The sequence below is a fragment of the Streptomyces sp. NPDC059866 genome, from assembly GCF_042731325.1.
In the GTDB taxonomy this organism is placed as follows: domain Bacteria; phylum Actinomycetota; class Actinomycetes; order Streptomycetales; family Streptomycetaceae; genus Streptomyces; species Streptomyces flavusporus.
In genome coordinates, this window is sequence record NZ_JBHWJT010000042.1 from 1 (window position 1) to 52,833 (window position 52,833).

At 69.0% G+C, this 52,833-nt stretch carries 40 protein-coding genes and 4 CRISPR repeat arrays; of the genes, 19 read left to right on the top strand and 21 right to left on the bottom strand.

Annotated features, from left to right (window positions below; all coding sequences use genetic code 11):
• Positions 1-375: 375 nt before the first annotated feature.
• The gene (locus ACFV7R_RS39835; RefSeq protein WP_385273500.1) at positions 376-1,902 is read left to right on the top strand and encodes an ISL3 family transposase; all 1,527 of its coding nucleotides are present in this window, start codon (positions 376-378) and stop codon (positions 1,900-1,902) included.
• A 22-nt stretch (positions 1,903-1,924) separates the two neighbouring features.
• Here ACFV7R_RS39835 and ACFV7R_RS39840 read toward each other — a convergent pair whose 3' ends face one another.
• From ACFV7R_RS39840 to ACFV7R_RS39860, 5 genes are all read right to left on the bottom strand, one after another.
• The gene (locus tag ACFV7R_RS39840; protein WP_385273391.1) at positions 1,925-2,566 is read right to left on the bottom strand and encodes a hypothetical protein; all 642 of its coding nucleotides are present in this window, start codon (positions 2,564-2,566) and stop codon (positions 1,925-1,927) included.
• A gap of 161 nt (positions 2,567-2,727) precedes the next feature.
• Positions 2,728-3,501, bottom strand: a complete 774-nt coding sequence (locus ACFV7R_RS39845) for an NUDIX domain-containing protein (protein WP_385273393.1) — start codon at positions 3,499-3,501, stop codon at positions 2,728-2,730.
• The gene (locus ACFV7R_RS39850) at positions 3,498-3,965 is read right to left on the bottom strand and encodes a hypothetical protein (RefSeq protein ID WP_385273396.1); all 468 of its coding nucleotides are present in this window, start codon (positions 3,963-3,965) and stop codon (positions 3,498-3,500) included. The genes ACFV7R_RS39845 and ACFV7R_RS39850 overlap by 4 nt, the downstream gene beginning before the upstream one ends.
• A gap of 80 nt (positions 3,966-4,045) precedes the next feature.
• Positions 4,046-4,723, bottom strand: coding sequence for a helix-turn-helix domain-containing protein (locus ACFV7R_RS39855; RefSeq protein ID WP_385273399.1), 678 nt, complete (start codon positions 4,721-4,723; stop codon positions 4,046-4,048).
• A 56-nt stretch (positions 4,724-4,779) separates the two neighbouring features.
• Positions 4,780-5,025: a hypothetical protein gene (locus ACFV7R_RS39860; RefSeq protein WP_385273401.1), complete on the bottom strand. Its 246-nt coding sequence runs from the start codon at positions 5,023-5,025 to the stop codon at positions 4,780-4,782.
• Between the two features lie 607 nt (positions 5,026-5,632).
• Here ACFV7R_RS39860 and ACFV7R_RS39865 point away from each other — a divergent pair.
• From ACFV7R_RS39865 to ACFV7R_RS39880, 4 genes are all read left to right on the top strand, one after another.
• The gene (locus tag ACFV7R_RS39865; RefSeq protein ID WP_385273404.1) at positions 5,633-6,352 is read left to right on the top strand and encodes a hypothetical protein; all 720 of its coding nucleotides are present in this window, start codon (positions 5,633-5,635) and stop codon (positions 6,350-6,352) included.
• A 247-nt stretch (positions 6,353-6,599) separates the two neighbouring features.
• A complete protein-coding gene (locus ACFV7R_RS39870; RefSeq protein ID WP_385273407.1) occupies positions 6,600-10,028 on the top strand; it encodes an AAA domain-containing protein in 3,429 nt (1,142 codons plus the stop codon).
• The gene (locus ACFV7R_RS39875) at positions 10,015-11,415 is read left to right on the top strand and encodes a hypothetical protein (protein WP_385273410.1); all 1,401 of its coding nucleotides are present in this window, start codon (positions 10,015-10,017) and stop codon (positions 11,413-11,415) included. The genes ACFV7R_RS39870 and ACFV7R_RS39875 overlap by 14 nt, the downstream gene beginning before the upstream one ends.
• 276 nt (positions 11,416-11,691) lie before the next feature.
• Complete coding sequence (locus ACFV7R_RS39880) at positions 11,692-11,940, top strand: hypothetical protein (protein ID WP_385273413.1); 249 nt, start codon at positions 11,692-11,694, stop codon at positions 11,938-11,940.
• On the opposite strand, the gene ACFV7R_RS39885 is transcribed toward ACFV7R_RS39880, so the two are convergent.
• Entirely contained in the window at positions 11,932-12,054 is a 123-nt protein-coding gene (locus ACFV7R_RS39885) for a hypothetical protein (RefSeq protein WP_385273416.1), read from the bottom strand. The two genes, ACFV7R_RS39880 and ACFV7R_RS39885, sit on opposite strands and share 9 nt — an antisense overlap.
• Before the next feature lie 39 nt (positions 12,055-12,093).
• Between ACFV7R_RS39885 and ACFV7R_RS39890 the strand changes: the two genes are divergently transcribed.
• Together ACFV7R_RS39890 and ACFV7R_RS39895 are read left to right on the top strand one after the other, a co-directional pair.
• Positions 12,094-12,243, top strand: a complete 150-nt coding sequence (locus ACFV7R_RS39890) for a hypothetical protein (protein WP_385273419.1) — start codon at positions 12,094-12,096, stop codon at positions 12,241-12,243.
• Between the two features lie 825 nt (positions 12,244-13,068).
• Positions 13,069-13,608 (top strand): hypothetical protein, encoded by a 540-nt coding sequence (locus ACFV7R_RS39895; RefSeq protein ID WP_385273420.1) that lies wholly within the window; start codon positions 13,069-13,071, stop codon positions 13,606-13,608.
• 88 nt (positions 13,609-13,696) lie between these two features.
• On the opposite strand, the gene ACFV7R_RS39900 is transcribed toward ACFV7R_RS39895, so the two are convergent.
• Positions 13,697-15,418 (bottom strand): family 43 glycosylhydrolase, encoded by a 1,722-nt coding sequence (locus ACFV7R_RS39900; protein WP_385273424.1) that lies wholly within the window; start codon positions 15,416-15,418, stop codon positions 13,697-13,699.
• Positions 15,419-15,610: 192 nt separating this feature from the next.
• Entirely contained in the window at positions 15,611-15,865 is a 255-nt protein-coding gene (locus ACFV7R_RS39905; protein ID WP_385273427.1) for a hypothetical protein, read from the bottom strand.
• Positions 15,866-15,969: 104 nt separating this feature from the next.
• On the opposite strand from ACFV7R_RS39905, the gene ACFV7R_RS39910 reads away from it, so the two are divergent.
• A complete protein-coding gene (locus tag ACFV7R_RS39910; protein ID WP_385273430.1) occupies positions 15,970-16,146 on the top strand; it encodes a hypothetical protein in 177 nt (58 codons plus the stop codon).
• Positions 16,147-16,160: 14 nt separating this feature from the next.
• On the opposite strand, the gene ACFV7R_RS39915 is transcribed toward ACFV7R_RS39910, so the two are convergent.
• The 3 genes from ACFV7R_RS39915 to ACFV7R_RS39925 all read right to left on the bottom strand — a co-directional run bounded on the left by ACFV7R_RS39915 (position 16,161) and on the right by ACFV7R_RS39925 (position 23,571).
• A complete protein-coding gene (locus ACFV7R_RS39915; protein ID WP_385273432.1) occupies positions 16,161-18,500 on the bottom strand; it encodes a xyloglucanase in 2,340 nt (779 codons plus the stop codon).
• A gap of 82 nt (positions 18,501-18,582) precedes the next feature.
• Complete coding sequence (locus tag ACFV7R_RS39920; protein WP_385273435.1) at positions 18,583-20,565, bottom strand: TIM-barrel domain-containing protein; 1,983 nt, start codon at positions 20,563-20,565, stop codon at positions 18,583-18,585.
• A 138-nt stretch (positions 20,566-20,703) separates the two neighbouring features.
• Positions 20,704-23,571, bottom strand: a complete 2,868-nt coding sequence (locus tag ACFV7R_RS39925; protein ID WP_385273438.1) for a glycoside hydrolase family 3 C-terminal domain-containing protein — start codon at positions 23,569-23,571, stop codon at positions 20,704-20,706.
• 259 nt (positions 23,572-23,830) lie between these two features.
• Here ACFV7R_RS39925 and ACFV7R_RS39930 point away from each other — a divergent pair, with 259 nt between their 5' ends.
• Positions 23,831-25,960, top strand: a complete 2,130-nt coding sequence (locus ACFV7R_RS39930; protein WP_385273441.1) for an alpha-galactosidase — start codon at positions 23,831-23,833, stop codon at positions 25,958-25,960.
• Positions 25,961-26,149: 189 nt separating this feature from the next.
• On the opposite strand, the gene ACFV7R_RS39935 is transcribed toward ACFV7R_RS39930, so the two are convergent.
• The 5 genes from ACFV7R_RS39935 to ACFV7R_RS39955 all read right to left on the bottom strand — a co-directional run bounded on the left by ACFV7R_RS39935 (position 26,150) and on the right by ACFV7R_RS39955 (position 32,099).
• The gene (locus tag ACFV7R_RS39935; protein ID WP_358480891.1) at positions 26,150-27,076 is read right to left on the bottom strand and encodes a carbohydrate ABC transporter permease; all 927 of its coding nucleotides are present in this window, start codon (positions 27,074-27,076) and stop codon (positions 26,150-26,152) included.
• On the bottom strand, positions 27,073-28,125 hold the full coding sequence (locus tag ACFV7R_RS39940) for an ABC transporter permease (protein WP_385273444.1): 1,053 nt from the start codon (positions 28,123-28,125) through the stop codon (positions 27,073-27,075). Before ACFV7R_RS39940 ends, ACFV7R_RS39935 begins: the two co-directional genes overlap by 4 nt.
• On the bottom strand, positions 28,125-29,801 hold the full coding sequence (locus ACFV7R_RS39945; RefSeq protein ID WP_385273447.1) for an extracellular solute-binding protein: 1,677 nt from the start codon (positions 29,799-29,801) through the stop codon (positions 28,125-28,127). Before ACFV7R_RS39945 ends, ACFV7R_RS39940 begins: the two co-directional genes overlap by 1 nt.
• Positions 29,802-30,176: 375 nt before the next feature.
• Positions 30,177-31,385: an ROK family protein gene (locus ACFV7R_RS39950; RefSeq protein ID WP_385273450.1), complete on the bottom strand. Its 1,209-nt coding sequence runs from the start codon at positions 31,383-31,385 to the stop codon at positions 30,177-30,179.
• Between the two features lie 243 nt (positions 31,386-31,628).
• Positions 31,629-32,099 (bottom strand): hypothetical protein, encoded by a 471-nt coding sequence (locus tag ACFV7R_RS39955; protein ID WP_385273453.1) that lies wholly within the window; start codon positions 32,097-32,099, stop codon positions 31,629-31,631.
• A gap of 386 nt (positions 32,100-32,485) precedes the next feature.
• On the opposite strand from ACFV7R_RS39955, the gene ACFV7R_RS39960 reads away from it, so the two are divergent.
• Together ACFV7R_RS39960 and ACFV7R_RS39965 are read left to right on the top strand one after the other, a co-directional pair.
• Positions 32,486-34,036, top strand: coding sequence for an ISL3 family transposase (locus tag ACFV7R_RS39960; RefSeq protein WP_385273456.1), 1,551 nt, complete (start codon positions 32,486-32,488; stop codon positions 34,034-34,036).
• A gap of 105 nt (positions 34,037-34,141) precedes the next feature.
• Positions 34,142-34,780: a CRISPR direct-repeat array (repeat unit 29 nt; unit sequence GGGACCATCCCCGCGGGTGCGGGGAGCAG).
• A gap of 229 nt (positions 34,781-35,009) precedes the next feature.
• Positions 35,010-35,406: direct repeats of the CRISPR family, unit length 29 nt; unit sequence GGGACCATCCCCGCGGGTGCGGGGAGCAG.
• A gap of 174 nt (positions 35,407-35,580) precedes the next feature.
• Positions 35,581-36,588, top strand: coding sequence for an ISL3 family transposase (locus ACFV7R_RS39965; RefSeq protein ID WP_385273459.1), 1,008 nt, complete (start codon positions 35,581-35,583; stop codon positions 36,586-36,588).
• A gap of 120 nt (positions 36,589-36,708) precedes the next feature.
• Here ACFV7R_RS39965 and ACFV7R_RS39970 read toward each other — a convergent pair whose 3' ends face one another.
• Positions 36,709-37,644: a helix-turn-helix domain-containing protein gene (locus tag ACFV7R_RS39970; protein WP_385273462.1), complete on the bottom strand. Its 936-nt coding sequence runs from the start codon at positions 37,642-37,644 to the stop codon at positions 36,709-36,711.
• 128 nt (positions 37,645-37,772) lie between these two features.
• Between ACFV7R_RS39970 and ACFV7R_RS39975 the strand changes: the two genes are divergently transcribed.
• On the top strand, positions 37,773-38,816 hold the full coding sequence (locus ACFV7R_RS39975) for a saccharopine dehydrogenase family protein (protein WP_385273465.1): 1,044 nt from the start codon (positions 37,773-37,775) through the stop codon (positions 38,814-38,816).
• 31 nt (positions 38,817-38,847) lie between these two features.
• Here ACFV7R_RS39975 and ACFV7R_RS39980 read toward each other — a convergent pair whose 3' ends face one another.
• Positions 38,848-39,087, bottom strand: a complete 240-nt coding sequence (locus ACFV7R_RS39980) for a transposase domain-containing protein (RefSeq protein ID WP_385273468.1) — start codon at positions 39,085-39,087, stop codon at positions 38,848-38,850.
• 113 nt (positions 39,088-39,200) lie between these two features.
• Here ACFV7R_RS39980 and ACFV7R_RS39985 point away from each other — a divergent pair, with 113 nt between their 5' ends.
• Positions 39,201-39,911: an IS5 family transposase gene (locus tag ACFV7R_RS39985; protein ID WP_385273471.1), complete on the top strand. Its 711-nt coding sequence runs from the start codon at positions 39,201-39,203 to the stop codon at positions 39,909-39,911.
• Here the strand turns inward: ACFV7R_RS39985 and ACFV7R_RS39990 are convergent.
• Complete coding sequence (locus ACFV7R_RS39990) at positions 39,850-40,359, bottom strand: hypothetical protein (RefSeq protein WP_385273474.1); 510 nt, start codon at positions 40,357-40,359, stop codon at positions 39,850-39,852. The two genes, ACFV7R_RS39985 and ACFV7R_RS39990, sit on opposite strands and share 62 nt — an antisense overlap.
• A 157-nt stretch (positions 40,360-40,516) precedes the next feature.
• Between ACFV7R_RS39990 and ACFV7R_RS39995 the strand changes: the two genes are divergently transcribed.
• Complete coding sequence (locus tag ACFV7R_RS39995) at positions 40,517-41,182, top strand: hypothetical protein (RefSeq protein WP_385273477.1); 666 nt, start codon at positions 40,517-40,519, stop codon at positions 41,180-41,182.
• Positions 41,183-41,298: 116 nt separating this feature from the next.
• Positions 41,299-41,754: direct repeats of the CRISPR family, unit length 29 nt; unit sequence GGGACCATCCCCGCGGGTGCGGGGAGCAG.
• 159 nt (positions 41,755-41,913) lie between these two features.
• Here the strand turns inward: ACFV7R_RS39995 and cas3 are convergent.
• Positions 41,914-44,916 (bottom strand): CRISPR-associated helicase Cas3', encoded by a 3,003-nt coding sequence (cas3, locus tag ACFV7R_RS40000; protein WP_385273480.1) that lies wholly within the window; start codon positions 44,914-44,916, stop codon positions 41,914-41,916.
• Positions 44,917-44,993: 77 nt separating this feature from the next.
• Between cas3 and ACFV7R_RS40005 the strand changes: the two genes are divergently transcribed.
• From ACFV7R_RS40005 to cas6e, 5 genes are read left to right on the top strand one after another with little or no spacing between them, the layout of a single operon-like run.
• A complete protein-coding gene (locus tag ACFV7R_RS40005; protein ID WP_385273483.1) occupies positions 44,994-46,559 on the top strand; it encodes a type I-E CRISPR-associated protein Cse1/CasA in 1,566 nt (521 codons plus the stop codon).
• A complete protein-coding gene (casB, locus tag ACFV7R_RS40010; RefSeq protein WP_385273486.1) occupies positions 46,556-47,095 on the top strand; it encodes a type I-E CRISPR-associated protein Cse2/CasB in 540 nt (179 codons plus the stop codon). The genes ACFV7R_RS40005 and casB overlap by 4 nt, the downstream gene beginning before the upstream one ends.
• Positions 47,092-48,420 (top strand): type I-E CRISPR-associated protein Cas7/Cse4/CasC, encoded by a 1,329-nt coding sequence (locus ACFV7R_RS40015; RefSeq protein ID WP_385273489.1) that lies wholly within the window; start codon positions 47,092-47,094, stop codon positions 48,418-48,420. Before casB ends, ACFV7R_RS40015 begins: the two co-directional genes overlap by 4 nt.
• On the top strand, positions 48,417-49,247 hold the full coding sequence (gene cas5e / locus ACFV7R_RS40020) for a type I-E CRISPR-associated protein Cas5/CasD (RefSeq protein WP_385273492.1): 831 nt from the start codon (positions 48,417-48,419) through the stop codon (positions 49,245-49,247). Before ACFV7R_RS40015 ends, cas5e begins: the two co-directional genes overlap by 4 nt.
• Entirely contained in the window at positions 49,244-49,954 is a 711-nt protein-coding gene (gene cas6e, locus ACFV7R_RS40025; RefSeq protein ID WP_385273495.1) for a type I-E CRISPR-associated protein Cas6/Cse3/CasE, read from the top strand. Before cas5e ends, cas6e begins: the two co-directional genes overlap by 4 nt.
• A gap of 273 nt (positions 49,955-50,227) precedes the next feature.
• Positions 50,228-51,537: direct repeats of the CRISPR family, unit length 29 nt; unit sequence CTGCTCCCCGCGCCCGCGGGGATGGTCCC.
• 284 nt (positions 51,538-51,821) lie between these two features.
• Here cas6e and ACFV7R_RS40030 read toward each other — a convergent pair.
• Complete coding sequence (locus ACFV7R_RS40030; protein ID WP_385273497.1) at positions 51,822-52,541, bottom strand: DUF4328 domain-containing protein; 720 nt, start codon at positions 52,539-52,541, stop codon at positions 51,822-51,824.
• Between the last annotated feature and the right edge of the window lie 292 nt (positions 52,542-52,833).

Consider the following 52,833-nt stretch of genomic DNA (forward strand, 5'->3'; position numbering starts at 1 on the left):
CGTTGCGTTGAGAGGCGCACGGCGGGTTCGGCGAGAGGTCCGGAGAAACGGACCGGGAGCAATCCCGGCACCGCGCTCCGGGCCTACTCAGCGGAACGGTCGCGGAGCGTCACCTCGGTGTTCGATTGTGAGGGGCTGGGTCCCGTGAGACCGCGTACGCCTGGCCCCCGGAGAACCAAAAGTGGGGTTCTGGTCCAACTTCTGTGGTGTGCCTACTCCCTGTGACTGCTGATCTCGCCGATGCCTCCCGCGAGATCGTCTGGAAACTGCCACTGCCGACCTCGTCCGGGCTGATGGTTCTGGTCTGTGCGCGAGGTACTGCTCCGGCTGGAAGAGCTGCTCTTCCTGGCGGCTCCGGAGATCAGAGTGGTGTCGGTGCAGGACGACGGCGAGGTGATCCGAGTCGGTGTCAGATGTCGGACGGATGGGGCACGGTGCCCGGGTTGCGGAAACTGGTCTCGGCGGGTGCATGGCTCCTACCTGCGGTTTCCAGCCGACCTTCCCGTGGCGGGACGGCGGGTGGTGCTGCGGCTTCGTGTCCGGCGCTTCACGTGCGGAGACGTCTCCTGCGAGCGGCGGACGTTCGTCGAGCAGATCGCTGGCCTGACCCGCCGGTACAGCCAGCGAACCGAACGACTGCGGTCGGTGCTGGCCGAGGTCGGCCTCGCCCTGGCCGGCCGCGCCGGTGCCCGGCTCGCCGACGTCTTCGGGGCGAGGGTCAGCCGAAACACGGTCCTGCGGCTGGTCGATGCCCTGCCGGAGCCTCAACCGCGGACCCCACGGGTGGTGGGCGTCGACGAGTACGCGATGCGCAAGGGGCGTGTCTACGGGACCGTGCTGGTCGATGTCGAGACGCGCAGACCGGTGGACCTGCTGCCGGATCGCGAGGCGGGCACGGTCGCGGCCTGGCTGACCGAGCACCCTGGGATCGAGGTCGTCTGCCGCGACCGCGCCCCGTTCTTCGCCGAGGGCGCCAGTCTCGGGGCGCCAACCGCCGTTCAGGTCGCCGACCGGTTCCACCTGTGGCGCAACCTCGGCGAAGCGGCCGAGCGGTGCGTCTCTGGCCACCGCCTTTGCCTTCGCGCGGCCAGCACGGAGCCGGCCCCGGGCAAGGCTCCGGCTCCGTCACTGGCCGAGCGAGGGTCGCCATGGCCCACGGGGCACCGGTTCGCCGACCGTACCCGCGCGAAGCACGCCACCGTCCACGCGCTGCTGGCCGCCGGCCACAGCCGACGCTCCATCCAGCGCCAACTCGGCATGACCTACCGGACGGTCAAGCTCCTGGCGGACGCCGCGACCCCGGAAGAGCTGTTCCAGGGGCAGTGGCAGAACCGCAGGACCAAGCTCGATGACTTCAAGCCGTACCTGCACGAGCGATGGGCCGAGGGCTGCACGAACGCCTGGACTCTCTGGGAAGAGATCAAGACGCAGGGCTACACCGGCGGCTACGGAGCCGTCCGCGCCTACCTCCAGCCGTTTCGCACCACCGCGACCGCACCGGCAGCCCGTCCGCCGTCACCGCGCACGGTCGCCGGATGGATTCTGACTCACCCCGACACTCTGCCGGAGAACGAGCGCCTGAAGCTCAAGTCCGTCCTCGCCGCCTGCCCCGAACTGGAGGCCCTTACCGGGCACGTCCGCGCGTTCGGGAAGATGCTCACCCAGCTCCAGGGTGACCAGCTCCCGCAGTGGATCAAGGCGGTCCGAACCGACGACCTGCCCAGTCTCCACGCCTTCGCCAACGGCCTCGAAAGGGATCTCGTCGCCGTGACCGCTGGCCTGACGCTGCCCTGGAGCTCCGGCGTCGTCGAAGGCCACGTCAACCGGATCAAAATGATCAAGCGCCAAATGTATGGCCGGGCCGGCTTCGGCCTGTTGCGGAAGCGAGTCCTACTGGCGTGACCGCAGCTCTGTCACTCGACGTTCAGCCGATCGCGAGCGGCACGGGTTCCAGGCCCAGCTTGCTCCGGCATGAGTCGACAGCCCGGGTGACCCAGGCGGTCACGGCATCGTGGTCTGCCGCGATCGTGTGAAGCTCACGTGCCCTCTCCTGGGCTTCGACCATCCAGGGCGCCAGCGCGTCCTCTCGTAGAACTCGTTCGAAGTGATCCCGGGCCGTGTCTGCCTGCCCGACCAGGGCAGCTGCGATCCCGGAGTCGAAGCTGTCCCAGAGGAATCCCCGCCGCACTGGCCTGGATGTCAGGTGTCGGGCGACGTCCGGCAGAGCCGGGAACTTCTCCCTCAGCACGGTCACCTCCGCCGCGGCCCGTCGGGCGAGTTCCAGTGCCAGCGGCGTGAACTGGTCCTCGGTGCGGAACAGGTCAGGGCTGGTTCGGGCTGCGTCCACGTGGAAGGCCAGGTGGTCCACGTCGTGCCACAGCCACATCGCACCGATCTGCAGACCGCTGCCGGCAGTGCGTGGCGGGGTGAACTCCACGACCCCGAGCCACCACCCGTGATCGTCAATCCACAGCCGCGACCGTCCGCGCTGGGCCAGGCCGAGAGGCTGCAGGGACTCCCGTGCCGCGGAGGTGATGATCCGGAGGACCGGACTGCGATCTGCCATGACCGGCATTATCGATCGTCCGACCGACACCGCCGTCGGTCGCGGTGGCACAGAGCCGTGAGACAACACTGAGCGTCACTGCTCCACAGAAGATGGACCAGAACCGGATTCCGTCGACAAAACCACGTGGGCCTGCGTTGCGGGGGCAGAGTGTGGGGCGGTCATAGACCGTTGCCGGCGCGGAGCATGGCGGGGTGGAGGATGTGGGCCGGGCCGCGCTGGTAGAGGGTGGCGGGGCGTCCGTTGCTGGGCCGTTTGAGGCCGGTGTCGGTGACGAAGCCGGTCACGTTTCTGACTTTGCGTCGGAAGTTTCTGGGGTCGACGGGCATGCCCCAGACGATTTCGTAGACCTGCTGCAGCTCGCTGATGGTGAAGGTTTCAGCGCAGAAAGCGGTCGCAAGGGTGGTCTGCTCGAGCAGCCTGCGGGCTTCTTCCAGGGCATCGCTGAGGATGGTGCGGTGGTCGAATGCCAGCTTGTCCATGAGGGTGTCCTCGACGGCCACCCAGGACGCGTTGCGGGCATCGGTGCTGGCTGTTGGGGAGGGCAGGTCGGGTGCGATGGCCAGGAAGGCCGTGGTGATGACACGGCCGCGAGGATCACGGTGGGGGGAGGAGTAGGTGCGCAGCTGGTGCAGAGGCAGATCGGCGCTGTCCAGGCCGGTCTCCTCGATCAACTCCCGGTGCGCGGTGGTTTCCAGATCTTCTCCCTCCCGCAAGAACCCTCCGGGCAGGGCGAGTTTGCCCACGAACGGATGCTTGCCCCGCTCCACCAGCAGCACTTTGAGCTGGGCCTGCCGCACGGTCAGCACCACGAGGTCGGCGGTGACCTTGACGTTGGGCCGGGGCCGGCTTCCCGGGGGCGCATCGGTAGTTGGCCCGTTGCCGTGCTGGGCCTCAACCCTGGTGTCGTCAAGCGGCTGTTGCTCAAGGGTCACGGTGGTGGCTCCTTGCCGGGCGCCGGGCTGGCCGTCGTCGATGGGGCGGATGTTCCCAGCCTGGCAGCCAGACATGCTGCGTCGAGCACCGATTCCGGCGGAATGTCGATGTGCAGGTCTTTGGGCATCTGGGAGTAGTACGTCGGGATGCCCCGCTCGTGGATTCTGCCGAGCTCGTAGCTGGTGGTGCGCCCGATGTAGCCGTCCGGGGCGACGACATACACGAAGTCAGAGGTGAGGATCTTCTCGAGGGTCGCGGCCTGGATGTCGTGGTCGGCAAGGTGTGGGGGATCGGAGGCGAAACGGGCGAACTCCGCGCCTGGGTTGACGATGTCTGACACGGCAGGCGTGCGCACCGTGATCCCGGCGGCCTCGAAGGCCTTCGCCGCCCGCACCACCTGCCCATAGTGCTGCCGGAAGCTTCCCACCACCGCCACCGTCAGCCGACCGCTGCCGGACGGCACGGACCGATCCTCGCCGGCGGCTCTCACGGGCCGCTGGGCAAGAGGCGCCGACTGGTTGCTCAGGGGCATCTGGAGCTCTTTCATTCCGAAGGAGTGTGGCGCGCCACGTCGCGCACTGTAGCGGGCAGGGATTGCCGAGCGGCGGCGGCGGAGCGGATGCGGCCCTGCCAACGCTTCCTGTCCGCGTCGGTGAACGGCAGCGCGCACAGGGTGTGGCAGGCCTCGACGATGGCCACAACCAGTACCTCGTCCAGGAGGTGGTGCGGCCGCCCCGCCAGGGCACCGGCTACCCGCACGTGACTGACGCATCCCGCAGGCCCCCGCCCCGCGGTGATCACATCCGCCAGGTGCCGGCTTGAGCCCGCCTGCCGCCTGCGACGGCGGCGCCGCCCGGTCTGGGACGGGCCGAGGCCGTCACAGGTCACGTGTTCCCGCACCCGCTCCACCAGGGCGCACAGCTCATGCCTGAGCGCTCTGACACTGGACGGCCCCCGCGGAATGCGTGCCTGCGACACGCCGGTGCCGGCGGTAACCGGTTGGCCCAGCACTGCTGCGGTGTCCTCCCAGAGCCGCTGCCAGAGCGCAACATCCTCACCGCACCCCGAGACGAAGGCGAGGGTGACGGCCTGCGTGGGCAGCGACCGGCCGGAAGCCGCCGAAAACAAGGTGCTGGCCGAGTAGGGCGTACGGTCGGCCAGCTTCCGGTAGCTGAGCCCGGCCTGGCGGCGCAGCGCCCGCAATGCGTTCGCGAAGGCCACCAAAGCCGGACAGCCCCTCGTCAAGGGTTGCTCTTCTCGCGGCATGACGAGTCTTCTTACTGATCGTCGACGCCGTGAGGATGCGAGGCCCGGGGCTCACTGCGCCGTCCCCGCGCAAAGACCCGGCGCACCAGCTCAGAGGCGGTCAGGCCGGCCGCAGCGACAGCGGTCGTGGCCACGCCCGGCTCATAGCCGATCAGCACCAAAGCTGCCACCAGCGCGAACACGGCCAGCACTGTGGCCAGTGACAAGATCTGCTGCCCGTCGAACCGGCCGACCTTCTTCTTCCTGCCCTTGCTCATGCGACATCCCCCATCTCATGCAGTCGGTGCGGACGAGTTTTCTCTGCACGTCGGAGAGGGCTTTTCCGCAAGGTGATTGCCGTCACCGGCGGCCTCTGCCAACGTAGTTCGATACTCGCAGAAGCTGACTGCCATGACCAGCAGCAGAGTTGGCTGAAAAGCCCATCTAAACACCTGCTGACCAGCACAGAAGCCTTTGGTTGCAGTCCCTCGCGCAGGAGTTGCTGCAGCCAGCGAAGCCGACGGCCGTAAGCGTCTCAATGACGTTTTGTGCGGCACGAAAACAATACAGATAAGGGCTTCCATCTGGCACTCAGGAACCTGCATCATGGCAGCGAGGAAAAAGTCACTGTGACATAAAGGCCTCATTCTCAAGCCGTTGGTGCGGACGAGTATCGAGACCACGAGGGACTCTTGTTGCCGCAGGAGTCCCTCACCAACGGCCTGGCAGCCCCCGGCTCCCAGTCCTCCGCCCCACCTCTGCCCAGACCTGAGGTGCGACGACGGCATCCGCCTGGACACCGGTGCCGACTGCCCGACCTGCGGAAACATCGTCCGCATCCGGCGCACGCTGCGCACCCGAGTCACGGCCCGGGTCGAGACAGAGATGCCGTACAGCGACCCGGTCACGCGCCGTGCCGAGGCTGAGCGGCGCCTGCGCGAGGAGACCGTCCTCGAGGAGCAGCGGGCCCAGATCCGGCGGACCCGGGCCGCGCGTGAAGTCGAGCAGCGCCAACAGGCGATCGCTCGGCGCCGTGCCCTTGAGGAGGAGGCGGAGTTGGCCCGCAGGCAGGCGCCGTGTGTGGACTGCGGGCTGCCCGAGTGCGCGGGCCTGTGCCCGGCATGCTCCTACCGGCGGCGTACCGAGGGACTGGTGCAGGAGGCTGTCGATCTGGTCGTCGCGGTGCGGGCTGACCTGTCGGACGCGGCCGGGGTCGCCGAGCTCACCCAGCAGTGCGAGACGGACACCCGCGCCCTGCTGACCGTAGCCTGCGAGCGGGCCTGCGGTCCGGACGCCGATCCGGCGCTGGCCACGTTCACCGCGCCGCAGGTGGCGCAGCGGATCCGGGATGAGCGGCGCGCGGCCGCTCTGCGCCGGTTGCTGCGGTCGGAGGCGGCGGTGGCGGAGGCCGACGCCGCGTACGAGGCGTGCCTTCGGCGTCGCGGCCGCGACGCCGAAGAGGCTGCCGAGCAGGCCGCGTATGGGGCGGGACACCGTACCGCCGAGCTCCTCCTCCGCCAGCGCCTTGGCGAATTGAACGCTGCCCGCCAGCGCGCCGCCGTAGCTCGTCCGGCCACAGGCGGGATGTCGGTGGTCTCTGCGTAAGCGAGCCGCATGTGAGCGTCCCGAGGCCACGATGGGCGTCAACTGTTCTGCGACTGGGGAAAGATGATCGTTGCTCTGTGGGAGCGGAATGAAGGCGTACATCGGTGCATCCGCGTCTGCGGGGTGTGATAACCCGTCAAGTCGGCTCCACTTCCTGCGAAAGCGCTGATCGAGAGGTTAGCCCGCTGGCAAGATGGTCGTCCGGGGTGGGGCTGCGCTGGCAGCAGTGATGAGCAAGGAGCCGTGGGTGGGGAAGACGATCAGTGGCCGGTTTCTGCTGCTTCCTCAGGAGGCGCGCCGGGGTGGTCTGTCTGAGGTCCGCAAGGCCGTGGACGTCACCAGCGACGGCGGTGACTACGTTGCTGTGAAGCTGCTGAAGCAACGCGACGATGAGGCGATCACGAAGATCTTCCTGGAGCGGGAGACGTCCGCGCTCAAGGCGCTCGATCATCCCCACATCGTGCGCATGCTCGAGTCCGGTTGGGACGCCGAGCTGGAGCGGTACTTCATCGCTCTTGAGTGGATCGACCGCAGTCTCATGGACGAGATGGCGAACGGCCGGCCGCTCGACTGGCCCGCCTTCTTCTCCCGGATCGGCGGGCCGCTGGTTTCTGCTCTTGCCTACGCGCACGACCAGCAGATTGAGCACCGGGACCTGAAGCCGGGCAATGTGCTGCTCACGGACGACGGGACGGTCAAGCTCGCCGACTTCGGGATCGCGAAGCTCCTGTCCAAGGCCGCGGTCGTCACGGACGAGACCGTGGCTGACTTCCGTTCCACCCTGTACGCGCCGCCGGAGCAGAGCGACGCGATCCCCTACGTTCGCGACGTTTACGCCTTCGCGGTCCTGGCTATCCAGGTTCTCTCCCGCAACCAGGCCCACGACTACCCCGACTTGGCGACGGTCCTCGACGGGCTGGACTTGGACGCCGAAGTCCGCTCGATCCTGAAGTCCTGCATCGACTATGACCCGCAGAAGCGGCCGGCCAACGCCAGTGTTCTGGAGCACCGGCTGTTGGAGGCGGAGAGGATCTGCGGTAACCGTGAGGCCCGCCACCGCAACGCCCTCTGGTTGAAGATGACGAAGCGTGCGGCTGAGGGTCTCAGCAGCGCGCCGGCCGGCGAGGAGATCGACTGGGCGAAGATGAAGTCCGCGGTCTTGGAAGACATCTCCGGCACCGTGCACGTCGACTACGGATACGACCCGCGCACCGGTGAGACCGACACGAGCACGATACGGGTGTTCGGCCGGACGCTGTTCCTGCGTCTGGTCAATGACGAGGAGCACCGCGACCGGTGTGTGATTGTGGCGGCGGAGGAGCGGTCCGAGGAGTGGATGGCCAAGCGCCGCGACTCGTCCCTCAAGCTCGGTCCCGTGTTGACCTGGACGTTTGACGACCCGGGCGAAGACCCTGCGAACGACGGGCTCAACCTGCTGCTGGACAGCCTGGATGCGCACCTGGACGCGCGGGAGCAGCGGGCCAAGGAGGGCAAGCGTCAGCAGCTCGGGGACCTGTTCGACGGCTGGCGGCGGGTACTGGAGGCCCGTGAGGAGGTCGCGGCCAAGGGCCGGCAGCGGATCGAGTACGAGCGGATGGAAGGCGGCGGCCGCACGCGCGTCTTCCACCTGGCGGCCGCCGACACGGTGGCGGAGGTCGGGGAAGAGTGGTCGGTGGCGGAGTACCCCTACAGCCGGCCCATCGACCGCGGTGAGGTGACCAACGCGACCGGCGACACCGTCGTGCTGCGGATGACTCGCCCCAAGGCGGTTCTGCCTGCCCGGGGTTTCCTGCTGCCCTTCCTCGGGCCGAGCCAGAACGCCATCAACCGCCAACGGGACGCCCTGAGCGCCGTCGCGGCGGGCCAGACCAGCAACCCCCGCCTGCGGCACATCATCGACAACCCGGCGGCCATTCCGGTCAGCCCGCCCACCGAGGTCACGTCGTGGGTCCGCGCCGACCTCGACAAGAGCAAACGGAACGTCGTCGCTCATGCTCTGGGCACGCAGGACCTCCTGCTCGTCGAAGGGCCGCCCGGCACCGGCAAGACCACCGTGATCGCGGAGATCGTCGAGCAGACCCTCAGCCGCGATCCGAACGCCCGGATCCTCATCGTCAGCCAGACGCACATCGCCATCGACAACGCGCTCAAGCGCCTCGAGGACGCCGGCATCACCGGCCTGGTGCGTCTGGGCCGGGTGGATGACCCGCGGGTCGCCGAGAGCGCCCAGCCGCTGCTGCTCGACAAGCAGGTCAAGAAGTGGACCCAGGGTGTGCGGGCGCGGGCAGAGCGGTACCTGGAGTCGGTGGCCGCCAACAGCGGCCTGGAGGCCCGTCACCTCAAGGCCGCTTTGGTCCTCGAAGAGCTCGCCGCTGTGGCCGCCAACCTGGCCCACGTTGCGGCCCGGCTGGACGAGCTGGCCAGCCAGCCCGTCCCCGACCGCACCACCTCCGCCAGGGAACTCGGCGAGGAAGTCGTCACCACCCGTGCCCGCTACGATCAGCTGCTCGAACAGCGCGCCGAGCTGTTCGCCGAAAGCCAGTCCATGCTCATTGGCGAACTCACGCTGCGCGAGGACCTCAGCGCCGACGATGCCCGCGACGCGGTCGAGGTTCTGCTCGGTCCGTCGGGTCCCGGGCGGGAACTGATGAACCTGCTGCGTCTGCAGGGTGAGTGGCTGCAGCGCATCGGCAGCGACCAGAACCTGATCGCCAGCTTCCTGCGCACGCGCCAGGTCGTCGGCGGCACCGCGCTCGGTTTCCTCGGCCACCGGGCGGCGCGGGATCTGGACTTCGACCTGTGCATCTTCGACGAGGCGTCGAAGGCGACCGCGACCGAGGCGCTGGTGCCGCTGGCCCGAGCCAAGCGGTGGGTGATGGTCGGTGACACCAACCAGCTGCCTCCGATCGACGAGGACCTGCTGCGCAACGAGAAGATCATGTCCGATCACCAGCTCATCCCTGAGCTGGTGAAAACCACCCTGTTCCAGTACCTCGCCAACTGCACCGAGGCACCGGTCAAGCACCTGCTGCGCGAGCAGTACCGGATGACGCCGGCGATCGGCAACATGATCAGCAGCTGTTTCTACGGCGGGAAACTGATATCACCCAACGCCCACGTGCTGCCCGGCTACGACACCGTCAACAAGCCGGTGCTCTGGCTCGACACCAGTGCACTGCCCGGCCGGCGCGAAGCCGAGCGGTCCACCGCGGAAACCAGCATCTCCAATCGCCTCGAGGCACAACTGGCGATGCGCCGCCTGGAGGTCATCGACCAGGCCATCGACAAAGAGGTGATCAAGCCAGCCGGCGGGAAGCCCCTTGAGGTCCTGGTCATCGCTCCCTACGGCCGTCAGGTCGAGGAACTCACCAAGCGCCTGGCCTCCCTCAAGCTCAAGCACATCGCTCCGGAAGTGCTCTCCGTCGACGCGGTCCAAGGCCGCGAATGCGACCTCGTCGTGTTCTCGGTGACCCGCAGCAACACCCGCGGACACTTCGGGTTCCTCAGCGAGCCCTACTGGCGGCGCATCAACGTCGCGCTCTCCCGCGCCCGCTACGGCCTGATCATTGTCGGTGACGCAGGCTTCTGCCGCAGCAAACCCGGCGCCCTGCGCACCGTCCTCGACTACATGAGCGGCCACCCAGAAGACTGCGAGATCCGCGATGCCTACATTTAGTGAAGACAGCCTCCTGGCCATCCGCTTCCAAAGCGCCCGCCCCAGCCTCGAGCTCGTCCGGATCGTCGACGCCGCACTGCCCGTCGCTCGGATCACGGCCGAGGTCCTCGCTCAGGACAGCAAGGAACTCCCGCTGATGGAGGAGTTCGTGCTGCGGCTGGTCGACCACAACGTCACCCGCGTCCCCGGCATCGCCGGCCTGCTCGGCCTGGATGCACGCATGGTCGACCAGACCGTCGCCACGCTGTTCGGCTCGGACGATCTGCGCTGGTCCCGGCCCGCTGCGGCAGACACCGCCCGCCCCCAAGGCCTGCGCCTCACGGACAAGGGCCGCCTCACCGCGCAGAAGGCGGCCGCCGTGGCCCCGGTGCGGGTCAATCAACCGCTCGTGTACGACCAGATGCTGGGGAAGGCCGCCCCGTACGACCGGCGCACAACCATCACGCGGGGGCAGGCCGAGGAAGACGGCATGATCATGCTTCCCGTCGCGCGGTCCGGCCCGATCGACGACGGCGACGTCACGGCGGCCGAGATCACCGCCCTGCTCCGCGAGAACGGCACCACCAACCGCGAGGTCCTGCAGGTCAAGAGCCTCACCCAGACGGGAAAGGCACGCCACGTCCTGCCGGTCAAGCTCCTCGTCTACGCCGACGAGGACCGCTCCGAGATCGAGATCGGCGTCGTCATCGACGGCGAGCTGAGCAAAGCCCACGAGCTCGGGCTGATCGGCCACGGCGGCGCCAAAGCCCTCGGGATCACTGTCGCCCCCCCGCCCGAACGCCCCCTGCTGGACCCCGACCTCGAACAGGCCCGCGTCCCCCTGCAGGAAGTCACCCAGCAACGGGTCGAGCAGGCGGCCTTCCAGCTAGGCTCCCAGACCCCCACCCCGGGCCCGCCGGCAGCACTCCAGCCCCAAGCGGACGAGATCCGCGCCATCGGCGTCTTCGAGCACCCGGACATCCTCGACGAGGCCCTCACCCACGCCCGCCGCCGTCTTTTGATCATCTCACCCTGGATCAAGAGCGCGATCATCACCACGGACTTCCTCAGCAAACTGGAGCGGCGTCTCACGCAAGGCGTGAAAGTGGACATCGCCTACGGCTACGAGGACAACGACACCAAGACCGACCCGGCCGCCGTCCGCAAGCTCACCAACCTCGCCGCCCGCTACCGGGACAAGCTCACCTTCACCCGCCTCAAGAGCACCCATGCGAAAGTCCTGGTCTTCGACGACGTCTGGGTGACCACGTCCTTCAACTGGCTCTCCTTCAGGGGCGATCCCGACCGCACCTACCGCATGGAGGAAGGAAGCCTCGTCCGCAATCGTCAGATCACCGACTCCCAGTACGACCGATACCTCAAGCTGATCGACGAGCACCGCCGATAGACCAGGCTGGCCGTCAGGCACGACCGCGCCGTAACTGGATTGCCGGGGTGCGGCAGGCGCGGGCCCGTCACGCCAGGAGACGGCTTGCCGGAGCCGACAGGCGATGAGTCCTGCTGGCGGGGACCATAGTGAAGGCGACCGCTCACCGTGCCGTTGCTTCCCGCTGGGGTCATGTGGCCGAGCGTCTGCCTGCACGCCTCGACGAGCTGTCCGGACCCGCGACCGGGACGGTGGAGCGGTCTCTGCATCTGGCGTGGTCGGGACGCCGGATGGACGGTGACCGACATCCGGGGCTGGCTGCACCTGCGCGGCGAGGCAGCCCGGGTGCGCCGGGGGTCGGGGCTGCTTGCCGTGCTGCTGGCCGGTGCGGAGAAGGTCCTGGACTCCCCCGAGAAGCGGGCCGACGCCGTCGCCCGGTGGCGTGGTGCCCAGGAGGCGGCCCGCCGTCACCGCATCCAGCAGGTCCGCGCCCGCGGTGAGCGGTTCGACGGTGACTGGGAGGCCCCGACCAGCCGCTCAGTGTAGCGCAAGGTTGAGGAGGCGTTCACCCGGGTCCGCGAAGCGGCGAGCGGCGGCCGCCACCAGGACCACGACGCCGGTGCGGCGCAGCAGTCCGGAGCGCAGGATCCAAGCGAGCAAGAGCTTCAAGAGCTGCGGGCCACGGCCCGGGGCGAGCTCATGAAGGGTGAAACGACCCTGGTCACGACCGTCGTCAACGGCCTCGGGCGGGAGGGTGCGGAGCGCATCTTCGGCGCCGGCCTGGTGCGGCGCGCCCTGCAGCTGGCGAGCGGCGCCCGTAGCTCGCTCATGACCATCGGACGCCGGTAGGAAGCGGCCGTGACCCAAGCGACCACCCCATCGAGCAGCCCGCCGGGTCGTCGGGGTTATCCCCGCAAGTGCGGGGAGCAGGCCAGCCCGTACTCGGTGACGCCGTGCGCAAAGGGGCCATCCCCGCGGGTGCTGGGAGCAGGTCACGGCGCCCGCGATCGCTTTCCGGCCGCAGGGACCATCCTCGCGGGTGCGGGGAGCAGAGGGACTTCGTCTGCCGCTCGAACGGAGTGGCGGGACCATCCCCGCGGGTGCGGGGAGCAGCCCTCCCGCTCCGGGTTGTTCTGGCCCAGGGAGGGACCATCCCTGCGGGTGCGGGGAGCAGCCTTGTCGGGAGGACGGCGGCCGTGGTCGTTCGGGACCATCCCCGCGGGCGCGGGGAGCAGCGCGCGCTGAACGACGTGGCAGCGATCGGGGGACCATCCCCGCGGGTGCGGGGAACAGTAGCTCCCGCCGGGCCGGCCGGGGACCTCGTGGGGACCATCCCCGCGGGTGCGGGGAACAGATCATGCCAGTGGGGCAAGTTGTGGCGATGACTAAGTATGGTGGTGGCGTCCCGCTGGCGCGGGTATGGCCCTCATAACTAGAACGGGGTGCATTGCCTCGCGTGTGCGGGGAAGTGAAACAGGGTCAGATGTGCCTCCATTCTTTGTGTGTGGCGTTTGACGGTGGCCAGCGGAAATGGTTCTGATCCACTCTCTGTGGAGCGATGACGGTGCGTCACCTGGATATGAGCTCGTAATACGATCACGAGCCGTTTCCAACTTGGCTGAGTAGCAGATCGGTTGGCGTGGGAGTGGCGCAGTGCCGGGCGGCAATGCCCTTGTGTTCGCGCCAGCGGGGCAGGCGCCCACGTCGGCCCCTCCCCCGCGCACTCCTCGTACCGCGTCACCGACCTTTCCTTCCGGGTTCCAAGGCCATGCCAGGCTCGAATGGGACCTGCTCGGCTGCGACGACGCCGAGCTCAAGTCGGTCCGCGCGTACGGGGCGCTCTACCGCGAGCTTCGCGACCTCCTGCACTGCGGTACCGTGATCCACCCCGACGACGTCGACCCCGCGTTGCGGGTGCGCGGCGTCGTCGCTCATGATCGATCACAAGCCCTGTGGACCGTCGCGGCGGTCGCCCGGCCCGAGGAGTCCCTCGCTGACCCGGTTGCGGCTGCCCGGGCTCGACCCCGACCGCCGCTACACGGTGCAGGTCCGTCACGACGTCGGCGCACCACGGACCGAGTGGGCGCCCCGAGCTGGCTGAGCGCCACCGCACCACTCGTGCTTCCAGGCCGGCTGCTCGCCGAGGTGGGTCTCCAGCTCCCCACCCTGCTGCCTGTGCTGGCCCTGGTCTTCCACCTCACCGCCGTCGTGTGACGACGGCACCCGGACCTCCTACCAGGTCCGGGTGCCGCCCAGGCTGTTCGCCGATGCCGTCAGCCCGAGGTAGGGCCTGCCTCCGACATCAGGGCACCACCACTTCGAGGCGAACGTCGGTCAGTTCCTCTCGCAGGTCGCGGGCCGGGCTGAGGTTGAAGACGGGAACTCCGCCCCTGCCGAAGTGGACTCGGTGCATCGCGGACGAGACCACATCGTGACCCACGGGCGAGGCGACCGCGTGGTAGCAGATCCAGGTGTTGCCGTCGTAGTCGGTGAAGAGGGAGTTGTGTCCGGCACCATAGAGCCCTTCTACCGACTGGTAGTTCAGGGCCGGCGTGATCGCCTTGGACCATGCGGAGGCATCCAGGTAGTCACCGCCTCGGGGAATACTCAGCATCCCGATGGAGTAGGTGTAGCCTCTGGCCGCTCCACCGGAGTACGTGATGTACACGGTCTCGTCGGTCAGGAACGGGTACGGGCCTTCGTTGTTGATCGCCCCCTGCACGTTCTCCCAGCCGTACAGCGGGCGCGTCAGCAACACCGGTTCGCTGATGAGACGAGTGGGATCAGCCACGGTCGTCTCCGCGATGTAGACCATGCTGCCCGAGTCCATCGGCGAGCCCAGACCTGTCCGGGATGACCAGACGAGGAAGCACCTCTCGTCAGCTTTGAAGTAGGTCATGTCCAGCGTGATGCCGCCACTCTCGGCCAAGTAGGAGCCGTCGGCCTTCCGGACCCGTACGGGGGTCTCCCAGCTGTCGGCCTGCATGATGTCGTGACCCTTCCTGAGTCGCATCATGTGGCACTGCGGCCCCCACTCAGTGCCGCTGACAGCGAACAAGATATAGAGGTCGTTGCCGATCTGGTGGAACTCGGGGGCCCAGAAGGTCTGCACGAAGCCCTTGCTCTCGTCCGCGTCGAGGATCACCTGCTCGCGGAACCCGTCGTCGAACAAGCCGTTGATCGTCTCGGACTCTCGGACGTAGAGGCCGATGTCGTCCACGTTGTCGTTGGTCGCGATGTAGTAGTACTTCCCTTCCCAGGGCAGAATCACCGGGTCCGCGTACCCGCGCGCCAATGGGAAGGGGCGAACGGGAGTCTGCACCGTGCCGGAGACTCGGTAGGTTCCCGGAGCCGAGAAGTCCACTGCACTGGTGTCCCAGGCGACAGACTTGTCGGCCGTGGAACCGTCGGAGTAGACGGCTGTCGCCTTCACCGCGGCCAGTTCCGACAGGGAGGACGCGACGACAGTCTTGGGGACGCGGGTTTCCGTATGCGCCAGGGGCGTCCACCGGTCCCGAACGGCTTGAGCGATCGACGGTTCCACCGCGAGCACGTTCCCCGGGTTGATGTCCGTCAGGTTGCAGGGGTCCGCAACCTGCGGGAACCGGGATCCCGGCCGAGGCCCCTTTGACCCTCCTCCTGCGAGATCGACAACCTGGTTCACGAACACGTTTCCGTCGGCGTCTCGCCACAGAAACTCGTACGCACCGACCGCCTCGTCGTACTGACACGCGACGGCATCGACATGCACGGAGTTGTGCAACCGAAGGAGCCCTCGGGATCGGAACTCCGTCAGATCGGTCGACGTCCACACCAGGACACAGCCACGGCTTTCCTCGTCCTGTGCTCCCCGGGGTGCGACACGGACGGCGACCAGCCCGAACCCGCCTTCTCTCGTGCGGAACAGGAAGGGGTTCTTGGCACCCTTCTCCAGGATCGTGTTGTGCTCGCTCACCGTGGCTTCGGGAAACAAGATCCCGTAGTTCTGGTTGAGCGGCTCAAACGGTGCTCCGTCTTCGCTCAACGCGAGGTGGATGCTGTTGCTCAGCGACTCCGTGTACTCGCCGAGCGGTGTTCGGGTGTAGACGAGAACTCTGTCTTCCATGACGAACCCCGTTCAGTGTCTGGCGCTGATAGATGGTCTCTGGATCCGACGACGGTTTTGGACGGAGGGCGACGTGTGGTCGGTCAACAACCCTATGAGGTCGTAACAGGATCATGAGCGGGTCTTCTTGAGGCGCCTCCAGCAGATGAGAGAACAGCCCAACGAGACGAAGGCGTCGTGGAGTTCGAGACGTCGTTCCCATCGGACGGCGAGGCGCTTGAACTGGTGGAGCAGGGCGAAGGTCTGCTCGACGACATAGCGGAGTTTGCCCAGGCCCCTGATGTTCGCAGAACCCTTGCGGGAGATCACCGGCAGGATCCGGCGCCGACGCAGTTCGTGGCGCACGGCCTTCGAGTCGTACGCCATGTCGTCGAGCACGGCATCGGGGCGCCGACGGGGACGGCCAGGCGTCCGGCCACCGTTCCGGAGGGTGAGAGCCGCTCCGAGAGGCGAGGGCACGGGAGTTGTCGATGGCCGAGGTCGACGCCCTTTCCTGGCAGGACTTCGAGAAGTACGTCGGCGCCCGAGCACGGCGCGGACGTCGCGCTCTTCGTCACCACCTGCCGTGCCTTCACCCGGCCGCCCTCCAGTTGGCGGTGCGCCAGCGCCCGGAGTCCGGTCACGGCGGCTGGGTGCGTCAGCCGTGACCGGAGCCAGGGGTTCAGGCCGGGTCGCCGTAGACGACCCCCCGTCCGTTGGTGCCGAAGTAGACACGGCCGTGGATGCGGGGGTCTCCGGTGATGGTGCCGCCCGTCCAGGCGTATTGGTGCCGGTCGTCGTTGATGCGGACCCAGGTCCGGCCCGCGTCGTCGGACCGGAAGATGCCGCGCACGCCGCCGATCTTGGAGCTGGTGAACACCGCGGGGTACGGAGCGCCCGGTGCGGCCTTGCCGAAGCCGACGGCGTCGCCCTGGTCCACCGTCTTGATCCGGGTGAAGGTCGCTCCGGAGTCGGTCGAGCGCCACATGCCGTACGGGGTGGAGGCCCCGTCCTTGTCGGTGCCGCCGGCCAGCCAGATGTCGCCCTCGTGGCCCGGCACCGCCTTGAACCGCACGTTTCCCTCGGTGGGCAGACCGGTGGCCGCCGTGCGGCCGAAGCTCTGGCCGCCGTCGGTGCTGAGGTAGAAGTCGCCGGAGGCGTACGCGTAGAACTTGGCCGGGTTCACCCGGTCGGAGCGCACCGGCGCCCCCGCCGGCAGCCCCTTCACGGCTGTCCAGGTCGCACCGTGGTCGTCGGAGAAGCTGACCGGTGCTCCGGCCGGTGACCAGACGATCCGTCGGCCGTCGGCCCCGACGGCGACGGCCTGGTCCTCGACACCGGGGCCGGTGAGGCCGGCCGGTTCGTCGCCGGACGGTTTCCAGGTGTCACCGCCGTCGGTGGAGACAGCGAGGTGCTGGGTCCAGCCGCTGGTGGGGCGGCCGACCCGGACGACGGTGTAGGGCGCGAGCTCTGCGTAGTCCAGGGCCGGGGTGTTGTCGAAGGTCGGGGTGTCGTACATCTTCGACGCTTTGTGCAGGTCCGTGTGCCGGAAGCCGCCGACGTCCCCGATGCCGGAGAAGAGATGGGCGCGCCCGGCCGGCGGGCTGATCAGGGACAGGACCGCTGTCTCCTCCAACCCCTGGGCGCGCACGGACAGATGGACCGTGCCGTCGCGGTCCCAGTCCGTCAGGTTGTCCGCGCCGTAGATCGTCGCCCCCGTCCCGTACAGGAAGCGGTCGGAGTCGAACGGGTCGATCTGGACGGACTCCATCATCCAGCCCAGCTTCGGGGCCGCCTCGGGGGGCTTCGGGGAGGCGTTCCACGTCAGCCAGGGGGCGTCCGAGATGTCCATGTCGTAGCGGAACGTGCGCTGCCCGTCCGCGTCCTGGTCCCAGATGCGGCTCCAGTGGGCGCCGCCGTCGGTGGACCGGAACAGGAGGCAGTCGGGGTACCACTTGACCTGGGTGGACACCATCAGGGTCCGCGGGTTTCGCCGGTCGATGGTCAGACCGCTGTAACCGTAGGCGTTCTCGTCGCTGGTGGAGGGGACGGGGCTGATACGGGTCCAGGTGTCGGTGGCGGTGTCGAGCTTCCACACGTCGCCCTTGGAGCCGTCGTAGGGGCCGGCGGTGTCGCTGGTCGCGAGGTACAGGTAGCCGCCTTCGTGGTCGAGGACGGCGTGGTGCGGGATATACCCGGTGGGCTGGCCGGGGACGCGCTGCCAGGTGGCTCCCGCGTCGGTGGACCGGTAGAGGATGTTGTCCTTGTCGGCGACGGTGACGTACAGCGTCCGGGTGGCTCTGCCCGGTCTGCCGGTGCGCTTGTCGAAGACGACCTGCAGTACTCCCAGGTTGTCGCCGTTGTAACCGTCAGGGTCCGACGGGTCGGGGACGAAAGTGCCGGCGTTGGGGAAATTGGTCACCTGCGCGAAGGTCTTGCCGTGGTCGGTGCTGCGCCACAGTCCGTGGCCGCCGCGCACCCCCAGATACAGGATGCTGTTGCGGTTCGGGTCGATCACGAGGCGTTCGCCGATGCCCCGGCCGGGCATGTTGCCGCCCAGACGGAACGGCAGCGGGGTGGTCTTCCAGGTGCGGCCGCGGTCGGCCGAGCGCAGGATCGCCGCCATGTCCGGGTCCCAGTCGGGCAGGGTGTAGGTACCCGCCGCCAGATAGACCCGGTCGGGGTCGGCCTCGTCGGTGGCGATGCTGATGATGCCGGTGTGACCGTACTCGTCCCAGCCGATCCAGTCGGTGAGGGGGACCCACCGCCGGGACGCCGTGTCCAGGCGGTAGGCGCCGCCGATGTCGGTACGGGCGTACACCAGGCCGGGCTCGCGCTGGTTGAAGACGATCCCGTGGACGAAGCCGCCGCCGACTATCTCCGCGTTGCGGAAGCGGTACGGCGCTTTGGCCCTTCCGGAGCCGGCGGCGGACGCCGCGGAAGGGGCGAGCACCGGGAGCGCGGCGGCTGCCGCGCCGGCGGCCAGCAGTCCGCGCCGCGAGAGGTGCGGGGTGGGAGGCATGGACGGTCCTGCCTTTCTGGTGGGCGTCTTGTCTTGAGGGCCTGGCCGGTGTGCGCACGAGAAGTGGGTGCCCGGGGCGTCGTCAGGCCAGGTGTTCCGCCATGCCGGACCCCTCCCGCACGAAGACCGGGATGCGTTCCAAGGGGGCTTCGGCGTCGAGCGTCGTGCCGCCCTTCAGTACGGCTCCGGTGGCAGGGTCGAGCCAGCCGGTCCCGGACGGCAGGTACACCCGGCGGGCCCGGGCGCCCGCCTCGTACACGGGCGCAACCAGCACATCGGGGCCCAGCAGAAACTGGTCGTCCACGTCCCAGACACCCGGGTCCTCGGGGAAGTCGAAGAACAGCGGGCGCATCGGCGGGGCGCCGGTGCGGTGGGCGTCCTCGGAGAGGCGGTGCAGGTAGGGGCGCAGGCGTTCACGCAGCAGCAGATGCTGCCGCAGGATGTCGTACGCCTCCTGCCCGTACGACCAGACCTCGTTCGGCCCGGCGGTCATGTCGGTGGAGAAGGTGGGGTGGTTCGGCTCGCGGTCCCCGTGCAGCCGCATGACCGGACCGAAGGTGCCGTACTGGAACCAGCGGATGAGCAGCTCACGGTAGGCGGGGTCGTCGGGGTCGCCGCCGGCGAAGCCACCGATGTCGGTGTTCCACCAGGGGATGCCGCTCATCGCGACGTTCAGACCGGCCCGGATCTGACGCGCCAGGGAGTCGAACGTAGTGGGGATGTCGCCGGACCACAGCAGGGCCCCGTGCCGCTGGCTGCCCGCCCAGGCCGACCGGATCAGTGACAAGGGGCGGTCCTCGCCCGTCGCGCGCAGACCGTCGGCCACCGCGCGGGCGTGCTGCAGCGGGTAGAGGTTGGCGGCTTGGGCGGCGGGCCCGGCCGCGTACACCGCGCGTTCGGCGAACTCCGGGGGCATGTCGGGCTCGCAGGCGTCCAGCCAGAGGCAACTGACGCCCAAGGAACGGTAGTTGTCGTGCAGGCGCTGCCACAGTGCCGCGCGGGCGCCGGGGTGCGTGGCGTCGTAGTACGCCATCGGGCGGGTCAGCGCGTCGCCGCCGTGGCGGGAGGGCCACGGGAAGGTGAGCAGGCCGCCGTCGGCGTCCCTGACGAGATGCCCGGCCGCGCGCAGTTCGTCGTAGGTGTCGCTGTCGGGTTCGACCGTCGGCCAGACCGAGACGGCGAGTTTCACCCCGAGCCGTCCCAGCTCTTGCGTCATGGCGGTGGGGTCGGGCCACTCGGCGGGCTCGAAACGCCAGTCGCCCATGCGCGGCCAGTGGAAGAAGTCACAGACGATGACGGACAGCGGCAGGCCGCGTTCCTTGTACTGCCGTGCCACCGACAGGAGTTCGTCCTGAGTACGGTAGCGCAGCCTCGACTGCCAGAAGCCGGACGCCCACTCCGGCAGCAGGGGCGGCCGGCCGGTGGCCTGTGTGTAGGCGTCGAGGATCTGGGCCGGGGTGTCGCCCGCGGTGATCCAGTAGTCGATGCGTCCGCCGGCGTCCGCGGTCCAGCGGGTGGCGTCCGCGCCCAGCTCGACCCGGCCGGTGGCGGGGTTGTTCCACAGCAGCCCGTAGCCCCGCGAGGAGTGCAGGAAGGGGACGGCCGCCACGGTGTTGCTCTGGACGAGATCGATCACGCAGCCCTTCTGGTCGAGGCGTCCGTGCAGATGCTGCCCGAGGCCGTGGAGCCGTTCGCCGTCGTAGGCGTCGAAGGACTGCTGGGTGCGGCCGCCGGCCGCGAGGACGCGGGAGCCGGTGTGATGGGAGCGCGGGTCGCGCTCGGCGAGGAGTACGCGACCCGAGTCGACGTGACGGAACGTCAGCCAGCCGTCCGCCGACGCCTCCACGGCCAGCCGGCCGTTGACCAGACGGGCACTGCCGTCGTCCGATGTGGACAGGGCGTCGGGGGTGGCGGGCGCCGGGGTCTCCAGCGCGCCGGGGGCGGCGGAGTCGAGGGTCCCGGCCGTGGCCCGTACGCGTACGGCGTGCGGGCCCCAGGGCTCGATGCGGAGCATCTCCGCCGCGGTGTGGCGCTCCAGGCCGCCCGCACGGATGCTGTAGGACACGGTGTCTCCCTTTGATCGTCTCGGACGCGGCCCACGCCTATGAGGTCTCCCGGCCGCGGCAGGGGCCGCGGCGCCGGGATCAGGAGGGGGCACAGACATCGCACAAACTTGTTTTGCGCTGGTGGGCGCGGTGAACGCTCAGTCGTCCGCCGGGGACGAGTGGAAGCGGAACGCGGCGAGGCGCAAGCGCCCGCGCAGGATCAAGGTCAGGTCGTGCGGGCCGGGTTCGACGCCGGACAGCTCGGCGGCTACCTCGGTCCATGCGTACCGGTCGCCGGTGACCGGGACCACGATCCGGCCCAGGCTCCGCTCGCCCGCCCGCACTTCCACGCTTGCCTCGCCCTCGGCCTCGGCCTCCTCCTCGCGGGCGACCTCGGCCGCGAAGCGGACGGCGCCGGTCAGATCGGCCGAGCGGAACAGCAGCGTCGTGGGGCGGGACGGATCGAAGGGGGCGACGGCGTCGCCCGCGGCCCGGGTGGCGTCGACCAGGACGGCGCGCGTGTGGTCGTCGAAGTCGCAGGCGCGCGTGCGGCGGCCGACGACCGTCCGGGGCACGGGTGGTGGCCCGGTCACACGGAGCCCCGCGCCGGCGACGACGTCCCCGGCGGAGCGTGCCACCAGCACGTCGTAGTCGCCGGGGTCGACGGTGAAGGTTCCGGCCTCCACGTCCCAGTGGGCGAACTGCTCGGCCGGGAGCCGGAAGTCGAGCCGCCTCGTCTCGCCGGGTTCGAGCCGGACCTTGCGGAAGTCGGCGAGGCGCAGCCGGGGCGCCTGGTAACGGGCGTGACGGGGGCGGACGTAGAGCTGAACGACCTCGCTGCCGGGCCGGGATCCGGAGTTGACCGTCGTCACCGAGACGTCCAAGGTGCCGTCCTGGGCCATGGTGTGCGCGGAGAGCCGCAGGTCACGATAGGTGACATCCGCGTACGACAGGCCGTGCCCGAACGGGTAGAGCGGCGCGGCGTGGTGGTACTGGTAGGTCCAGCCGGTCTTGATGATGTCGTAGTCGAGCAGGTCCGGCAGTTCGTCGTCGCCGCGGTACCAGGTCTGCGGCAGCCGTCCCCCGGGATCGGCCTCGCCGAGCAGTACGGCCGCCAGCGCATGGCCGGTCTCCTGGCCGCCGTGGGAGGTCCACAGCACCGCCGGCAGATGCGTGTCGGCCCAGTCGACGGCGTAGGGGTAGCTGCTCATGACGACGAGCGCGGTCTCGGGACGGACCGCGGCGACCGTCCGCAGCAACGCCTCCTGGGCCTCGGGCAGGGCGATTCCCGAACGGTCCTCGGTCTCACGGCCGTTGATCATCGGATGGTTGCCGAGGACGACGATGGCCGCGTCGGCCGACGCGGCGGCGGCCCGCGCCTCGGCCGTCCCGTCGTGCAGCAGCTCCCGCTGCCAGCGCTCGGCCGCCGCGAGGCCGTCGGCGGTGACGTGCACGCTGCCGTCCGCGGGATCGACGGCGGCGTAGCGGCCGGTGCGCACATGCCGGAGCACCAAGAAGTCGTCCTCGTCGTCCGGGGCGGGCTCCAGGTGGAACGTCTCATCGACGAACCAGTCCTTGAGCAACGTCCGTTCGGCGACGAGTGAACCGTCGTCGCCGCAGCGGAGATAGCGGCCGGTACCGGCCTCGCACAGGGTGACAACGCCGTCGCCCCACTCCTGAACGTCGAAGGCGCTCTTGCCCAGGGGATCGCCCGTGGTACGGGAGCGCAGCGCGATCCGGTCGGTGCCCGGCACGCACACCACCTCGCCGCCCAGGGGCGCGAGCGCCGCCCGCAGAGCGGTCGCGATGCCGACCTGGTACGGCAGAGTGCCGCTGTACCAGTCCTCGTACAGCGCGTCCGCGTGCGGGCCGATGACCGCGATCCGCGCGGCACGGGCCGGGGCGAGCGGCAGCAGGCCGTCGTTCTTGAGCAGTACGACGGACTCCGCCGCCGCACGGCGGGCGAGGGCGCGGTGCTCGGGGCAGTCGACCACCTCGGGCCCGATGCCCGCGTACGGGTCCAGGTCAGGGTCGAACTCGCCCAGCCGGAAGCGGAGTTGCAGCTGTCGGCGGACCGCGCGGTTTACGTCCTGTTCGTCGATCAGGCCGCGCTCCAGAGCCGCGCGCAGTCGGCCGATCACGGTCGCGCTGTCCTCGCGGAGGTCGGTGAAGTTGTCGATGCCCGCCTTCAGGGCTGCGGCGTGGCCCTCGGCGTGGTCGTCGAAGTAGTGCTCCGGTGTGACGAGGTTGGTCGGCGCGCCCTCGTCGCTGACCACGAACAGCTCGTGGCCCGTGGGCCTCGCCCAGGCCCGCAGTTCTCGCTCGAGCAGCGGACTGACGTGGCAGGGACGGCCGTTGACGAGGTTGTAGGCGGCCATGGCGCCGGTGGCCGCGCCGGAGGCGATGACCGGGCGGAAGGCGGCCAGGTCGTACTCGTGCAGTACGCGCGGGCGCAGGCCGGAGGAGGTGACGCTGCGGTCGGTCTCGTTGTTGTTGGCGAGGAAGTGCTTGAGTACGGGAGCGGTCCGCAGGTAGGCGGGGTGATCACCGGTCAGTCCTCGGCAGTACGCGGTGGCGACGCGCGAGGTGTGCAGCGGGTCCTCCGAGTAGCCCTCCTCGTTGCGGCCCCACCTCGGATCGCGCAGCAGGTTCACCACGGGCGACCAGACCTGCAGCCCGTTGGGGCCGGGCCCGGTCGGGGCGGGCCGATGCCGGTGCAACGCGCGCAGTTCGGCGGAGACGGCTTCGCCGACGGCGTGCACGAGTTCCTCGTCCCAGGTGGAGCCCAGCCCCACGGCCTGGGGGAAGACGGTCGCCCTGCCGAGGCCGGCGACACCGTGCAGCGCCTCCGTTCCGGTGCGGAACGCGGCGATGCCCAGGCGGGGGACGGCGGGCACGTACTGGTGCAGCATGGCGAGCCGCTCGTCGAGCGTGAGCCGTTCCAGCAGGTCGTCGACGCGCTCGTGCAGCGTGAGCGCGGAGTCGCGGAAGGGGGGCGTGGCTGCGGATGCGGACGCAGAAGTCACGTGAGGGATCCCTCGGCAGACGGGGGTCGAGTGGTGGTGGAGAGCATGTGTCGAAGCGCATCGACGCTGACATTCCCTCTCCGTTGCTGTCAATGGTTCGAACCGAGGGAATTTTCCCGGGAGTTGACACGTCATTCTCCCTCTTTCCTCTTGTTCCGAAGAATTGACTCGGTTAGCTTCACTGTTTAGTGAAGCGCTTCGATTTCGATATCCCGCGACTGGCTTCCCCACCTCCGTACAAGGGACACCAAAGGACACCATGGACAACGAACAGCGGGACTTCCGCTGGGGTCACAGCGCCCTGCGACTCGACTTCACCGTCGGCGACGACGACCGCGTCCGCCTTGCGCGTATGGGCCGCCCCGGCGACGTGGGCGGCGATGACGGTGCGTCCCTGCCTCTGGTGGAGGTGACGGCGACGGGCCACGGCCGGGGCTGGTCGGGCAGCCGCCTGATCGGGACCGCTCTCGGCGCCCGGCTGCGCTACCGAGGGCACCGGGCGGGCCGGGACGGCGACTGGCACACCCTGACCGTGGACCTGCGCGACCCGGAGACCGGGCTCGCCGTCGAGATGGCCTACCGGTCGCCGGACGGCGTTCCCGTGCTCCGCGGCGAGGCGACCCTGCGCAATGAAGGGCCGGACACGCTGCACCTGGAATCGGTCAGTTCGCTCGTCGTGGGCTGTCTCACCCCGCGGGACCCGGCAGCGATCGACGCGGCCGACGTGTGGTGGGCGGACAACGACTGGCTGGCCGAGTGCCGTTGGCGGTCGCAGCCGATGCGCCGGACCACGCCCGCGGTGAGCGGCCGTGTGCCGTACGGGCACGGCAAGGCCGGACACGCACTGACCGGCCAGAGCGTCTGGTCCAGTTGCGGGCACCTGCCGATGGGCGGCCTGACGGACCGTCACTCCGGCCGTGCGTGGGTGTGGCAGATCGAGCACAACGGCGGCGGCTGGCGCTGGGAGTGTCAGGAGCACGACGGGGCGGCGTACGTCGCCTTGTTCGGCCCCACCGACACCCATCACGGATGGCGGCACCGACTGGAGCCGGGCGCCGCCTTTCCCACCGTGCCCGTGGCCCTGTCGGTCGCTGCCGACGCGGGCCCGGACGACGCGTTCGCCGCGCTGACCCGCTACCGGCGCGCCCAGCGCCGTCCGCACGCCGACCACCTGCGTCTGCCCGTCGTCTTCAACGACTACATGAACTGCCTGATGGGCGACCCCACCACCGAGAAGCTGCTGCCGCTGATCGACGCGGCGGCGGACGCGGGCGCCGAGTACTTCGTCATCGACGCCGGCTGGTACGACGACAGCGACGGCTGGTGGACCAGCGTCGGCGCCTGGGAGCCGTCCGTCTCCCGTTTCCCGGGCGCGCGCGGCATCCACGAGGTCCTCGACCGCATCCGCGCACGCGGCATGACACCCGGCCTGTGGCTGGAGCCGGAAGTCGTCGGCGTGCACAGCCCCGTGGCCAAGTCCCTGCCCGACGAGGCGTTCTTCCGCCGTGACGGCGTACGTGTCACCGAGTCCGGCCGACACCACCTGGACCTGCGTCATCCAGCCGCCCGCGCCCACCTCGACCAGGTCGTGGACCGCCTGGTCGGCGCGTGGGGCGTCGGTTACCTCAAGTTGGATCACAACATCGACCCTGGTTCCGGTACCAGCGCCCACCCCGGCGAGAGCCCGGGCGACGGTCTGCTCGGCCACAACCGCGCCCACCTCGACTGGCTCGACGGCATCCTGGACCGCCACCCGCATCTGGTGGTGGAGAACTGCGCCTCGGGCGGCATGCGCTGGGATCACGCCCTGCTGTCCCGGCTGCAGCTGCAGTCCACCAGCGACCAGCAGAACCTCGTTCATTACGCGCCCATCGCGGCCTCCGCGCCCACCGCCGTCACCCCCGAACAGGGCGCCGTGTGGGCATATCCGCAGCCCGGAGACTCCCTTGACGAAGTCGCCTTCACGATGACGAGCGCACTTCTGGGCCGCATCCACCTCTCCGGCCGTCTGCCGGAGCTGGGGCCCGAAGCCCGCGGACTGGTCCATGAGGCGATCGCCGTGTACCGGGCCGTCCGCGCCGATCTGCCGCAGGCCGTGCCGTCCTGGCCGCTCGGGCTCCCCGCCTGGGACGCCCCGTGGGCCGCCCTCGCCCTGCACACGCCCGCCACCACCTACCTCACGCTCTGGCGCCGCCCGGGCGGGCAGGACACGGTGTCCGTCCGTCTGCCGCAGCAGGCGGGCGCCGCAGCCCACGCCGACGTGCTGTACCCCGCCGCACGCGGGGCGAGCGCCGCCTGGAACCCGGACAGCACCGAACTCACCGTGACCCTGCCCACCGCGCCCTCGGCGGCACTGCTCCGCATCACCCGCACGACGCCGGAGGCCTGAGCGCCGCCCCGGCTCCCTGGACGTACCCCACGTGGTGGTCACCGGTGAGTCTGTCGATGACGGGCAGCACCGGCCCGTCGGGCGGCGGACACCCTGCTGGAAGAGCGCAGTGCGCGGCGGGGCCGGCGATCGCGTCATCCGTGATCGCCGGCCCCGTCATAGCGCCTTCCCCCGCCCTGTTCCTCGGCGTCACCCCTTGATGGCGCCCGTGAGCATGCCCTTCTTGAAGTGCCGTTGGACGAACGGGGAGACGACGGCGACAGGGATCAACGCGAGGACCATGACGGCCATCTGCAGGCCCAGTGCCGAGAGCTGGCCGGTGTGGACCGCCTGCTGGAGACCCGTCGGTGCCTCCGTGTTCTTCTGGACCAGCTGGATGAGCACGTTCTGCAGCGGCATCATCTGCTGGTCGGAGAGGTAGATGGAGGCGTTGAACCAGGCGCTCCAGTAGCCGACCGCGTAGAACAGGGCGATGACGGCCAGCACCGCCCGGGACAGCGGAAGGACGATGGTCAGCAGGATGCGCAGGTCACCGGCGCCGTCGATGCGGGCGGACTCGGTGAGTTCGGGGGAGATCCCCATGAAGAAGGCCCGCAGCACCAGGATGTTGAAGACGCTGACGGCGCTCGGCAGGATCAGTGACAGGTAGGTGTCCGTGAGGCCGAGTGTCTGCACGAGCAGATACGTGGGGATCAGCCCGGCTCCGAAGAACATGGTGGCCATCATGGCCGTCAGGGAGAACCGGTGTCCCAGGCTGCCGGGCCGGGACAGGCCGTAGGCGGCGAGCACCGACACCGTCATGGAGAACAGGGTGCCGACGAGGGTGACGCCGACCGAGACCGTGATCGCCCGGCTGACCTGGCCGCCGCTGAGCAGTTCGGTGTAGTTGACGAAGGTGATGCCTCTGGGGACCACGACGAGGCCGCCGGCCTGGTCGATCACGGGTTTGGGGGAGAGGCTGGTGACGATCACGATCCACAGCGGTGCGAGCACTGCCAGGCAGCACAGCAGGAGGAAGCCGCTCTTGGCGGTGATGCCGGCCTTGCCCGGCGGCTCCTCCCACACGGGACGTGCGGGCGCCTGGAGACTGCGGATCAGCTGGGTGTTGAGGCTCATTTTTTGTACACCCCCTGCTCGCCGAGCAGGTGCGCGAACTTGTTCGCGCCCAGGACGAGCGCGACTCCGATGAGACCCTTGACCAGGCCGACCGCGGCCGCGTAGCTGAAGTCGCCGTTCTGGATGCCCATGTTCCACACGTAGGTGTCCAGGACCTCGGCGGCTCCGACCCCGACCGCGTCACGCTGGAGCAGGTACTGCTCGAATCCCACGCTGAGCGCGTCGCCGACCCGTAGCACCAGGAGCAGCGCGATCACTGGGCGCAGCGCGGGCAGTGTGACGTGCCACATGCGCCGCCAGCGTCCCGCACCGTCCATGGCGGCGGCCTCGTACAGGTCGGTGGAGACGGCGGACAGGGCTGCGAGGAAGACGATGATTCCCCAGCCGGCGTCCTTCCACACGGCCTGCGCCACGACCATGTACTTGAACAGGCTCGCGTTCGTCATCAGGTCGAAGCCGCTCCACCCGTGGTTCTGCACGGTCTGGGCGATGATGCCCGCGCCGCCGAAGACTTGCTGGAAGACGGTGACCACGAGGACCCACGAGAAGAAGTGCGGCAGATACATGATCGCTTGTGCCACGGCCCGCACCCGGGGCCGGATCACGCTGTTGATGACCAGCGCGAGCACGATGGGGACGGGGAAGAACAGCACCAGTTGGAGCAGGAACAGCACGATGGTGTTGCGTACGGAGTCCCAGAACGGCGGGTCGTGGAGCATCCGCGCGAACTGTTCCATGCCGACCCAGGGGCTGTGGAAGACGGCTGTGATGCCGTTGCCCGCGGCGTACGGGTCGTAGTCCTGGAAGGCGATGACGTTGGCGAGCAGCGGAACGTAGTTGAAGACCAGGAGAAGGACGAGGACGGGCAGCGTCATCAGGATCAGCGTGCGGTCGCGGCGCAGCCGGACCCGGAAGGGCACCCTGCCGGTCCGGCGGGCCTTGCCCGGTACGTGTCGGGTGAGGACGGCAGTGCCGGCCGCGGCCACCGGCTCCTCGACGGCCGCGGGGGGACGCGTCCCGTCCGGCCTGCTCCCCGCTGTGAGGGACATCAGCGACCGCTGCCGTTCTTCTCCAGCAGCTTCTTGTACCAGTCGCGCAGTTTGTCGCCGCCGGAGGTCTTCCACGTCGAGATGGCCTGCTGAACGTCGGACAGCTTCTTGTTGCCGCGCACGAAGTCGATCTCGAGTTGCTCGAACGGGGTGGAGATGTTGGCGTAGCGGCGCGGTTCGAGGATGTTCATGCCGTACGTGGACGTCTTCTTGAGGAAGGCGCCCTGCCGCTGCTGCCATTCGACCTGCTTGCGGGTGATGTCCGGGTAGTCGGGGTGGGCGAGGTAGGGCGCCGGGGTCGCGAGCATCCCCCAGGCGTTGTTCACCTCCTGAATTCCCCGGTCGTTCTTGACCGGGACGCCGTCCTTGATGGAGTAGTGGGTGCCTTCGACGCCGTAGTCGACGTACATCCGCTCCTTGGTGCCGTACGGGGCTGCCGCGAAGTCGGCGGCGGCCAGTGCGTTTTCGACCGTCTCCTTGGACGCGCCCTTGCGGATCACCGACCAGGTGCCGGCGGGTTGACCGGCGTACAGGGTCGGGTCGCCGCCGTCGGCGGCGAAGTAGTCCATGCCGTCGATCTCGAACTCCGGGTTGGCCTTGGCCTGTTCTGCGGTCTTGCCGTACCAGGCGGACATGTCGCCGTTGAAGACCAGGATCTGCCCAGCGGTGAACCGCTGGGTCGGGTCACCGGTGTTGGCCTTGTCGTCGGGGTGGACGACGCCCGCTGCGAACAACTTGCGGACCCACTCCAGGTGTTCGAGGTACTCGGGGTGCTCGATGCGGTACGTCAGCTTGCCATCGCTGCTCATGTTCCAGCCGAGCGTGCCGGCCGGCTGGAGACCGAAGATGGCCGCCGCAGCCCAGCGCATGTCGGCGCAGGCCCACACCTTGGCCTTGGCGCTGGTGGCCTCCTTGGCCCAACTGAGGAACTCCTCGGCCGACTTGGGGACGGTGTAGCCCTTCTTGTCGAAGATGTCCTTGCGGTAGTACGGAACGATGCCGGGCACGGGGGCGCCGGATATCGGGATGCCGCGCAGTGCGCCGCCGAAGATGCTCATGCGCCAGGCGTCGGACGGGATCGCGGCGAGGTTGGGGTACTTCTTGACCTTGTCGCCCGCCAGGTGGGGGCCGAGGTCCATGAACTTCGCGATGACGGCGTTGGGGATCTTGCCGGTCAGCTCCCAGCCGGGCACGACCACCATGTCCGGTATGGAGCTGGAGGCGAGGACGGCGCCGAGCTTCTGGCCGTAGGTGTTGCCGTCCTGGTTCTGCCAGGTGATCTTGGTGCCCGCCGCCTTGTCGAGTTCCGTGTAGTAGGCGCAGTCCGGCTTCGGCGGGGTCCCCCAGAGCGGAGCCATGATCTTGAAGGGGGCGCCGGTTCCGAGCTTGTCCGGGACCGAGACGGCGAGGTCGGCGAGGTCGATCTTGCCGGTGTACCCGGCCGCCGAGCCGTTCTTCGACGGCAGGTCCGGCCGCGCGGTCGTGCTGGCGACGTACGTCGGGAGCAGCTTGGCTGCGTCCTTGCCTGATGTGGTGCCCTCGCCTGAATCGCTGCTCGAACCGCTACAGGCGGTCAGGAGCGGCATCCCGCCGGCCACCGCGGCGGTGGCGACGGCCGTGGAGGTGAGGAAATTCCTGCGGCTCAATCCGGCTGGGGAGACGGTGTTCGGTGTCATTGCTTCAACCCTTCGTTGTGCACCTGGACACCCGGCGGTGGGCCGTCGGCTGCGGTGTCGGGAGAACTGGCTGAGCTGAGAGCGGCGCGTCGGCACAGCTGCGCGAGGACGCTGTCGAAGCGCTTCGATTTGGCCGTGAGATTAAGTGACACCCTCCGGGATGCACAAGAGATTTCGCCTTAGTTTCTTCGAAAATGCAGAAACGGGAATGTGTACGGGCTGGGCTTCTATTTGGCGGCATCAAAAGCGGCGCCTCGTCGGATTGGGCCGTTATCGAGGCGCTTCGACAAAGCATGGAATTGTGGCATGAGTGTGCCTGCGCGGAAGGTGGCGCGAGAGTCGGAGTGCGCGTGATGGCGCACCCGACGACTTCACTCAGCCTGAAGCGACCCTGGCGGCGCCTGCTCCGGGTCCGGCCGCTGCTGTCCGTGGGCGTCGCGCCGGTGTCGGGGCGTGGCCCAGGACGTAGCTCTGGATGACGGTGGCCGCCGCGCCACGGGCCCAGTGGGCGAAGTTGTTGTGGCGGACGTCCACGTCGACAGGGGCGGCATCCGGGACGCGGCCGGCTCGGATGCCCTCGTCCATGGCGGGACGGGCGGCTTCCGCCAGACGCACGGCTTCGCCGGTGACCACGATCTTCTGTACCAGCGTGAAGTTGGCGACCGCGGCCAGCAGGCAGCCGAGGGCGCGACCGGAGGCGGTGACCACGGCCGTGGCGACGGGTTCGCCGCCGGCTGCGAGGTCGAGGCACTCGTCGTAGGTCACCGGACGGCGCAGTCCTACGGAGACGGCGGAGCGGATGGAGGCGACGGAGAGCATCGCCGTGGCGCAGCCTCGGTGCCCCCGCGGGCAGAGCGGGCCCATCGGGTCGAGGGGATGGTGCCCGAGCAGCCCGGCACCGACGTCAGGGATGTCGACGACGGTGTCGTGCATGACCAGGCCGTAGCCGACACCCTCGCCAATAGCGACGACCGCGAAACGGTCATGACCGCGTGCCGCGCCGAACCAGTGCTCGGCCCGGGTGAGCGCCAGAAGGTCGTTGTCGACGGTGACGGAACCGTCGAACGCGTCCTGGAGGAGGCTGCCGAGGGGAACGGCCGTGGTCCATCGCAGAAACGGCGCGTCGGTCACCGTCGTATGGTCGACGACCCGCCCTCCGAGACTCACCCCCAGTCCACTCACCTGCGTATGCCTGGGGGTGAGCTCCTGCGTCAGCTCGTTGACGGTCGCCACGACGGAGGCGGGGTCCCGGCCGGTCAGAGGTCTGCGGCTGGAGGCCACCACCTCGGCGCGCATCGTGGTGAGGACGGCGTGGACGTCGTCGCCGGTCACCTTGGCGCCGATGAAGTGGTGGGCGGTGGGGTTGACGTCGAGCGGCCGAGTCCGGCGCAGGGTCCCGGACTCGGGGCCACCGTTGGTGTCCACCTCCACGAGTAGACCGCTGTCGACCAGCGGCTTGGCCAACCGGGTGAGGCTGCCGGCCGACATCTCGAGGCGACGGGCGATCTCGCTGCGGGGCAGGGGGCCGCTCAGCAGCACTTCCAGGGCGACCGCGCGGGTCGACGGAGCGGTGGTGGCGTCCACGGGTGGCCCTCCCCAGGGTCGGCATGCGCGGCAGGTGCTCGGCTAGCAGGGGTCAGCATTCCACGCAACCGCGATTACTTCCATGGCGGAAGCATGATTGCCTGAATTTTGCGAGCAGGCCCTAGAAGGTGGGGTGACTTCGAGGAGCTTCCACCTCGACTCTTTCGTTGTGAAAGTGTCGGTGGCTCAAGATGCCCCTCCTGTTCGGTCGACGCCATGTCAACGTTCGGTGCGACGGGCCTCCTACTCGGTGGTGAGGCCACTCGCCGAACCGATTCCGCGCCGCGACCTGCGGCCTCGTGCCGGGATCCAGGCGCGCCCGCCGCGCCCCGTTCCCACGGCCCCGACCGCCGCCACCGCGAGGAGCACCAACGCCACGGCCGGACCCGCCACGGTCCACGGCGCCAGTTCCACGTAGGGCTGGTTCTCCGAGAGCAGGCGGCCCCATTCCGGGGTCGGCGGCTGCTCGCCGAGGCCGAGGAAGCCGACGGAGGCCAGGACCAGGATGGTGGTGGGCAGGCGGAGGAGGTCGCTGAGGGCGAGGGCGGGCAGGACGGCGGGGAGGTAGTGCCAGGTGAGGAGGTGGGGGGGCCGGCGCCCAGGGAGCGGGAGGCCAGGAAGTGGCCGGAGGCGCGTTCCTGCTCGATCAGGGCAGCGGTCTGGGCGGCGTACGGGGTCCAGCCGACCAGGCAGACGGCGAGCGCGGAGCCCCACGCGGCTGCTGAAGTGCGGTGCTGTAGATAGGCCGAGAATGTCGTAACTGCACGGATAATTAGCTTGGTTGAGTGTGGTCGGTGTCGAGTGCGTGATCTTGGTTTTCGGGGCGTTTGCTGGCGGAGGGGTGTCGGTCAGGTGTGGCCGTTGAGGCTCCATCCTCCGGGCGCGGGGGCGAGTTCAGTGGTGATCGTTTCGCCGAGTCGGAAGGGCAGGCAGGAGCGGGTTTCGAGGGTCGCGTGTCAACGGCCATCTTGTGCGGTTCTGATCCACTTCTTGTGGGGCGGTGATGCGGCGTCACAGCAGGCTGGCAGGATGGCTGTTCGTGTGATTGCAGCGCGTTCTCGACGTTCTCCACGGCGTTCTCCCACCTGTCCTCCGTCGTGGTGGACGAGGTCAGAGCGGAGGACGGCGGGATAGCCCTCACGGTACGGACGGTGACGAGCGAGGCGGCGTGTCCAGACTGCGGCGGGGTGTCCGGCCGTGTCCATGGCGGTTACCGGCGGCGTCTTGCAGACCTCGCGGCGGCCGGGCAACGGGTCGTGATCGACCTGCTGGTACGACGCTTCCTTTGCCCGGAGGCCGCGTGCGGTCGCCGCACGTTCGTCGAGCAAGTCGACGGGCTCACCGAGCGATTCGCGCGGCGCACACCGCTGCTGCGTCGCTCGCTGGAGAAGATCGCTCTGGCGCTCGCCGGACGCCCCGGTGCCCGGCTGGCCGCACACCTGTCCATCCCGACGAGTGCGAATTCCCTGCTCAGGCTCGTACGCAAGCTCCCGGACAAGCGTGTCGGCGTCGCACCTCGGGTGCTGGGTGTCGATGATTTCGCCCTGAAGAAGGGGCACGTCTACGGGACCATCATCTTGGACATGGAGACCGGGGAACGCGTCGACGTGCTGCCCGACCGCACCGCGGACACCCTCACCGCGTGGCTTCGCGCACACCCAGGAGCGGAGATCGTCTGCCGGGACCGGGCCAGTGCCTACGCCGAGGCCGTACGCACCGCCTGCCCCGGCGCGATCCAGGTCGCGGACCGCTTCCATTTGTGGAAGAACCTGTGCGAGGCCGTCGAGAAGTGCGTTGCCACGCACCGTAGTTGCCTGACCGAACCTACCGAGGACACGGCTTCTGACGCCACCGACGGGCCGACGGCCGCGACCAAGGAGGAGGTGTCGGTGCGTCCGGAGGGGATGCGCGTGATCCGGCGCCGCGAGCGTCACGCCGCCGTACATGCCCTCTACGGCAAGGGCGTCCCGATCCAAGCGATCTCCGACGCCCTCGGGCTGGACCGCAAAACCGTGCGCCGGTACGCGCACACAGCCACGCCCGAGGACGCGTCGCTGGCCACCGGGTCGCGCCGCCAGGGCGAAATCCACGCCTACTCGCCCTACCTCCACCGGCGTTGGAACGAGGGCTGCACGGACTCGGCACGGCTTCACGCCGAGATCGTCGAACTCGGCTTCACCGGCAGCAAGCGGACCGTGCGCCGGCATCTCCAGGAGATCCGGGCGAGCGGCAAGCCCGCGCCCGACAAGCCCAAGGCGCTGACGGTCCGCACGGCTACCTGGCTGATCACCTCGCACCCGGACCACCTGGACGAGAGCAGCACGCTCAAGCTCAAGAAGCTCCTGTCACGCAGTCCCGAACTGGACACCGTCGCCGCGTGCGTCCGCTCCTTCGCCGCGATGATGGCCAAACGCCGCGGTAGTGACCTGGAGAAATGGCTTGCCATCGCCGAGGCCACCGGGATGAAGCCGCTGCAGAGCCTGGCCCGTGGCCTGCGACAGGACTTCAATGCCGTCACCGCCGGCCTCACCCTGGAATGGAGCTCGGGCAAGGTCGAGGGCAACGTCAACAGGGCGAAGCGGATCAAGAGGGACGGGTATGGTCGCGCCGGGTTCGACCTCCTCCGCCTGCAGATACTCCTCGCCGACTGAAGAACGTCACCCTCCGTAACCGCCCCACAAGAAGTGGATCAGAACCCGTCTCGATGGCCGCCAGCGGGGCGAACTCCTGGCCGCCTACGGGGAGAACGAAATGGCCGTTGACACCCCGCGGGTGCGGGGAGCAGTCGCTGGTGTTCTCCCCGCGCGCGAGGACCCCGGGACCATCCCCGCGGGTGCGGGGAGCAGACAGCCACCCCGAGTCGTGCCGCGAATGCTTCGGGACCATCCCCGCGGGTGCGGGGAGCAGTCGTCTCGACGTTCCAAGCCAAGAGGTTGCCCGGGACCATCCCCGCGGGTGCGGGGAGCAGGATGTCCCCGACCGGACGGTTCCCCCAGTACGGGGACCATCCCCGCGGGTGCGGGGAGCAGGGGGAGGATGGCGACCCGGGCTCGCCCGGACCGGGACCATCCCCGCGGGTGCGGGGAGCAGGCCGTCCGCCCGAACATCGGCAGCAACTCAAAGGGACCATCCCCGCGGGTGCGGGGAGCAGCAGAGCAGCGTCGTCAGATTGGACCGCTGCCAGGGACCATCCCCGCGGGTGCGGGGAGCAGGGCCTTGTGTTCGTCACGAAGTCCGTGCGGCTGGGACCATCCCCGCAGGTGCGGGGAGCAGCTACGCGGGCGTCCCCGTCGGCACCATCTGGAGGGACCATCCCCGCGGGTGCGGGGAGCACAACTTCCCGGCCGTGGCGCCGAAGTCGGTGGTGGGACAATCCCTGCGGACGCAGGAAGCATGCTGCACGATCTGCATCTCTACCGTGCCGGAAGCCAGCTCTCCATCACTTTCACCGGTTCAAGCACTCGTACCCACTCACGAGGGACCCTGTCCTGACGGAGTAACCGTAGGCGCGGTCTGTGGTCTGAACTCGTACGGTCGTTTCTGAGCGCCTTGACAGGACGGCGCCCCATAGCAGCCCCGCGGCCGATCGCACGTTCCGCGGGGCCACTGCTCCTGGGCACGAATCGGATCATCCCCGCGGGTGCGGGGAGAGCAGGCGCCGTTCTTGCCCTTGGTGAAGATCTGCCCGGGACCATCCCTGCGGGTGCGGGGAGCAGTCGACGGGACGTGGGAGCAGCTCGGCGATGACGGGACCATCCCCGCGGGTGCGGGGAGCAGCGTCTCCGCGTGCTCGTGGTCCTTGTCGTCGAGGGACCATCCCCGCGGGTGCGGGGAGCAGACGTGGTCCTTGGCCGGGTCCATGACCATCTCGGGACCATCCCCGCGGGTGCGGGGAGCAGTCCTCTGACGACCGGCACGGTCACGGACAAGACGGGACCATCCCCGCGGGCGCGGGGAGCACAACTTCCCGGCCGTGGCGTCGAAGTTGGTGGTGGGACAATCCCCGCGGACGCAGGAAGCATGCTGCACGATCTGCATCTCTACCGTGCCGGAAGCCAGCTTTCCATCACTTTCACCGGTTCGAGCATTCGTATGTCAACGGCCATTTCGTTCGGCTCTGATCAACATTTCGGGATCGCCCAGCGTGACCGATCATCAGGTCGATCTTCGAACGGTCGTGCTATGCGATGAGACGTTGAAACTGCTACTCCCGCAGCTGTCCGCGCTGGTGGTCGAGGAGGTCAGCGATGCGGAGGCGGGGCTAAAGATCACTGCTCGTACGGCCTCCGACCAGGCATGTTGCCCGGAGTGCGGTACCGGCTCGGCCCGGGTGCATGACCGGTACCGACGGCGGATCGCCGACCTGGCCGTTGGCGGTCGTGCCGCGACGATCACGCTGTCGGTACGCCGGTTCCGTTGCGAGACGTCCGGCTGTCCGCGCCGAACCTTCGCTGAGCAGGTCGAAGGCCTGACGTTCCGCTATGGCCGCCGCAGCCTGCTCCAGCGCGGGCTGCTGGAATCGGTCGCGCTCGCACTCGCCGGCCGGGCCGGCAGCCGACTCGCCGAGCGTTTGCGCTGTCGGGCCGGCGCGAACACCCTGCTCAACCTCATACGCGCCCTTCCCGATCCGCCGCTCCGGCGAGCGCCGCGGATGCTCGGCATCGACGACTTCGCCCTCAAGCGCGGCCACGTCTACGCCACCGTTCTCATCGACATCGAGGCTGGCCGCCCCATCGACGTGCTGCCCGACCGGACCGCCGAGACCCTGGCCGACTGGCTGCGACAGCACCCCGGGGCGGAGATCGTGTGCCGCGACCGGGCCAGCGCCTACGCCGAGGCCGTACGCACCGCCGCACCAGACGCGATCCAGGTGGCAGACAGGTTCCACCTCTGGAAGAACCTCGCCGAGACGGTCGAGAAGTGCGTGATCGCTCACCGCGCCTGCCTGAAAGAACCGGAAGATCAGGCCCAGGAGCCCGCCGCCGAACTGCTCCCGGACGGCAAGCGGGCCAGTACGACCCGCGAACGCTTCGCCGCTGTCCAGGAATTGCACGGCAAGGGCGTGGCCATCAGCCGGATCGCCGAGCTGCTCGGCCTGGACCGCAAGACGGTCCGCAAGTACGCCCACGCCCCGCGGTGGAGGACCTCCTGGTCACGCCCCGGCAGAGCCGCCGCGCACTCGCCCCGTGGATCGGCTACCTGAACCAGCGGTGGAACGAGGGCTGGCGTTGTTCACGAGTTTGGGCAGCGTTTGTTCACCACTTCGGACGGCACCGTGCCTTGGCACTGTTCGATTGGCCGCCGGGGCCTTGGAACTACTCCTTCAGGGACGGAAGGTGCGGCGGTAGGTGTCGGGTGGGACGCCGACGCTGCGGTGGAAGTGGCGGCGCAGGGTGGTGGCGGTGCCCATGCCGGTGGCCGCGGCGATGGTGTCCACGGTGGCGTCGGTGGTCTCCAGCAGTTCCTGGGCGTGGCGAATGCGCTGGGTGTGGAGCCATTGCAGTGGCGTGGTGCCGGTGAGGTGCTTGAAGTGGCGGCCGAGGTGGCGTGAGCTCATGCGGGCCTGTCGGGCCAGGTCCTCCACGGTCAGCGGCTGGTCCAGCCGCTCCAGCGCCCAGGGGAAGAGCTCGCCCAGGGGGTGGTTGCCCGGGGCGGGGAGGGGGGTGGCGATGAACTGAGCCTGGCCGCCATCCCGGTGGGGTGGGATGACCAGGCGTCGGGCGACCTTGTTGGCGTTGGCCGAGCCGTGGTCGAGGCGGACCAGGTGCAGGCACAGGTCCATGGCGGCGGCCTTGCCCGCGGAGGTGAGGACGTCGCCGTTGTCGACGTAGAGGACGTCCGGATCGACAGTGGCCGCCGGGTGGCGCCGGGCCAGTTCCCGCGTGTGAGCCCAGTGCGTGGTGGCACGCCTGCCGTCGAGCAGTCCTGCCGCGCCCAGGACGAAGGCCCCCGTGCACAGTGAGACCACACGGGCACCGGCCGCGTGGGCCGCACGCACCGCCTCGACCAGCTCAGCGGGCGGGTCGAGGTCGGTGTCGGCCCAGCCGGGGACGATCACTGTGTCCGCCTGGGCGAGGCGGTCGAGTCCGTGGTCAGGTTCCAGGCGGAAACGGTCGACGTGCACCGGACCGCTCCCGCAGAGGGAGAAGTCGTACCAGGGGTCCACGATATGGGTCAGGTCGGATCCGAAGACCTCGACAGCCACGGACAGTTCATAGTGGAGCATGCCGTCGGTGACGGCCAGCGCAACGGTGGGCATGTCCGAAACTGTACGCGGCATGTCGTTTCCGACGCTCGCGCGGGGCGCTGCCGGAGGGACAGGATGGGGATGTCAGGCCGCGGCGGATCGACCTCGCAGCGGGCGTTCGAGTACACGGGAGCGGTCTCATGGGGTCAGGTCAGCTGGTTACGGTGTTCGGCGCCTACGGTCACACCGGGCGGTTCGTGGTCGCCGAGCTGGCCGCGCGCGGGTTCGTCCCGGTGCTGTCCGGGCGCAACGCGCAGACCTTGCAAAAGCTGGCCGATGAGCACGGGCTGGAGGCCCGGGTGGCGTCGGTCGACGACCCGGCCTCGCTGGACCGGGCCCTGGCGGGAACGGCGGCGGTCATCAACTGCGCCGGCCCCTTCGCCTCGACCACCGGCCCGGTGATCGAGGCCGCGCTCCGCGCGAAGATCCCCTACCTGGACGTGGCCGCCGAGCTCGAGGCCAACCTCGACACCTTCGCCCACTACCGCGAACGGGCCCGGGACGCGGAAGCGGTGATCGTCCCGGCCATGGCCTTCTTCGGCGGCCTCGGCGACCTGCTGGCCACCGTGGCGATGGGCGACTGGACCGAAGCCGACGAGGCACACATCGCCTACGCGCTCAGCAACTGGCACCCCACCGCCGGTACCCGGCTCTCGGGCGCGGTCTCCCGCGAGCGACGCGGCGACCACCGCCTGCGCTACAGCGGCGGACAGTGGGAGCACCGCACCGACGCCGCGCCCACCCTGGAGTGGACCTTCCCGGAACCGATGGGACCCCGGCCAGTGATCGGGGAGTTCACGATGGCGGACGTCGTCACCGTCCCCCAGCACCTCTCCATCCCCGATGTGACCACCTACATGACCGCCGAGGCGGCCCAAGACGTCGCCGCCCCCCACACGCCGGCCCCGACCGCCGCCGACGAGAGCGGGCGCTCGAACCAGACCTTCCTCGTCGACGTCGTCGTCCGCTCCGGCGGAGCCGAACGCCGGGCCACGGCCAGCGGCCAGGACATCTACGCCGTCACCGCGCCCCTCGTCACCGAGGCCCTCGAGCGCGTCCTGACCGGCCGCACCAAGACCATCGGCGTCGTCTCCGCCGGCGAGATCTTCGACGCCCCCGACTTCCTGCACGCGCTCGACCCGCACATCACACTCGACCTGCACCCGCAGAAGGAGAACGCCTGACCCGAGCCATCCATCCGTCGGGCGCGCGCCCTCAGCGAGCCGTGACGACATGGGCGTCGGCGTCCTCGTTCGATTCCCTCACCTGCACGGGTGCTGCCCGAAGTCCTGAACAAACGCTGCTCAAACTCGTGAACAAAGCCAGCAGGCGTCGCTCGCGAGCCCCGGTCTCGTCCAGTACCGCATCAACCAACTCGGGCGGGATGACCTGCGTCAACTCACCGATATGACCGGGCGCGAACACGTCGGTTCCGCCCGTGACAGACTGAGCCACGGGGCCTCTGCTTTCTCAGGAAGATCTTGGTCGATCCCCTGGATAGCAGAGGCACCTCCCGCATCGCGTCCACCCTTGACACCGCCAACGGGCCCTTAACTTCGTGGCATTGGATGATCGACGCGGTGCGCTACCTCGTCGACAACGGCATCAAGTGGCGGGCGATGCCGTCCGACTTCCCGCCCTGGCCGCGGGTGTACGCCTTCTTCGCCCGCTGGCGGGACACGGGGCTGGTGGCCGAGCTGCACGACCGGCTGCGCGCGGCCGTCCGCGGAGCTGAGGGCCGCAAGGAGGAGCCGAGCGCGGCGGTCGTGGACTCGCAGTCGGTGAAGGCGGACGCCACCGTCACCCACGTCTCGCGGGGTTTCGACGCCGGCAAGAAGGTCAACGGGCGCAAGCGCCACCTGCTCACCGACACCCTCGGACTCCTTCTGGCCGTGCTGGTCACGCCGGCCTCCACGACCGACCGGGACGCCGCCCGCATCCTGCTGCCCGCAGCAAAGAAGCACTTGAGGCGGCTGGTGCGGGTCTGGGCCGACGGCGGTTACACCGGCCACCTCACCGACTGGACCACCCAGCACCTCGGACTCGTCCTGGACATCGTCCGCCGCAGCGACGACGTCCAAGGTTTTCAGGTCCTGCCCCGCCGCTGGGTCGTCGAAAGATCCTTCGCCTGGCTCCTGCGCAGCCGGCGCCTGGTCCGTGACTACGAGCGACGCACCGACACCAGCGAGACCGTCATCCTGTGGTCGATGACCATGCTCATGAGCCGCCGCCTGGCCGCCCGGCACCAACAGCGTCCTGCTCCGGCGCGGGCAGCGTGAACCTGCCCGCCTTCTCCTCGACCAGCCAGCCCCGTTCCACCAGCCGTTTCAGCCGGGCCCGCGCTCCCTCGACCCGGGAGGCGGACCCGCTGTCCCAGCCCAGCACCACCGCTGCCCGCCGGGCACCGAACCCATCGGATCCCGCCTCCCGGGCGGCGGCCATCAACGCCTGGTAGTCCGCCGACAACACCTCGGTTCCGGCTGCGTCCTGACGGTGCGGCACCGCCCGGCGCGGCCTCACCGGCTTCCTCTGCGACACCCCGTCGGCCACCACCGCGAGCGCATCCGCCTCGGCCAGCGCCTCCAGATACTGCTCCAGGCCGATCACCCGGCGCCTGAGCACCTCTTCCGCCTCCGCCAGAGCCGCCCGCACCCGCTCGAGCTCGGCTGCGAGTTCCTCCACCCGCACCGCAGCGGCCTTCTGCCGCGCTTCCAAAACCGCCCGCATCGATGGCACCCGCCACCCCCACGACATCTCGGCCAGCAACGGACCGAGACTCCCGCGACAACTGCGATCTCATGCCTGACCAGCAGAGACCGCACACGAGGTTCGGAAAGAGAACGACCTCTGAGCTCCCCCGACCGGCTTGGGGAAGACTGTCGGCATGCCTGCCACCGACACGCTCGCCTCCTCGGGCGAGATCCACACCTACCTCGTCACCCGCCTCAACGACACCCTCCGCCGGCCCGGGATGTGGGGCGGGGAGCTCGCCATCCGGCTGACGCTGGACCACCTCTTGTTCGTTGAGCGTCGGCAGGGAGCATGGGACGACGAGAAGCGCGCCCTGGAGCGGCGCGAGGCATGGCCCCCGACCGGCGTGAACGGGGCGTTCGAGGTCTTCCTGCCGGCTGGTCACGACACAAGCGTGGCCTCCGTCTACGCGGAGTTCGCGCACCGGCAGGGATGGCTCAAGCTTGACCGGGCGCTGAGCGCGGACGAGTACGCCACGATGCTCGCCGGGATCGACTCATGGGCCGCCCAAGACCGGCTATGGGCCGACGTGACCTCGACCTTCGGCACGCCGTCAGTGCTCTTCGGCAGCACCAACCCCTACTACGGGAAAACGCTCGGCTACGCGACCGCGGACCGCTCCGAGCCCATGCTGTTCTTCCACCTCTGGAACGGCACCGACCCGGACGCCGAGCCCTCCTGGCCGCCGAGCCGCGAGCAGCCGCTGCTTCTGGCAGTCCGCCGTGGTGACGCTCCGTTCGCCGCTAGCTTCACCTTCACCCCAGAAGGACAGCGGCGTCGACCAGCACAGGAAGGGTGATCTCCGGGTCCTTCCTGATCACGAGCCGTTTACGCTGGGCGATCCCGAAATGTTGATCAGAGCCGTATCTACTGGTCGCCGTCAAGGGACTTCGTCTGCCGCTCGAACGGAGTGGCGGGACCATCCCCGCGGGTGCGGGGAGCAGGAAGTGGGACGCACGTTCCCAGAATCTCGGCGGGGACCATCCCCGCGGGTGCGGGGAGCAGGAGCGATGAGAGCAGCCGCTGAGGGACACCGAGGGACCATCCCCGCGGGTGCGGGGAGCAGGGGGTGTCACCAGCCACCGTGCGCACCCACAAGGGACCATCCCCGCGGGTGCGGGGAGCAGTACAGGGGGCGGGCGACCAGGATGCGGGTCTGGGGACCATCCCCGCGGGTGCGGGGAGCAGCCCGTGTTCTGGCCGGGAGCGATCTGCACGTAGGGACCATCCCCGCGGGTGCGGGGAGCAGCAGCAGGCCCTGGCGGAAGCCGTGGCCGACGAGGGGCCATCCCCGCGGGTGCGGGGAGCAGCGCGCCCGCCTCCTGGCCGTCATGGTCGCGCTGGGGCCATCCCCGCGGGTGCGGGGAGTAGATCATGCCAGTGGGGCAAGTTGTGGCGATGGCGCTTAAGTATGGTGGTGGCGTCCCGCTGGCGCGGGTATGGCCCTCATAACTAGAACGGGGTGCATTGCCTCGCGTGTGCGGGGAAGTGAAACCAGGGTCAGATGTGCCTTCATTCTTTGTGTGGCGTTCAGTGCCTGGAAAGCCCTGTGCTAGGGGTGTACTCGATGTGTCCGGTTGGTCCTGATACGCAGGTGCCGGACGGATCGAGGAGGATCACATGGGCGTTTCTGAGCGCTGGCTCATCGATGACCGGCCATGTCTGCGGTGGGGGTAGAGGGCGTGCGCCGCGGAACCAGGCAGCAGGGATTGTGAGGGTGTTGAGAAGCAGGTCCCGCTGTTGCCGTCGGTAGGCCGCGGTTGCGGCCGGGGTGGCGGCCCTGCTTTGGCCGGTGAGGTCTGCGGGCAGGGTGCCGGCGGGGTCGTAGCTGAGGCTGTGGTCGGGTTGCTGATAGAGGCAGATGGTGGTGATGGACGGGTCGCCGAGGCGGGAGACTGCACGGATTCCAGCGAGTCCGCCTTCGTCGCCGTCGCCATGGGCTGATCCCGACGCCAGCTCCCTGAATCCGACCGGCGTCCGCCGCCTGCCTGTGTAGGGGCGCACAACCCGGGCGTTGGCCTCGTCTTTTTCCTTGGCAAGGTCTGTCTGCCACTCGGTCCAGGTGCGTTCGAGTAGCGGTGTCCAGGAGTCGTCTGCTTCTTGGCGGGGGCCGTAGACCGCTTCGATGAGCGTGCTCGAATCGCGGGGTGTGGAGATGTGTACCAGGCCGTCGGGGGTGCGGCGGGTGTGGAGTTCGTGGAATGTCGCGGCGAGGGTGTAGGGGGAGTAGACGAAGCCGTCGGCGTTTCCGGCTTTGCCGGGTTGTGGAGGTTCAACGAGCGGAAGGCCGGGTGCGGCGGGATCGAGGAGGTAGAGGATCCGCATGCTGGGGTGGGCGCACCAGGCGGGTCGATGAGGGTTGTTGACGGTGTGTCGGTGGACGCGGCCGCGTCGCTGGATGAGCAGGTCGATGGGGGAGAGGTCGGCGACCATGTGATCGAAGTCCAGGTCGAGGGACTGTTCGATGACTTGGGTGGCGATGACGAGGAGTCGCTGAGGGCGGTGCGGGTTGGGCAGCTGCTGGTTCCGGTTGGTGTCGGTGCCGGGTCCCAGCAGATGGGTGAGGCGTTCTTCGATGGGCTGGCGGTGGCGGGGCATGAGCTGTCCGTGCAGCAGGATCAGTTCGTGGTCCTGCCAGCCGCGGTGGGCGGCCTGGGCGCGGACTTGTTCGTAGAGGGCGACCGCTGAGGTGACGCGGGTGCGGATGACTGCGGTGCAGCCGCCGTCTGCGGCTTGGGTGAGGAGCTGGGCGGCGAGTTCTTCGGGGCCTGGGTCGGAGGTCAGCTGGAGTGTGGTGTGCAGTTGGGGGGCTTGGCCGGGTTGGGGGCCGGCGCGGCGGATGTGGCCGGTGCTGTCGACGACGGTGATGGGGCCTGTTTCGTCGGTGTCGTGGAGGGTGGTGCCGAGGCCGGTACTCCAGGCGGTGGTGAGGGCTTGGCGGACTGAGGAGGGCAGGGTCGCGGACAGTACGACGACGGAGGCGCCGGCGTCGGCGAGCCATTCCACGGCTGCGGTGAGCAGGTCTTGCTGGTAGAGCTCGTAGGCGTGTGCTTCGTCGATGATGACGGTTTTGCCCATGAGGCCGAGCATCCGAAAGAACCAGTGGCGGGACTTTTGGGTGGCGAGGACGAGCTGGTCGATGGTGCCGATGCCGAAGGTGGCGATCAGGCCGAGGCAGCGGCGCAGGTACCAGGGGTCGAGGACGGCTCGTTGCGGGTGGCCGTCCTGTGGGGGGCTGGTGTCGGGGTGCTCGCAGGTATCGAGGGTGCCCACGACGAATCCGAGGAGGTCCTCGATTGCGTTGCCTGTCTCTGTTTCGGGCTGGGGAGGGCGGGCGGCGTCGATGAGGCGGTGCACGGTTTGTGTGGCGGCTGCTGTGCCGTGGACGATCGCCAGGTTCGCTGCGTCCGATTGAACGGCCCGGTTCATGAACGCTTCGATCTCGGCCGCGGCTTGATTGGTGGCCGCGCGTGTCGGCATCGCCATGTAGAGGCCCTGGTAGCCGTTGCGGACGGCAAGGTGGTGTGCGCACCACAGGGCCAGGCGGGTTTTGCCGGAGCCGGTGTCGGATTCCACGATGACCAAAGCGGATCCCGAAGTGGGCATGATGCGCATGGCGTCGGCTTGGAAGGGGCGTGGGCGGGTGCCTGGCCACAGGTCTTTCCAGCTCACGTCGGCTGTGTGCCAGCGGTCCAGGCGCAGGGAATTGAGGGCGGCGCCCGCTTCGGCTCGGGACTTCTTCCACCAGGTGCTGTCGGTGTCTGACGTGCTGCGGTAGGTGAAGCGGGTCTCGTCGGAGGCAACCCAGTCGCACAGGACCACCAGGCCGGTGAAGGCGATGAATGCGGAGGGGCGCAGGGGTTTGACGAGGTCGATGAGCTGGGGGAGGTCGACGCCTGTGGTGGCGGCGATGGCGTGGACGATCTGCTCGTGGACTGGTGTCCACTTGGCGGTGGTGGCTCCGTGGGCTTTGCCGACCGTGTCGGCGTCCGGGATGTGACCGTGGTGCGCGGCCAGGCTGTAGGCGACCGCGTGGAGTTGCCTGTGCGCGCGGTCTTGGCAATCGGTTGGCTTGCAGTCGCAGCCGGTGAGGTGTGGCAGGACGGCGGCGGTGACGTGCTCGTGGCGCGCCCACCGGGTGTCGGTCCAGTCCTGGGGCAGTGGCAGGCCGCCTGCTCGGGCCGTGGTCTCCCATGTTTTTCGTGCGCTGCGGAGTCGGGGGGTGGCGTATCGGCCGCGTCCGAACTGGTTGAGGAACGCGGGGGATGCCTTCCCGAGGTCGTGGAGGGCTGCGTAGAACGCGATGACGGCGCGGGCGAGGGTTTCGTCGCCGCCGCCGAATGCCTGGGTGAGTCGGGCCTGTAAGGGGAGGCTCAGGTAGCGGTCCCACAGCTCCATTGCTGCGGAGGCCGCGTCGAAGAGGTGCGCGGGCAGGGGGTTCCAGTCCGGGCCTCCGGTTCGATGCGACTGTCCTCGCCGGTCGGTTTTCGCCCATGGAAGTCGATACATGACCGGTTTCTGGCGTTCAGTCATTTCATCACCTTGTGCTGTGCTACGTTCCCCATCCACAGCTCACCAACTAACCATAAATAGAAAGGAGTTGAGGTTGATTGCTGACTACTGAGAGGCGTGCGAACGCTGCCCGCCCTCGTTGGGACGTTCGCACCGAAGCATGCACGGCGGCACTGACAACGGCCGGCCGCACGGTCACGGCCGGTACCGCCGAGATCCTGGAAACCGCAGATGAACTGTGCTGCATCGCCGCCCCCACACCCGGCGAGACGGTGGCCCTGATCGAGTTCCTTCTAGCTGTCTGCTACGCCTCCGGCTGCTGCCCGGAGACCGAAGACGAGTGGGAGGACTGGGTCATCGACCGGCAGCCCCTCGCCAGTGCGGCGGAGTGGCTGCGCGCGCAGCCGACACACGAATGGGACCTGTTCGACCCGGTTGCTCCGTTCGGGCAGAACGCTCTGCTCGCGCCGTTCCTCGAGGAGCACGGGGCCGGACCCGCCCAGCTCGTCATCGAACACGTCGGCGACTACAACCAGTTCTTCGACCACCACCACCTCGAGCACCCCACTCCTTTGTCCGCCGCTGCTGCGTTCCGTGCTCTGCTGGCCCAGCACGCCTACGGGCCGAGCGGCCGCGCGAGGATCTCGGGCAAGGAGACGCTGGGACCGGCCATCACCAACCTCGCTGTCACTCGGCTCGGCTCCCGTATCCGGGTCATCGCACAGGGCGACACTCTTGGGGACACGCTGCGCCTGAACCTCGCTCCGTATCCGCAGGGGGCGGGCACGTTCAACCGCACTTGGACGCAGAAAGAGCGTCGCGGATTCCGTTCGAAGCCCACGGGCCGGCCCGTGGACGGCCCGGCCGACCTCCACACGGTGCTCGGGCGGTCCGTCCTCATGCGGCCCGCCATCGGGCCGGACGGCGGTGTGACCGTGGACCGGGTGCTGATCGGGGCCGGTGAACTTCTCGTCCCGCTCGCCGCCCCGTACATGCAGGACGCTATCTACGCCACCACGACCGCGGGCGCCACCAAGCCGCTGTGGCCCTCCGCCAGCCGCGCCCTTTGGCGTGAAGCCCACGCCTTGTATGCGGCAGTCGCCGACCGGAGCAAGGGCACCGACCTGTACGGCCGGATAGCTGCCCTCCCCTCCGGCTGGTCGGTCACGCTGTGGGCTGTGGGCCTGGTCGCCAAGCAGACCACTGCGATCGCGTGGGTCTCCGATGTGTTCCCCTTCGTGCCCGGCCGGGAAGCGGCCCTGCGCCAAGCAGCGGAGACCGGGTCACGCATCGCCGAACACGTAGCTACTTGCCTCAACAAGGCCGCGTACACGGCGTGGAGCGTGGCCTACCCCAACCCCAAGCCAGCGGACAAGAAGGCACAGATCGCACGGTTCGACGCCCGCGGTGAGCACTGGGCGGCCACTGCCCAGCCCTTCCACGTCCTGCTGGAGGAAGCGGCCGGCGGCAGCCCTGTCACGGACGCGTTGCGCACCTACGCGGCAACGCTCCACGCGACCGCCCGGCGTCTGCTCGAGCACCGTCTGGCCTCGCTCCCGCCCAACAGCCGGGGCTTTCGTGCACGCGCCGAGGCGACCGAGCGGCTGAGCATCGAGCTCGGCAAGAACAATCCCGCGCCTGCGAAGGAGGCCACACCGGCATGAGCAGCACCGACAGCAGCAGCGTGCCGGAGCCCACCCCCGGGGACCGTCTCACCGGGTGGCTCGCCGGGCTGGTCCGTTCTCGTGACTATGGGCAGCTTGCCGCGTTGCGTCGCCCCCGCGCCCTCACCACCAGCCACATCCTGGCCTCCGCGTACGCTCCCACCGAAGCGCAGCGCGAGGTGTTCGAGCAGGTCGCGTTCCTGTTCGCGGTCTACCACCGAGGCGCCTCACAACCCTCCTACGGCTTCGGCAGCCTGGGCGCAGCCGCACGGCGTATCGGCAGCCCGGCCGCCCGCGGCCCCAAGGACCCGGGAGCCTCCCGCCTGGTCGACCGGCTCGTCTCCAGTCGGCGCATCCCCTGGCGGCATCTGCAGCACGCCGTCGAGCGGCTGCGCGCCTGCGACGTGCCACCGCCGGCATGGTCCCGGCTCGTCGACGATCTGACCGCGTGGGGCGAACGAGGCCGCCCTGTCCACCGTCAGTGGGCCCACGACTTCCACATCAGCACCTACACCCCGAAGGACTCGTCACAGTGACCCTCAGCACGCCCGCATCCACCGGCCGCCAGTACCTGTCCCTCCACCTGCTGGAAACCGTCGTCGCCGTGCTGCCAGTACGAGATGAGAACGGGTCCCCGAAAGCCATCGTGTACGGCGGCGTCGAACGACACATGATCACCAGTCAGGCGCGGCGCCGTGCCGAGCGCGTCCACTCCCGTAACCGGTCCAACGCCGGAACGGGCCCGCTCGCCGGCCACACCATGGGAATCCGCACCCGGGAGTGGGCCCTCATCACAGCCCGCGTTCTAAAGGACAAGCACGACTGGGACCACAGCGAAGCAATCGCCACCGCCCGAGCCGTCCTCGAAGCGCTCGGCCTGAAGTTCGGCGACCCGGCCAAGAAGACCGTCGCCAACCTGACCAAGGTGCTCGTGTTCGCTCCGGCAGACGCCGGGGAACAGATCGCCGACCACATCCACGCCGCTCACGACGTTCTCAGCGAATGGACCAAGGCCTACCTCAAGGCCAAGGAGGCAACGGACAAGCCAAAGCGGAAGAAGGCCGCCGGGGACACTCCCGACGAAGACGGGGCAGCCGACACGGAGAAGCTGCCCGCCCTGCCGAAGGACACCCGCACTGCTGTGCTCACCGCCCTCGCACCTCGCGACGCCATCGACATCGCACTGTATGGCCGGTTCCTCGCCGAGATCGCCGAATCCCCCAACGTCGACGGCGCCATCCAAACCGCACACGCCTTCACCGTCCACGAGGCCGAGCAGATCGACGACTTCTATGCCGCGGCCGACGACGCCAAGCTCGACCGGAAGAAACACGCCCTGGACTTCCTCGATGCCACTGACGACTCCGGCGCCGGCATGACCGGATACCAATCGCTCATCTCCGGCACCTTCTACCGCCACGCCGTCCTGGACCGTCGCCAACTGCGCACCAATCTGAGGGCCGCCGGCATGAACGAAGCGGACACCGAAGCCGCCGCCGCAGCCGCGGAGAAGGAGTTCGTCACCGCCTTCGTCGACGCCTTCCCCGAAGCGAAGAAGAACAGCACCGCCTCCACCGGCACCCTGCCCAGCCTGGTCCTCGCCTTCGACGGCGACCGGCCGTACAACTACGCCGCCACCTTCCAAAACCCCGTCGACGAGACCACTGACGGCCCCGCCGCGCACGCCGCCGCCCGCCGACTCCTTGCCCACCACGCCTTCGTCACCACGCGCCGCCCCGACATCACACCAGGTCGCGTCCTGACCTACGACATGGACACACACCGCATCATCAGCGAAATCGCGGCCACCGGCGGCCTTACCGCAAAGGAAGCCGTCACCGTCGAGGAGCTCACCGCATGACCTTCACCCTCCTCACCCGGCTCGCCGCCCCCCTGCAGTCCTGGGGGGCGGTATCCCGCTTCTCCCACCGAGACACCCACACACGCCCCACCAAATCCGCGGTCATCGGCATGTGCGCCGCCGCCCTCGGCCACGACCGCACCACCCCTCTCGGCCCGCTCGCCGAGATCCGTTTCGCCGTACGCGCCGACCGGCCCGGCACCCCTGTTCGCGACTACCACACCGTGGGCGCCGGCACCTACCCCGTACGGCCCCGCGACCTCATTACCGACCACCGTCGCGCCGCAGCCCTCTCCGCTCTGCTCGAGGAAGCCGACGGCCCCGCATTCGGACATCACCAGCTCAGCAGCTGGTACGGAGCCCCCAAAAAGATCAGCCGGGACCCGGCCTCCGGTGCTCTCGTCTCCGCCGAACTCTCCCGCACCGCGCTGATCACCGAACGTTGGTACCTCGCCGACGCGTCATTCGTGGCTGCTCTCGAGCATCCCGACCGTTCCCTGCTGGACGGCATCGCGCATGCCCTGGAACACCCACAGCGCCTGCTGTGGCTCGGCCGCAAATCGTGTCCGCCGTCCGGGACGATCGCCGGCGGCGTCCGCGAGGGCACGCTCGAAGAGGTCCTCCCCGCCACAGCCTTACTTCCGGACGCCACCGAGCCTTGCCCCTGGGCATGGATCGAATGCCAGCCAGGCACCGCCGGCTCAACGTCCATCGCCGACCAGCCCGTCAGTTTCCATCCCGACCAGCGCTCCCACACCAGCCGGTGGGAAAACCGCATCCGGATCACTCCCGACCCCACCGCTACCGAATGGGATGTGATCCCATGAGCAGCACCGCTCGATTCGTCACCTCGCACAGCGTCCTCACACTCGATGTCCGTCACCCCTATACCGCGATGGCGATGGTCGACGCCCAGCACATGCACCGCAATGTCATGAGCGGCTTCTACGGCTGGGTCGAGGACGGGCAACCAGACGCACGTGCCCAGATGGGCGTCCTGTCGACATGGTCCGTCGATCTCAAAGCGGGCGTCCTCGTCCTTGTCGTCCAAGCCCGTGTACCAGCCGACTGGTCCCGCGTCCCCGCCGACGCCCTCAAGGACAAACCCCGCACCCTCACCGTCGACCGCACCCTCAAAACAGGTGACCTCGTGTACTTCCGCGCCGTCGTCAACCCCACGAAGACAATCTCGCCGGGCAAGGAAGCCGTCCAGAAGAAGATCCGCGGCAAGCGGATCCCGCACACCACTGCCCAGCACGCCAAAGACTGGTTCACCCGGCGCCTTCAGCCACTGGGAGAGCCCGCCTCCAGCCCCAACGGCGTCGCCCGGATCGGAGCAACCACGGACCCCGACACCCTCAGAATCCGCATGCTCGGCAGCCTCAAAAGCACCAGCCGCGAGGGCCTGACCGTGGCCCGCGCCGAGATCAAAGGCCGTCTCACCGTCACAGACCCCAGCGCCCTCGTGACCACTCTCAACGAGGGCATCGGCCGCGCCCGCGCCTACGGCTGCGGACTCATCCTCATTCGCTGACCACCTGGGTCCAGTCCTGGACAATCGCCGCCGACACCCTTGCTCGTGGGAAAGGAGTAAGCACCACGGCCACCCCACGCTCCGGGGGAGTCGTCGAAGTTTCCGGAAAACACCGTTGGCACCTCGCGCCCGCAGGGACGTTCTCTTCTTGGTTGCGTGGCCCTCTGCCGCACCCCGCTCTCGGGAATGGTCCCGACGAGCAGTGGACGAAGCACACCCGGGCCGCGCGCTCCCGCGCCAATGGGGATGGTGCCGTTATGTCGCATCGGCGGTGTGCTCCCTGCAGCCGCGAGGATGATCCCATGATCGTGTTGATCGGGCTGTTCCAGCGCAGCTGCTCCCCGCGCCCGCGGGGATGGTCCCCGGGACGACACCGGGGCGCCGAAGTCGGCGGTCTGCTCCCCGCATCCGCGGGGGTGGTCCCACCTGTGGGGATCCCCCGACCAGGTCGACGACCTGCTCCCCGCGCCCGCGGGGATGGTCCCGGCACCGCGGTCAGCGAGTTCTCCACGCCGCTCTGCTCCCCGCGCCCGCGGGGATGGTCCCTCTAGCGGTATCAAGCTCGCGTCCGCGAACGTCTGCTCCCCGCGCCCGCGGGGATGGTCCCGTCACCCCGTCGGCCTCGGCGACGCTGGACGTCTGCTCCCCGCGCCCGCGGGGATGGTCCCCACATCCAGATGTACTGCGACATCGGCGTGGCCTGCTCCCCACGCCCGCGGGGATGGTCCCGGCTTCGGCCATTGAGACAGGAAGGTGGGTCTCTGCTCCCCGCGCCCGCGGGGATGGTCCCCTCCCGGGCGTCACCAACGCCACCGTTCTCAACTGCTCCCCACGCCCGCGGGGATGGTCCCATCGACGAGGAAGCGATGTGGCTCAAGACGGGCTGCTCCCCGCGCCCGCGAGGATAGTCCCTCCTGCACGCTCATCGATTCGTAGCTCATTGCCTGCTCCCCGCGCCCGCGGGGATGGTCCCTTGCGGGGCCGACCGAACAGGCGCCGCGTCCGCTGCTCCCCGCGCCCGCGGGGATGGTCCCGTTGCGCAGCTCGGCGGTCGTCAGGTTCGTTGCTGCTCCCCGCGCCCGCGGGGATGGTCCCTCGTCCTGTCGGGCCTCCTGGCGGCGGCGTGCCTGCTCCCCGCGCCCGCGGGGATGGTCCCGGCACTGTCCCGGCCTGATCCGGACCCGGCCCCTGCTCCCCGCGCCCGCGGGGATGGTCCCGATCCAGCTCATGTTCGTCCTCTGTGCGCCGTCTGCTCCCCGCGCCCGCGGGGATGGTCCCTTGAAGGCGGCCGTGCCGGTGTCCGCCAGGGCCTGCTCCCCGCGCCCGCGGGGATGGTCCCCATGACGTGGTTTCTGTCGTCCGTGCCCGGCTCTGCTCCCCGCGCCCGCGGGGATGGTCCCAGCGTGTTCGCGCGGCGCATGCTGGACGACCACTGCTCCCCGCGCCCGCGGGGATGGTCCTGAGCAGTGGGCCGACTGACGTGGCGCTGCAGGCTGCTCCCCGCGCCCGCGGGGATGGTCCCTTCTTACGCGACAGTTCAGGGTCGACCCAGCGCTGCTCCCCGCGCCCGCGGGGATGGTCACTACACAGCATCCGCGTCACCCCGAATACGAGGGCACGTACGATCGCGACGACTTCAAGCACTGGAACGCGGGTGCGAACCCGGATGACAGCTGCGACACCCGGCCGTGTCGTCACGGGGCACTGGGCGGCCTATCAGTCAAAGCCACGCATACGGCATGAGCGCTTTCAGCCACACCCAGGCCCCTGGGTCTCCCGATCGTACGAAGGACCGGAATCAACCCGCCAACAAGGTAAGGGAGCGCCGTAGTTGGCCAACCCGGATACGGTCTCTCGACTGAGGCGATTACTTCGACGTGTGCTTCTGCGCCGCCGTCCAGGGCCCCTCGGTCGCCTTCAGCCGCTGCATCGCCGTCAGCCGGACGGCGAAATACACGGCGGCCGCTGCGGCGGCGACGTCCAGGACGTCGGCCGCCATGTACTGCATCACGGCGACCCGCACTTCCGCGATGGACTCGGCGTCTTCGTAGCGCGACCCGGCGTACCGGCCGAAAAGGGTGCTGGAAACAAACAAGCCCCACCACACGTTCACTGGCCAGATCGATGTCCGATACGGCTCGCCATCGGTCGGCAGCGGTGTACCGGCCCCCCACATGTCGACGGCGATGCGGTACGGCATCCAGAAGTTCACCAGCGGGACGAACCAGCCTGCGATGGCCCAGCCGGGCCCCCTGCGGAACCGATCCGGTGCCAGCAGCCCGGTGTTGCGGCGCATCCGGAAGAACCAGACGACGAAGAGGACCGCGCAGGGCAGATACACGGTGCCCTGAACGTTCCCGGCCGTCTGATACAGCGAGTACGCGGCGTCCAGGTCCTGCGGAGCCGTGGCAACGTCATGGCCCTCGTCGGTCAGCGTGTGGATCCGGGCCCCGGCGAACACAGCGAACAGATCACTGAGGGCGACGACCCCGAGCAGCGCCGACATTGCGGCCAGAAGGCCGCGCGACGAACGCGGCACCCCGCCGGGCAGCAGGGGACGCGGACGGAGATCACTGGATGAGGACATGACTATGGCCCCCCACGGGCGAGGAAACGGAACGGCCCGCGGAAGAACGCGCGCTGCAGCACGATACGCCCAGCAAGCGTTCCAGTGCATGTCAATCCACAGTCGGTGGTATGGACGCTGGGCCGCCGAAAAGCCCACGACCGCCTGCGGAATCAACGTCGATGAGGGTCACCGACGAAATTCATCTACCTGGGGTTCTAGTGTGATGCGCCAGAAATCCCGTGGTTAATTATCTCCGGTTTCAGCTGTTGGGTGGGGTGATCCTGCCGAGGTAGTCGGCGAGGGACTTGAG

Bases quoted from the DNA above. Each gene is read 5' to 3' on its own strand.
- ACFV7R_RS39890 (WP_385273419.1), top strand. From the start codon at position 12,094: ATGAAGGGTGAAACGACCCTGGTCACGACCGTCGTCAACGGCCTCGGG.
- ACFV7R_RS39935 (WP_358480891.1), bottom strand. From the start codon at position 27,076: ATGAGCCTCAACACCCAGCTGATCCGCAGTCTCCAGGCGCCCGCACGT.
- ACFV7R_RS39905 (WP_385273427.1), bottom strand. From the start codon at position 15,865: ATGGCGTACGACTCGAAGGCCGTGCGCCACGAACTGCGTCGGCGCCGG.
- ACFV7R_RS39860 (WP_385273401.1), bottom strand. From the start codon at position 5,025: ATGAGCAAGGGCAGGAAGAAGAAGGTCGGCCGGTTCGACGGGCAGCAG.
- ACFV7R_RS39985 (WP_385273471.1), top strand. From the start codon at position 39,201: ATGATCGACGCGGTGCGCTACCTCGTCGACAACGGCATCAAGTGGCGG.
- ACFV7R_RS39930 (WP_385273441.1), top strand. From the start codon at position 23,831: ATGGACAACGAACAGCGGGACTTCCGCTGGGGTCACAGCGCCCTGCGA.
- ACFV7R_RS39865 (WP_385273404.1), top strand. From the start codon at position 5,633: ATGCCGTACAGCGACCCGGTCACGCGCCGTGCCGAGGCTGAGCGGCGC.
- ACFV7R_RS39970 (WP_385273462.1), bottom strand. From the start codon at position 37,644: ATGCCCACCGTTGCGCTGGCCGTCACCGACGGCATGCTCCACTATGAA.
- ACFV7R_RS39915 (WP_385273432.1), bottom strand. From the start codon at position 18,500: ATGCCTCCCACCCCGCACCTCTCGCGGCGCGGACTGCTGGCCGCCGGC.
- ACFV7R_RS39990 (WP_385273474.1), bottom strand. From the start codon at position 40,359: ATGCGGGCGGTTTTGGAAGCGCGGCAGAAGGCCGCTGCGGTGCGGGTG.
- ACFV7R_RS39840 (WP_385273391.1), bottom strand. From the start codon at position 2,566: ATGGCAGATCGCAGTCCGGTCCTCCGGATCATCACCTCCGCGGCACGG.
- ACFV7R_RS39940 (WP_385273444.1), bottom strand. From the start codon at position 28,125: ATGTCCCTCACAGCGGGGAGCAGGCCGGACGGGACGCGTCCCCCCGCG.
- cas3 (WP_385273480.1), bottom strand. From the start codon at position 44,916: ATGACTGAACGCCAGAAACCGGTCATGTATCGACTTCCATGGGCGAAA.
- ACFV7R_RS39995 (WP_385273477.1), top strand. From the start codon at position 40,517: ATGCCTGCCACCGACACGCTCGCCTCCTCGGGCGAGATCCACACCTAC.
- ACFV7R_RS39910 (WP_385273430.1), top strand. From the start codon at position 15,970: ATGGCCGAGGTCGACGCCCTTTCCTGGCAGGACTTCGAGAAGTACGTC.
- cas6e (WP_385273495.1), top strand. From the start codon at position 49,244: ATGAGCAGCACCGCTCGATTCGTCACCTCGCACAGCGTCCTCACACTC.
- ACFV7R_RS40030 (WP_385273497.1), bottom strand. From the start codon at position 52,541: ATGTCCTCATCCAGTGATCTCCGTCCGCGTCCCCTGCTGCCCGGCGGG.
- ACFV7R_RS39875 (WP_385273410.1), top strand. From the start codon at position 10,015: ATGCCTACATTTAGTGAAGACAGCCTCCTGGCCATCCGCTTCCAAAGC.
- ACFV7R_RS39975 (WP_385273465.1), top strand. From the start codon at position 37,773: ATGGGGTCAGGTCAGCTGGTTACGGTGTTCGGCGCCTACGGTCACACC.
- cas5e (WP_385273492.1), top strand. From the start codon at position 48,417: ATGACCTTCACCCTCCTCACCCGGCTCGCCGCCCCCCTGCAGTCCTGG.
- ACFV7R_RS39945 (WP_385273447.1), bottom strand. From the start codon at position 29,801: ATGACACCGAACACCGTCTCCCCAGCCGGATTGAGCCGCAGGAATTTC.
- casB (WP_385273486.1), top strand. From the start codon at position 46,556: ATGAGCAGCACCGACAGCAGCAGCGTGCCGGAGCCCACCCCCGGGGAC.